This is a genomic window from Skermanella aerolata KACC 11604, from assembly GCF_000936425.1.
Classification (GTDB): Bacteria; Pseudomonadota; Alphaproteobacteria; order Azospirillales; family Azospirillaceae; genus Skermanella; species Skermanella aerolata.
This window is the reverse complement of sequence record NZ_AVFK01000040.1, coordinates 1-57,586: the sequence shown is the minus strand read 5'-3', so window position 1 is coordinate 57,586 and position 57,586 is coordinate 1. Positions and strand designations below refer to the sequence as shown.

Below are 57,586 nucleotides of genomic sequence, written 5' to 3'. Positions count from 1 at the left end.
TGACGGTGGTCACCGGCGTCATCTTCGTCGTCTGCGTCCTGCTGTTCCGCCGAGGCATCGTCGGGGAGATCGGGGCGTTGCTGAAGCGTTGACCGGCAAACCGGGATGGCATGCGACAGTGTGCCATCCCGCCCGGATTATGATGGCGCCGTCCCGGTACATAGCCCATACTTTATTGCGGTATATGGACTGGGCAGATGAACGACCAAGTCGCTGAAATCAAATCTTTGCTGCTGCAACTGATGTCCAAGCTGGACGCGAATTTCGCGGAACTGCGGCAGGACTTTGCTGAGATGAGGCACGACTTCGCCGTGATGAAGCAGGACACTGCTGCGATGAAGCAGAACGTCGTTGAGATGAAATCTGACTGGGCGACTTGAAAATCATCATCCGTGCGGATTGATTGACATCTCCAACCATGTCGGCGAGCAGCGCGGTGTGCTGATGGACCACATCGCCAAACCGCTTGAACACGCCCATCCACGCTGACGCCTATCCGCGCCGAACATCACTGCCCAATCGAATTATTTCTTTACGCCGCCCCGCTCCGAGGTTAGTTGTAGTCCGTTCGGATTACCTATTGGAGCGTGCGTGTCATGACGGTGTTCGGGTCGTTGACCGTAGAGACCTTCCGGAGCGAAGTGGGGAACGTGTTTTGGGCCGATTGTGTCCCGAAACCGGTCAAGCTGAAGCTGATCCGCCTGACCGAAGGCATGCCCACGCTGCGGGAATTCCGCATTCCCTTCACGCTGATCTTCGTCACGCCGAAAGACACGCTGCTGCTGGAAGGCGCTTACGACTTCAAGAGCGAGAGCGGGCGGGAGTTCCGGCAGATCCACATGTCGCCGATCCAGTCGCCCGGTCCGATGCAGGAATATCAGGTCATCCATAATTGATGACCTGACAGGCAGGGCTATCGTCCGGCGGCCAGCCCTTCGCGCCTGATATCCGCACCGCCAAGTAGCCTCCTGTCGCGGACGGCGATGATGCTGAGTCCGCTGGTGAGTTCAGTCGGCGCCACGGCATGGCCGCGCCGTTCAAGCTCCGACGCCAGATCCGTCACGGAAGTACCCGCTTCCAGCAGGGTCGCGGGCGCCTTGCCGTTGTTGTTCTGGGAATGCGGCAGGGCCGCCACCTGTTGCGGGTCCAGGCCCCAGTCGATCAGCGCCACGACACTCTGGGCCACATAGGAAATGATCGCGGAGCCGCCGGGGGAACCGAGGACGTATCTCAGCTTGCCGTCCTGATCGAAAATGACCGTCGGCGCCATCGAACTGCGTGGACGCTTGCCCGGCTCGACCCGGTTTGCCACGGGCTGTTCCGGCGTCCCGGCGGAGAATGAGAAGTCCGTCAGCTCGTTGTTGAGCATGTATCCCCGGACCATCCGGCCCGACCCGAAGGCGCTCTCGATCGTCGTCGTCATCGACACGGCGTTGCCGTCCTTGTCGACGATCGACATGTGGCTGGTCGCAGGAAGGTCGTGGTGGACACCCTCGATGAACATCCCGGTCTTGAAGGGCGGATCGCCGGCCTCGGCCACGCCCATATCCGTGTCGGGATCGATAAGCCGGCTGCGGGCCGCGAGATAGCCGGGGTCGAGCAGGCCCTTGACCGGCACGTCGACGAAATCGGCGTCGGCGACGTAGCGGTTGCGGTCGGCGAAGGCCAGCCGGTTGGCCTGGGTGTAAAGATGTACCGACCGGGCGGTATTCGGGCCGGCGGCCGCCATGTCGAAAGGCTCCAGCATTGCCAGGATCTGGGCGACCGCTATGCCGCCGCTCGACGGCGGACCCATGCCGCAGACCTTGTAGCCGCGATATTTGCCGCAGACCGCCTCCCGTTCCTTGACGCGATAGGCATCGAAATCCACGGCGGCAAGGTCGCCGGGGCGCGGTTCCCGCTTGACCGCCGCTATGATGTCGTCGCGCATCGGGCCGGAGTAGAACGCATCTGCGTTGCCATGGTCCACCAGCGCCATCACCGATTGGGCGTACTCCTCGTTTCGCAAAAGGATCCCGGCACCTTTCGGCGTGCCGTCGCCGTTGAAGAAATAGGACTTGGCCGTCGGGTCGTCGGGGATGCGGTCCGATGCCTTGATGCTGTCGGCAAGGCGCGGCGATATCTCGAAGCCGCCGCGCGCCAGCGCCACCGCGCGGGCGGCAAGGTCGCCCAGCGGCAGAGTGCCGAAACGGCGATGCATCTCTTCGATCAGGCGCGGAGTTCCGGGAACGCCGGTGGACAACCCGCTCTCGACCGCATCCGCGAAGCTCAACCCCTCGAAACGCTTTGGGTCTGCGCTGCCGGGAGCGGCTTCGCGGGCGTCCAGCGTGGTCAGCCGGTCGGTCTTCGCATTGTAATAGACCAGGAAGGCTCCGCCGCCGAGGCCCGAGGACTGCGGTTCGACCAGTCCCAGGACAAGCTGCGCGGCAATGGCGGCGTCGATGGCGTTTCCACCCTGCGCCAGGACGGCCGCACCGGCGCGCGAAGCCTCGGGGTTGGCCGTCACGACCATTTCCCGAAGAGTTTCGACCAGGGGCTTCTGGCGCGTACCGGTGGCGATCTCCGGAGGCAGGCTGTCGCCGGGCTGGAAGGCTTGTGCCGGAGAGACGACGGCGACGGCCGCCGTCATGGCCAACATTGCAACGAGCCTGCGCGCGAAACCCATGGGATACCCCTTCATGAAACTGAGTACCGGAGTATCCTAACGCGACCTGCGGCGACCCGGCTACATCCTTGAGTCGGCACCGCTCTCCCGCGCCAGATCACGTGCTTCCTCCAGCCGCTCCTCGCATTGGGCGGTGTCGCCCTGCCGGCCGGCGTTGCGGGCTCCCAGCAGTAGCGTCTCGATCTGGGCACGTTGGGCGTTGCCGGTTCCGGGAACTGTCCCCTGGGGAGCGCCGTCCTGCTGGGGCATCGCGGGTGCGGTGTTCATGCCGTCCGCGGTGCCGTTGGGCGGCTCCATCACGCGGGCGCTGCCGACGTCGGGCGGCTGGATCACGCCGCCTGACTGGGCGAGGCTTTCGCTGCTGGCGCCGCTCCGGGGGACGGTCGCCTGCGGCGAGGCCTCCCCTTTCATGCCCAGCGAATTGGCGAGCCGGTCCACTTCCGCCAGACAAGTGTTGTCCTGAGCACTGGCGGAAAATGCCGACAGGGAGGTAGCGCCAGCAATGAACAACGACATGAAAGCGATCGTACCGCGCATCTTAAACTCCTTGATTCGGATCGGTTAAGTCTCGATCCGCTGAGAGCAATACTCCGTCATACCTGACAACACGGATCGTCCCCATTCGTCTCTGCAACAAGTAGAGCGACCGCATGTTGAGGACTGGCTCGTTCCCCAAAAACCATCGGTCGTCGCGATCATGTCAGTGACTACGCCTACCCAATCGGTGACTGGTTCATCGTCTTCCAAGTCACCGTCCGCCCATTCCAGAAGGCCTGGGCACCGGCAGGTCACGGTGCCGTCCGCGGCGCCGCCGACCTCCACCGGCACCACGCTGGGGATCATGGTGGTGGTCGTCGCCGCCCTGTATTTCGGCCAGGACATCCTGATGCCGGTGGCGCTGGCTGTTCTGCTGAGCTTCGCGCTCGCCCCGATCGTGATCCGGCTGCGACGCTGGGGGCTGGGCAAGATACCGTCGGTCATCCTGGTCGTGCTGCTGATGTTCATGGTCATGCTGGGGTTCGGCACGCTGGTCGCCAGCCAGCTCGTCGATCTGGCGCAGAACCTGCCCAACTACGAGCAGAACATCCGCGCCAAGATCCAGAGCGTGCGCGGCGCCACCGAGGGTGGCGGCGGGGGAGTGCTGGACCAGGCGACCCAGATGCTGAAGGACCTGAGCAAGGAACTGGATCAGGCGACGGCGCCGGCGGCGCCGGGAGCGGTCCAGAGCGCCGGGGAAGCCGGGCGCGTCGATGTCCTGAGGCCGATCCCGGTGGAAGTCCACGAACCCCGCCCGTCCCCCTGGAACGAGATCCAGACCTATCTGGGTCCGCTGGTCGGCCCAATCGGCACGGCCGGCATGGTTCTGGTCTTCGTGATCTTCATGCTGCTGGAGCGGGAGGGCCTGCGCGACCGGCTGATCCGACTGGTCGGCGCCAACGACCTGCACCGGACGACCGAGGCGATGGACGAAGCAGGCGCCCGCGTCAGCCGCTACCTGCTGATGCAGCTCATCATCAACATCGCGTACGGCATTCCGGTAGCGCTCGGCCTGTGGCTGATCGGCGTGCCCAACCCGATCCTGTGGGGCGTGCTGGCGACCGTCCTTCGGTTCATTCCGTATGTCGGCCCCGTCATATCGTCGCTGTTCCCGATCATCCTGTCGTTCGCCGTATCGCCGGGCTGGACCGATCCGCTGCTCACCATCGGACTGTTCATGGTGCTGGAGCTGTTCAGCAACAATGTCCTGGAGCCTTGGCTGTACGGCAGCAGCACCGGGCTTTCGCCGGTCGCGATCATCGCGGCGGCCGTCTTCTGGATCACGCTGTGGGGACCGATCGGCGTGCTTCTGGCGACGCCGCTGACGGTCTGCATGGTCGTGATCGGACGCCACGTGCCGCAGCTTCAGTTCCTCCACGTAATGTTCGGCAACGATCCCGTCCTGCCGACCGAAACGCGGTTCTACCAGCGCCTGCTCGCCCGCGATCCGGAGGAAGCGGCGGAACTGGCCGAACAGGCATTCCCGGACAAGCCGCTGCCGCATGTCTACGACCATGTGGTGATCCCCGCCCTGCATCTGGCGGAAACGGATCGCCAGCGGGATGCGCTGGATGACGAGGTCCAAGCCTCCATCGCGGAGGGAGTCGACAGCGTCATCGAAGCGATGGACGACTACGAGGACCCGAAACCGGAACCCGAAGAGGACGGCGAAGCGGACCCGGAGGATATCGCCGCAGCGGCCGCCGCGGTACCGGCGGAGGCGGAACCTTCCCGCGGCCGCGTCCTGTCCGTCGCGGGCCGCAACGAGTTGGACCGCGCCTCGGCGGCGCTGCTGGCCCACCTGCTGGAGCGCCAGGGCATCAAGTCGGAAACGCTGCCGTGTCAGGCGATCTCGCTGCGCAACCTTTCGAAACTGGATACCAGCGACGTCCGGCTGGTCTGCGTCTCCTATCTGAACGCCGGTTCGGTCCAGCATGCGCGGCGGACCGTGCGCCGGCTGCGCGGCAAGTTGGACCGCCGCATCCCGATCGTCGTCGGCCTGTGGAGTTCCGAAGACGACGGACCCCTGCCCGACGACGCACCGACGCTGATCGGGGCCGACCGGCTGGAGACGACTGTTTCCGGCGCGGCAGCCTGGATAGGCGGCATGGCCGGGCGCCACGCAAATATTCCGGAGTAACGGGGGCTGATCTGGAATCCTCAGTGTTGAACCACATAGGATCGCGCAAAACTGCATAAGGGGATTGGCGTGACCGGAGTCCGTCTCATCATCGCCGAAGACCAGTTGCTGGTCGCTCTCGACATGGAGACGATCGTTACCAACGCCGGCCATGAAGTCTGCGGCATCGCGGCCAATGCCGACGAAGCACTGACGCTCGTGGCCGAGCATCGCCCGGATCTGGCACTTCTGGACGTGGAACTGGGCGGGACCGATGGGCTGGAAGCGGCCCGTCTGATCATGGATCGCTGGCAGGTGCCGACGCTGCTGGTGACCGGACATGTCACCATGGAGATCGCCCGCGATGTCGGCGTCGTCGGACTGGTGCGCAAGCCGTTCACGGAACGCACCCTGCTGTCCACGATCGATGCCTGTCTGGACTGGCTCAACCATGGGGTGGTCCAGCAACCCGTTCCGCCCGGCTTCATAGGTCCCGACATCGCGGGACCCGAAAACGACACCTATCAGCCGACGCCGTTCCGCCGGACGGAGAGTTGAACCGGCGAAACGGCACTCCTGCTTAGGACGCGGCTTACGGCAAGCCGCCGATACCCCCGAGCGTACCGGCCTTGGTACCGGTGCCGTCCGGGTCCTCGTCATGGCCGTACGGCTTGCCGTCGGCGTCCAGGGTCGGTGAGGCGCCCTTCTCCATCCGCTCTTCCTTGCCTGTCCGGATGGCCTCGTCTGGTTCGGGGCTCAAGCCCTGGACCGATGCCGATTCTCCATGCTGATTGTCGAGGTGGTGCGCGTCGCGCTCCATTATGACATCGGTGCGGCTGCGGATATCCTGCGGCCGCTGGCCGACGGGGTTGTTGCGCTGCTCCTGCGCTTCGCGGTCGCTGTTGCTCATGGCGGTTTTCCTGGCCGTTAGGGACATGACACCTCCAACAGCGCTCGGCTCGGTCCGTTTCGGAAAGTGTGTTCCCCGCCCGTTCAGGAACACGCTATCATGCGCAATGCCAGAATTTATTCAACCATTGCGGCGGATGGGACGAGCATCGATGACGATACGAAAAGACACCGCGTTGAAGCGTCTGGCGCTCGGCTTCACCGGCGCGGCGCTGATGCTCTCCGCCTCCGCATCGATGGCCGCTGAAAAGGCCAACGGCCTGACGCTGGAGCCGCCGGCGGGATGGCGCCGGGTGGAAGAAGGGCCGAACGTCGTCTACCGCGCCGACGAGTGCAGCCTGTCGGTGCTGGCGCCGCGTCCATTGGGAAGCGAACGGCCGGTGCCGTTCTTCCAGCAGACCTGGAATTCGGTCAAGGGCGCGCTCCGCGTCCTGCGCGAACACCCTCCAGCCCAGATGCCCACGCTGGACGGTTCGATCGGGCGGCATGCCTCGGCCGTAGTCGATTCCGGCGCCGATGAGCGCGCGATTGCCGTCTTCATGGCGAGCGACACGCGCAGCGCCCATTTCATGGTCTTCACCGGACCGGTTCCACCTTGCGATGGGTTGCTGGGCGATGTCGAAAAGGTCATGCGTAGCGTGTCGCTCAGCGACCGCGCAGCGGTACCGGAAAGGATGTAAAAGCGGAATAGGAAGGCAGGGATCTAAACTTCCGCATTACCGTCGGACCGGTCCTAGTTTCAATCGCCGGACCGACGGTAACGGAGACGCCGGTGGAAACCGGCATCTGTACGCGTACCCCCCAAGGGAACCTTGTTCTTGTCGCTGCTCTGGTTAACGAGCTTGGCCGGACTGTATATTCAAACAAACGTATGAGTCAATCAGGAAAGAACGTGCCGTTCCAGAGACCGGCGGGACGGCCCCCGCCGGCTCCGAGAAGACCGGCGGAACGGCGCCCGCCGGCTTCCGGACGTCGTTCCTACTGACGGCCGCGGATCGCAGCCAGACGGTCCGACAGGTTGGTCGGCGCCGCTCCCTTGCCCGACGCGAGGCGCAGCGCCTCGGCGATGTTCGGATCGTCCTCTTCCGGCTTGGTCGGCTTCAGAAGGCGGGCCTTGGCCGATGCGGCGTCCGCCGACGCCAGATCGCGGGCCGCCGCATCCTGCATCGACTTGAGGGCGACGCTGAGGCCGCTGGTGGCACTCGCCAGCCCGGCGGATTGACGGGCGGCTTCCGCGCGGCGTTCGGCCGCGTCGCGCTGCTGCTGGGCGCGGCTCATGTCGCGCTGGGCACGCTCCAGGTCGGATCGGGCGCGCTTCAGCTTGGCGCCGGCGTCGGCATAAGTCTGCTCCAGCATCTGGACGAAGTCTTGCGCGTCCTTGGCTTCCGCCTCTTCGCGCTCGATCTCCGGTGCCATCTCTTCCAGCATCGCGACCAGGGTGCCGAGGCTCTTCTCAAGCGCCGCCTTGCGGTTGGGATCGGTTTCGGAGGCGCTCTGGCGCTCGATCTGCTCGGCGGCGGCGAGGCGCTGGCGGGACAGCGCGTTGATCGCTTCCGCTTCCTTCTTCTCGCGCTCGTAGGTGGCGCGGGCCTGGGCGACCTGAAGGCCCAGATCGTCCAGGTGCTGCTCCATGGTGCGGAGTTCCGCCTCGGTCGCGGCCTGTGGGTCCCAGCGCACCAGGGCTTCGACACTGGCCTGAACGGCGCGGTCGGTCTTGACGCCGACGAGGTTGCGAATGAACGAGATCATCTCAGGCTCCTTGCCCAGAACAGTGATGTGGAAAGGGTCGATGCGGACATGGGGATCATCCGGCCATTGCGCCAGCGTTCAGCAGGCCGATCGCGATCTGAATTCCGGAGAGGGTCAGGGCCGCCGCGACGTTGCCGCCTTCGATCATCGGCCGGATGTCGCGGAACATCAGCGTCGCGATGCCGAAGGCCGCCAATTGGAGGACCAGGGCGATGATTCCCCAGATCACGATGTCCAGCACGAAGATGCTGGTCGCCAGCGTTGCGCCGAGCGGAATGGCGAGGGCGACGATGGTGCCGCTCAGCACGATGCCGGCCGCGATATTGCCGCCCCGCACCAGTTGCTCCTCGTGGAACGGCGTGATCCGCGTGTAGCAGAAGACACCCAGGGCCAGCAGCAGCAGGGTCACCACGAAATGCAGCAGCAGGACGGGGAGCCCCTGACCGAGACCGCTGAGAACGAGGCCGAAGTTACTTTCCATGGTAGGTCCTGGCTTCTTGTTGGTTGCTTGCCGGCTGGAGCGCGGCCGGTCGGATCGATTTCTGTCGGGTCAGGCGAGGGCCGGGTCAGGCGAGGGCCGGGTCAGGCGAGGGCCGGGTCAGGCAAGGGAGAGTGCGGCCGGATTGACGTCGATGCCGGCACGGACTTCCACCCACGCCTGCCCTCCCTGCTCGATGGCCGACACCATCACGTATTCCGTGGCCGGCGCCGGGTCGGCGGCTCCGGTCGGTGCGGCGTAGAGCATGGTGCTGAGCGTGCGGACCGTCATGCCCTTGACGTCGGTGCCGTTCTCATAGAGCGTGCGCGGCGGGACCCGCGACGCCCCCGGCGTCCACAGGCGCGGATAGACCTTGCCGTCCTTGGTCTGGAACTCGGGCCAGCCGATCATGCCCTCGGCGGGGTCGAGCCAGAAGGCCCATTCGTCCTCGCTGCCGGGATGAACCTCGTCCACCAGCGAGAAGAAGCGGCATTCGTCCGGCTGCCCCGCCGTGTTCAGGTGGATCTGGAAGAAGCCTTTCTCTTCCGGCAGGTAGAGCCGGTGGAGCGTCGCGGCGCCGTCGCTCACGGTCGAGACCATGGCGACGCTGACCAGCATGCCGCCGGCCGAAACGTCGGTCGGCTCCTGGACCTTGGTGCTGCCCGCCGCCAGGATGAACGGCGTCGGGTCCAGCGTCAGCGTCATGCCGACGCGGAACAGGGAGGGTGTATAGGTCTCGCCTGAAAGCTTCTGGCGGAGGATGTTGCCTGCTGTCTTCAGAGAACTCATGGAACCGTTACCTTCTCCGGAACGGGCGGGCCGTGCGCCCCGTTGCTTGTTCCACAGCCAGATCAGGAAGATGACGCCGCCGCCGACCAGGATGACGGCGACGATGCCGAACTCGCCGAACCCACTACCGGCGTCCGCGTCGGCCTCCGTCCCGTCGGCAACAGCGACTTCGCGCGGGGTGTCGGGCGGCAGGTATTCGGGATCGCGCGGCTGGTCCTTCTCCTCGGCCAGCTTGCCGTCGAGCGCCGCGAGTTTCTGGCGCAGGTCGGCGTTGTCGGCGGCCAAGCGGTCCGCCTCGGTCCGCCACTGCTGATAGCCGGGATCGTTCTGATGGTGATGGAAGAAGTCGCCGTAGCCGGGCCGGGTCAGGTTGTCCAGCAGGAACCACAGGAACAGCCCGTCCCAGATCCCGAATCGCGGCGCGGAACGGTAGGCGTAGGACGGCACGCTCCAGCCCCGGCTGCCGCTCCAGCCGCTGAAGCCCCGGTCGGCATAGCCGCGATTACCATAGGTCGAGCCGCTGCCGGAGCCCCAGCCCCAACCGCCGCTCCGCCGCGATCCGCCATAGTCGTAGCCCGGTGAATAGCCCGGCGAAGTAGGCGCCGGTGCCGCCACGGGCGGCTGGCGCTGCTGCTCCTGCTGGGCGCGGTAGCGGCCGAGCGCGTCTCCACCGGACTGGCGCGACAGGGACCTGTCGCCAGAAGACTGGGAGCCGTAATTGAAGGAACTGCCGCCCGGCGAGGACGGCCGCGCATAGCCTCCGCTGGTCGACGGCGTCCTGCTGCGGGACGTGCTGCCGGAACCGAACGACGGTGTGCGCGACACGCCGCCGCTCGGGCGCGAATAGCCGCCGGACGACCGTGAGCGCGCCTCCGCCTCCTGGACGTCCATCGTAATTTCAAGGTGGCCGGCGCCGAAGCGGCCGGTGTCGAGATGCATCCGCTCCAGCGTCGGAGCACCAGTCAGCACCAGCGCGGCGCCCAGTGTCGCCACCTTGAGCCATCGCCATATCATCTGCAGAAGCCGATCCTCCCGAACGGGTCGAGCCGCATGGATGCGGTCCGCTACCGTCAACCATCCAGACCGGGTTTTACTCCCACTCGGCACAAGACTGAAAGTCTGTTTATCGGCAAAGGGGTAGCGCCCCGGTCAGGCGGCAGGCTCCAGTTCGAACCGGGGGCGGGTTCCAGTAGCTTTGGCCACTCTCAAGAGGGTGCTCATGGATGGCTTGGCGCGACCGCTTTCCAGGCGGGCAATTACAGGCTGCGTTGTACCCATACGTTGCGCCAGTTGTTCCTGGGTTAGGCCCGCAGCGATCCGCGCCTTGATAACAGCCCGCGCAATCTCGTATTCGGGCGCCAATTCGTCGTAAATGGCGCGAACATCAGGATCAGCCAGCAAGACCGCTTTGAAATCGCTGAGCTTAGTTGTCAATTTTCCATTCCCTCATCCGAGTATGCGCCAAATCGATTTCCCGCCGAGGCGTCCGCTGAGATTTTTTCACGAACATCCGGACTACTATCAACCTTCTATTTCTAATCGAAAAATAGATTGCTCGAGTTATGCCGTCGCGACCCGAAAGGCGCATTTCCCAAAGATCGCCCTCAAGATGCCTAACATGCGGCATGCCGACATTCTGGGGACCGAGTTCCTCCAACATCCGTCCGACATGAAGGAATTTCGCCTTCATGTCAGCAGGCAAGGCAGCGATCTCGACCAGTGCCGCATCGGTGAGTTCAACAGACCATTTCATTGTCGAATATACTTTTTTTGGTATAAATTTCAATGGGCGTTTTCGCTGCCGATCTTGATGCCACTACACGGACGCAACATCGGTCTCAAGCCTCTTACCACCCCCGCATTGATTCAAGCAAACGTATGAATTAAACTTGACCATACGTTTGGATCGGAACGAACCCATGCGCCGGCCGGACACCAAGGAAATCATCCTCGATACTGCGGAGCGCCTTTTCGCAAAGCGGAGCTTTTCCAGCGTCTCGCTGCGCGAGATCACGGCGGAAGCGGGCGTCAACCTGGCGGCGGTCAACTATCATTTCGGCTCCAAGGACGCGTTGCTCCTGGCCGTGTTCAGGCGTCGGGCCGTCGATCTCAACCGCGAGCGGCTGAACCTCCTGCGCGAGGCGGAGGCGCGGGCCGGCGATGAACCGGCGCCTCTCTGCGAGATCATCCACGCACTGGTCTGTCCGCCGATCCGCTGGACGCAGCAGCCGGGCAGCGGACAATCGGTCTTCATTCAGTTCATGGGGCGGGTCCGCACCGACGGCACGCCCGAAATGCGGAACCTGATGGACAGGGAGGTGGGCCACCTCCATCCCTTCGCCGACTCGCTCGCCCGGACCCAGTCCGGCCTTCCCCGGCCGGAAATCTTCTGGCGGCTGCATTTTACGCTAGCGCTGATGCACTACACCATCACCGACCTGCGGCGGCTCGACGCCATTTCGGGCGGCATTTGCGACCTTACCGATACCGAGGCGCTGATCGCCCGGATAGTCGGGTTCGCGGTCGCCGGGTTCGAGGCGCCTGTTACCGTTTCCTGACCGGGCGGTCCCAAGGGCGACGCCAACAAAAATGGGCGGCCGAAGCCGCCCATTTTCCAAATTCGGAGCGTCCGAAAGATCAGACCTCCCGGAGGCTCTCCGCAGAGCTTTTGCCGCGGCGCGGATCGCGCACTACCTCGAAGGAAACCTTCTGGCCTTCCTGGAGGCTGCCGAGGCCCGCGCGTTCGACCGCCGAGATATGAACGAAGACGTCCTGCGTCCCGTCATCCGGCTGGATGAAGCCAAAGCCCTTGGTGCTGTTGAACCATTTGACTGTGCCAGTGGACATGTTGATCTCTAGAGCTGGCGTTGCCCCGCAACAACATCGTAACGGAGCATCGAGTTGACTGAGGGTAGACCAGCACCGGCACGAGGTCGGCAGACGTGGAAGCCCACAACAGTATCGACACCCATAGAGTGGTAGCGGTTTTCGGCGTAAACAAGCGTATCGCCGGTCAGAATCCCATAGATTTTTACACCATCCGATAAGGTTCCAGCACAAAATGGTCCTATGCTATTATGTTGCGGCGCACCATCTGGATAGTATTTATGACTTTCTGTCACAAATAAGCGCTTCGGATTAACCCATAACGTTAGTACTCCATAATAGGCGGCGCAAAGGCCTATATTTTCCCCTGCATTCTGGCGGTTTGGGGTAAGTTAAGATGGTTTTTGTTTATACCTCTGAGGAAACCAATGCCTCCAGTGCAGGTTCTTTTAATTGACCACAACAAACTGTTCCGCGAAGGCTTGAAGCTTCTCCTCAGTGGGGAGAAGTTCGAGATCTCGGGAGAGGCCCAGACCGTCGCCGAAGGCGTAACCCTGGTCCAGGGGGGCCTTGCTCCCCAGCTCGTGCTTCTCGACATGACCTGGAACAGCGACACCGAAACCGAAACCCTGCGCACGCTGCGCGACCTGCTCCCCGACGGGCGCGTCGTGCTGCTGGCGGCCGACATGGACCCGCAGCGGCTCATCGCGGCACTGGCCGCCGGCGCCGACGGTTGCCTGATGAAGGACCTGTCGGCCGACGCGCTGATCCAGTCGCTCCATCTCGTGATGATGGGCGAGAAGGTTTTCCCGACGCATCTCGCCGCCCTGCTGATCAGCGGCCGGATCAACACCAGCGCCTTCGACATGCCGAGCGCGCGCAAGGGTCTGTCCCAGCGTGAAGTGCAGATCGTCCGCTGCCTGCTGAACGGCGACAGCAACAAGGTGGTCGCCAACCACCTGAACATCACCGAAGCGACGGTCAAGGTTCACCTGAAGAGCCTGCTGCGCAAGATCAACGCGACCAACCGCACCCAGGCTGCCATCTGGGCGCTCAACAACGGCTTCGCCAACGAACCGGCGCAGCAGCAGCCCACCAAGCAGGCGGGCTGAGCGGCACCCTATCGGTTTCCCACGGGAAAACCGTTCATTCCTGTCCGGTCCGGACCAGTTGCTTGCCGCGATTGGCTCCGGACAGCATGCCGATGAAGGCACGGGGCGCCGCCTCGATGCCTTCAGCGACATCTTCCCTGAACACGATGCGGCCTTCCCGCAGCCATGCCGCCATGGTCTGCCGGAACTCTTCGGTCCGATGGGCGTGGTCGAACACCAGAAAGCCCTCCATCCGGGCGCGCTTCACCAGAAGCTGACGCATCCACCGGCGTCCGATATCCTGCTTTTCCAGTTCGTTGTAGACCGAGATCGTGCCGCAGACGATGATACGGCCGAACTGGGCGATATTGGCCAGCGCCGCGTCGTGGACCAGACCTCCGACATTGTCGAAGTAGATGTTGATCCCGTCGGGGCACAGCGCCGCGATCTCCTGGGACAGCGCTTCGAAATCCTTCGGCGAACCGTCCGGCTTCTTGTAGTTGAGGGCGGCGTCGAAGCCCAGTTCGTCGCGCACATAGGCGACCTTCTCGTCCGAACCGGCGACCCCGACCACGCGGCAGCCGCGGATCTTCGCGATCTGGCCGACCACCTGCCCGACCGCTCCGGATGCGGCCGAGACCAGTACCGTCTGTCCCGGCTGCGGTTCGCCCAGATAAAGCAGCGCACAGTATGCGGTCATGCCCGGCATGCCGAGGACGCCGAGATAGTGCGACGGCTGAGCCAGGTCGGGGTCGACCTTGGTCACCCGCTCGCCGGGGACGGCCGCATATTCCTGCCAGCCGGTATGGGCCAGCACGAGATCGCCCGGCTGGCAGCCGGGATGCCGCGAGGACACGACGCGCCCGACCGCCTCGCCAGCCATGACCCCGCCGATGGCCACCGGCTCCGCGTAGGATTTGGCGGCACTCATCCGGCCGCGCATATAGGGGTCGAGCGACAGGAAGAGGTTGCGGATCAGAACCTCACCCTCACCCGGTTCGGGCATGGCGCCGCGTTCGACCCGGAAATCGCTCTCGACCGGAGCCCGGTTGACTGGGCGTTCCGCAAGCAGTACGCGGGTATTCTGTCTCTCGGACATGATGGATTTCGCCTCCCTCGGCAGATTGTTCGATGGCGTTTAAACGAACGCTTGAGCGATAAGTAGCGCCCGCTCCGTCCCCCTACAAGGGATGGAGCCGCTGTCGAGCCGTCGTGCAAGCCGGAGGCGAAAAGAAAAAGCCGCTCAGACGAGCGGCCTTGAGTCTAGGGAGGAAACGCCCGACAAGGGCGTCGCAACATCTCTGTTGCACCGCAAACTTGTGCTCTACCGGGGTCGATTTCAATACGAAAAGCGCTCCTGCGTATCTGATATACATAATACGCAGATCGGCCCGTTGGGACGACCCCTCTTGGAACGGCACTGCACCGCTCGAGCGGCCGCTCAGAACTCTCTGACCGTTCTGCGATCCTCCAGAAGTTGCGCCAGTCGCTGGGTCAGCACCTTCGGGCTCACGGGCTTGGGCAGGAGGACGGTCTTTTCGGTCGCGATCTCGAACTCCCCCGGGTAACCAGACACTACGAGGGCAGGAAGGTCGGGCCGGCGCTGGCGCAGCCGCTCGAGCAATTCGCGTCCGCCCATGCGCGGCATCGCGAGATCGGTCACCAGAACTTCGGCCGGGTCCTGCTCGTCCACCTCCAACGCCTCGATACCGTCATGCGCGACACTGACACGGTGTCCTTCGACTTCAAGAGCATCCTGGAACATCAGCGCGATCAGAACTTCATCCTCAGCCAACAAGATATGCGCCACGCTGCCTCTATCCTTCATGCCTGAAATGCGCCGCGTCGTTCAGTTTCCGGTCGTTCGATCTTGCAAGTGCGGCGCTGACGCGTTCGGCCAGTTCGATGCGGCGGTACGGTTTGCTCATGATGTCCATGGATTGGATATTGTTGGCGTTCTGAAAGACGAGATCGTCGGTGTAGCCGGTCGCCAGCAGGACCGGCAGCCCGGGAATACGCTCCCGCATCCGCTCCGCCAGCACCAGCCCGTTCATTCCGCCCGGCATCACCAGATCGGTGAACAGAAGGTCGACTGCGGCATCCTCGCCCTCCAGCAGTTCAAGCGCCTCCTCGCCGCTGTCGGCGGTCAGGACACGGTAGCCCAGGCTGCGCAGATAGTTTTCCGCGAGATGGCTGACATCGTCGTTGTCCTCGACCAGCAGGATGGTCCGAATCGCTTCCGCCGGCTGGCGTCCCGCCTCCACCGCGGCGTCGACCGGGATATCTTCGGGATCGGTACGCCGAGCCGTTCCCATCCGCTGGTCCGCGTCGATCGGGAAGATCATGCGGACGGTCGTTCCTTCGCCCGGCTTGCTGTCGATCTCCATCTTGCCGTGCGATTGCTGGACGAAGCCGTGGACCATCGCAAGGCCGAGGCCGGTTCCGGGGGTCTTGGTGGTGAAAAAGGGCTCGGTCGCGCGCTGGAGGACTTCCGGCGGCATGCCCTGCCCCTCGTCATGGACGCAGAGCACCGCATAGGTCCCCGGCGGCAGGTTGTGCGTTCCGCCATGGTCGTTGAGGTTCAGGACGGCGGTCGCTACCGTCGCCCTGCCGCCCTTCGGCATGGCGTCCCGCGCGTTTATCAGGACGTTCAGCAAGGCCATTTCCAGATGCACGATATCCAGCGTGCAGGACGGCAGGCCGGGCTTGAGATCCAGCCGCAGATCGACCTTGCTGCCCAGCGTGCGGACCAGCATCTCGCTGAAATCGACCACCAGCGAATTCAGGTTGACGCGGCGCGGGTCAAGCCTCTGCTTCCGCGCGAAGGTGAGAAGTTGCTGGGTCAGCTTGGCACCCTGCTCGGCCGCGCGTTCGGCATGCTCGATGCTCCGGCGGAGCAGCGCATCGCCGGCGACCCGTCCCGCCGCGATCTCCAGGTTGCCGGAGATGACCTGAAGCAGGTTGTTGAAGTCATGCGCCAGCCCCGCCGTCAACTGGCCGATCGCTTCCATCTTCTGGGCCTGCCGGAAAGCCTGTTCCGACGTCCGCCGCCGCGTCACGTCCATCTGGGATGCGAAGAAATAAAGCAGCTTGCCGGAATGATCGAAGATCGGCCCGACGAACAGAGCGTTCCAGAAAGGCGAACCGTCCCGCTTGTAATTCAGCAGATCGACCGCGATGGCCCGCTGGTCGCGGACGGCCGAGCGGATCTCGTCCACAGTGTCGCGGTCGGTCTGCGGCCCCTGGAGGAACCGGCAGTTCCGGCCGATGACCTCGTCCTCGGGATATTGCGTCAGGTCCAGGAAAGCGAGATTGGCGAAGACTATGGGGTTGTCCGGCTGGTTTGGATCCGTCACCAGCATCGGCATCCGGGTCATCTCGACGGCGGTGAAGAAGACGCTGCTGCGGTCGTCCAGTCCGGGACCGGGAATATAGCCTTCTTTCCAGTGGCGGACGCCGGGACCGCCCATCGGCGAATAGCTCTGACGCGGGTCCAGTTCTCCCCTGGCGGGCACACCGGTCGCGGTGGCCTCGCTGCCCGTGTCGTCGTTCCGCTTGGTATCGGGTGTCGGTCCGCTGTCCTTGCCGGGATCCCTGGTCTCGTCCGTCATGCCAAACTGCTGCTCATCCGTTAATAATCAGTCGTTAAATCGATCGACATTCCACCAGAGGTCAGCAGCTAGCACTCCATCCCATCTCCAGCCAAGCGATCCGAAGGGGAGAAACACAGGTCTGGAGGTGTTGTTCCACTAAGCTCCAGCGGATCGGTCTCGGATCAAGTCTTTCCCTTTCCATATAGCTTCTCACGGCGTGCATGGCTGTAATGTCGTCTGTTTTGGAACAGAACAAGACCTATCCAGACATATCTTCTTGTTAACCTCACAATAAGGCGTACATAGGTCATCACACATCCATACAATTGACCGAAGACGATGGTGGATCATGATGACTGACCAGGACTTCCTTCCGCTTGGCAAGACCTCCCTCGAGCTCGGCGCCCGGGGCCTGTGCCCGCGGTGCGGCAAGGGGCATATCTTCAACGGCTTCCTCACCCTGGCGAGTCGGTGCGAGGTTTGCGACCTGGATTTTTCCTTTGCCGATCCTGCGGATGGTCCTGCGTTCTTTGCCATGTCGATCGTCAGTTTCCCGATCGTCGGCTTCGCCGCATGGCTGGAACTGGCCTTCGAAGCACCGGTCTGGGTTCATCTTCTGACCACGCTGCCGCTTCTGGTGCTCTCTTGCTTAGCGCTGCTGCGCCCCCTCAAGGGCTGGCTGGTCTGCTCCCAGTACATCAACAAGGCGAAGGAGGGCAGTCTCTCGCCGCGCGACCAGCCGTAACCTCGGCGTTGACAGTGCCATACAATCCATACATGATCGGCTCCCAAAGGTTTGGTATGGGCCGGCCGGATCAGAGAGGGAGACTATCGGGTTGAAGAGTTCGGCGGCGCCGTCCTGGCTCCCGGACCTGGAGCGATCCGGCGGTCCGATCTACCTGTCTCTCGCCGATGCCTTGGGCGCGGCCGTGACTTCCGGTGCCCTCAAGCCCGGTGAACGCCTGCCGACGCACCGGGCGCTGGCCTCCGCGCTCGACCTCGACCTGACCACCGTCACGCGCGCCTATGGCGAAGCGAGACGCCGGGGACTGATCGATGCCGCAGCCGGCCGGGGCACCTTCGTACGGCCGCCTCCGAAGGGACAGGACGATCGTCGGCCCGCCGTCGAGGTCGATCTTTCCATGAACCTGCCGCCGCATCCTCCGGCGGCGGAGATTTCGGCCCGGCTATCGCAGACGATGGCCGCCATCCTGCGGCGGCCCGATCTTCCTCAGCTTCTCAGCTACCATCCCAGCGCCGGCAGCGCCGACGATAGGTCGGCCGGCGCCGAATGGCTCTCGCCGCTGCTTCCCGGCCTGACCGCCGCCCGCGTGCTGGTCGCGGGAGGCGGTCAGGCAGCCCTGATGTCCCTTCTGACGACGCTGGTCCCCGGCGGCGGGACGATCCTGACGGAGGCAATGACCTATCCCGGCCTCCGGGCGGCGGCGTCCCAGGCCGGCATCGTGCCGCTGGGACTGGACATGGATGCGGAAGGTTTGCTGCCAGATGCGCTGGATGAAGCCTGCGCCCGGCTGAAACCGGCGGCGCTCTACACCATCCCGACCATCCAGAACCCGACCACGGCGACCATGTCGCCAGCAAGGCGGGCCGCCGTCGCCGAAGTGATACGCCGTCACCGGCTGCCGGTGATCGAGGACGATGCCTACGGCTTGCTGCCGGATCAGCCTCCGGCGCCGCTGGCGACACTGGTGCCGGAGCATGTCTGGTACGTCGCGACACTGTCCAAGTGCCTGTTTCCGGCGCTCCGCGTCGCCTATGTGGTGGCGCCGGACCAGCGCCGCGCTACCCGTGCTCAGGCAGCCTTGCGGGCTACGGTCCAGATGCCCCCGCCGCTGTCGGCCGCCGTCGCGACCCGCTGGATCGGCGACGGCACCGCCCATGAGATCGTCACCGCGATTCGCCGGGAAGCGCGGGCAAGGCAGGATCTGGCGCGCAGGCTGCTTCCCCCCGACGTCCTGGACGCCCATCCCGAGGGTCATCACGTCTGGCTGCGCCTATCCCCGACATGCGATGCCGCCACCTTCGCGGACCGCATCCGGCGTTCCGGTCTGGCCGTGGTTCCGGGCGGCGCCTTCGCGGTCGCGCCGGCCGCCGCCTCGGCCACCCACGACCGGCGCGCCGACAACGCATTGCGCATATCCCTGGGTGCGGCACGGAACCTCGACACTCTCGACGGCGCGCTGACGAGGATCGCCGCCGCCATGGACGAGGATCAGGAGACCACGCCCGAGATCGTCTGAAGTCGCCATCGCTCCCTAGGTTGCCGCTTCCTGGACACACCCGGAAATGACGGGGAGCGCGCCGTCGCAAGGAATATGGGCAACGGCAGCCGTTCCCTTTCCCGGGGCGCTTTCCAGCGAAAGGGAGCCGCCATGCGCCTCCATGAACTTGAGGGCGAGCGGCAGGCCCAGTCCCGTTCCCGAATAGCGCCGGCTCAGCACGCTGTCCACCTGGGCGAACGGCTGCATGGCCTTTTCCAGTTCGTCCGGAGTCATGCCGATACCCGTATCGACTACCGAAAGCTCGACGCCCCCGTCCAGGCGCCGGCGTGCCGAAACGACAACCGAACCACCTGGGGGAGTGAACTTGATGGCGTTCGACAGCAGGTTCAGCAGCACCTGACGAAGGCGCAAAGGATCGGCGGTGCAGATCAGAGGCTCCTGAACGAGGTTCTCGACATTGATGTCGTCGGCTTCGGCGCCATTCCGGATGATCTTGACGCAACTGCCGGTGATCTCCATCAGATCGACCTGCTCCCGATGAAGCGTGATCTGCCTTGCTTCCGCCTTGGCCATATCGAGGATGTCGTTGATGATCGTCAGCAGGTGCCGGCCGCTGAGCAAGATGTCCAGGGCATACTCCCGGTAACGATCCGAAACCGGCCCGATCACGCTTCCATGTATTATCTCCGAGAAACCGATCACCGCATTGAGCGGTGTCCGGAGTTCATGGCTCATGTTGGCCAGGAACTCCGACTTGGCTTTATTGGCCCGCTCCGCCGCGTCGCGTGCTTCCTGAGCGTTGACGAGCAAATCGTCCAGCCGGATCAGCAACCCACTGAACGCATGGGCAAGAGATCCGATTTCGTCCCGGCGCGCCAGGAGGCCCGGCACGTCCAGCTTTCGGGGCGAGTCGATCGCCTTGACGGCCGCCGTCAGCCGCCTGATCGGCCGCAAGACCAGAGACTGCATGAAGAATGCTATGACGACGATGGCGACGAGCCATGTCGTCACCAGAGCGGCTATCGTAAGGTTGGTCGTCCGCAGTCCCAGATCGGCGATCTCGCTGCCCATGAAGATGTGGAAGCGGAGAACCGGATGCCCATGCAGATCCGCGACGATCCTGGTCGCGACGATCTCGTTCCCGGTTCTCGTGAAGCTCTCGCCGGCTGCCGGGCCATCTTCCAGAACAGGGCTGACGTCGAGAGGCAACTGAAGCTGTTCGCGGACGGCATCCTCCGACTGTCCATCGAAGTTGCGGCCCCATATCAGGGCACCGCGCGCAGGCCCCTCCCTGTCCGTGGTCTGGATGATGCGCGACGCCACCATGATCGGTCCCCTGTCGCTGCGGATGAAGCCCTGGAAATCGGACGGTGTGGCTTCACCAGGGAAATCCGACAGGTATTGCGGTGCGATCGGCGATTGCAGCTCTTTTTCCTCCACCATCGTCTCATAGACGCGGCTTCCGTGGGCGTCGAGGACGATCAGGAAGTCCACGTTCAAGTCCGTCAGGACTTCGGCCGTAACGTTGATGGATGGAAAGCCGGGATTGGCGCCGTCGGCAAAGGCGGCCATGTCATCCCATTTGGCCCAGTCGTTGACGGCACGGCCAAGATCCACTGCCTCCAACTGGAGCATACGATCCAGCCTTTGCGTATTGCGTGATGCCTCCCTTGTTTCCAGCGCGTCGAAACTTGGCAGTATCGTCGAATTCAGGACCAAGATGCTTGCCAGGGCCATTACTAGGGCCGCGACAAGCATGATCAGCGACATTCTGGTTTTTAATGTCATTTACGCCGGCGCTAGCTTTCTCAGACGATTCACATACTCCAATACTGCTTAATTTAAGAGCAACGGATTAAGGACTCCTGAACCGGCCAAGCGGTGCTTGCCGAGGCCAAGAAAGCTCAGGAATCCAGCGCGTCCCGCAGGCGCTTCACCTGCGTGTCCAGTTCGGCCGGATCGTAGGGCTCTCCGATACCGCTCCCCCAGACGGGGTTCGGCCAGGCCGGGTCGTCTCGGCGGCGGGCGACAATATGGACGTGCAGTTGCGGCACCACGTTGCCGATGGCCGCGACGTTCAACTTGTCCGGACGGAACAGCGCCTCGACGGCGGACGAAACCTGCGCGACCTCCTCCATCAGCAAGGCCCGGTCGGATGCCGGAAGATGATGGATCTCGGTCACGTCAGGCCGCGCCGGGACCAGGATCAGCCAGGGCCATATCCGGTTGTTCATGCACAGCACCTGACACAGGGTCAGCGGACGCACCAGCACCGTGTCCGCCGCGAGCCTTTCGTTTAATTTAAACATAACCCAATATTCCTCCTCCACTCCTTCGTTGCATGGAATTAACCACACATACGCGGTGTTTAACGCGTGGTTTCTCCGGAATGAACAGGGATCCGGCCATCCGCCCACAAGGCGGACATTTTAGATAAAATGCCGCATCGTCCTTCTCCGGGGCGCTGTGGAATCAATAAAGGCCACGATCCTGGAGCTTGACCGCCGCAAGGGGGTGAAGGTTCCTGCGGTCGGAACCGATAGGTCAATGACACTGTCCAAAGGCGGCGCCGCGTCCCGTGTCGGCGATTGCGAATAAAAAAGGAAGTCGTCAAGACATGCGCAAATCAGCCGTTGCCGTCCTTTTTCTCGTCATGCTCAGCAATCTCGGCGCCTGGGCCTTCGCCAACCGTCCCGCCAGCGAGCGTCCTTGGGCGGGCCAGATCAACGGCGTCGCCTTGAGCCCCTATCAGGCGGACCAGAACCCGATCGAGGGCAGGCATCCCGGTCCCGACGACATCGAACGCGACATGACGACGCTGGAAGGCCATGTCAAGGGCGTCCGCAGCTACAGCTCCCTCAACGGCGCCGACCTGATTCCCCAGGCCGCCCGCCGTCACGGCCTCAGCGTCACGCAGGGCGCCTGGATCCAGGGCATCCCGCAGGACGAGGCGGAGATCGCAAGCTTGGTCCGCCTGACCCGGCAGAACCCGAACATCCGGCGCGTGCTGGTCGGCAACGAAGCGATCCTCCGCACCGACGTCACCGTGGCGGAGCAGATCGCCAACATCCAGCGGGTCAAGCGGCAGGTCAACGTGCCCGTCTCGACCGCCGAACCGTGGCACGTCTGGCTCGACCATCCGGAACTGGCGGCGGCGGTCGATTACATCACCGTCCACATCCTGCCCTACTGGGAAGGCGTCCCGGCCGAGGGCGCGGTCGACTACGCGATGTTCCGCTACAACGAGCTTCGCCAGAAATACCCCGGCAAGCACATCCTGATCGGCGAAATTGGCTGGCCCAGCGACGGCCCCTGGCGGCGCGGCGCCGAAGCCTCGCAGGTCAATCAAGCCAAGTTCCTCCGGACGTTCTTCAACGTCGCCGCGCGCGAACGGCTCGACTACTACATCATGGAAGCCTTCGACCAGCCGTGGAAGCGGACGCTTGAAGGCACGGCGGGCGCCGCCTGGGGCATGTGGGACGCCATGCGCCAGCCGAAGTTCCCGCTGTCCGGCAGCATCCTTGAAGTACCTGACTGGCCGGCGCTGTGCGCCACCGCCATCGCCTTCGCCTTCCTGCCGACGGTGTGGTTCGTCTTCCGCCGCAACGACCTGAAGCCGAGCGGCCAGTTCTTCTACGCGGGCCTGATCCAGGCCTCGGCCTCCGTCCTGGTCTGGACCGGCGCTTCGGCAATGACGCTGGGCATGGCGTTGACGACCGAGATCGCCTGGGCCGTGCTGCTGGCCTGTCAGGTCGTGCTGCTCGCGGTCATGCTGTTCGACGGGCTTGAACTGACGGAAGTGGTCTGGACCGACCGCTGGCTGCGCCGGTTCACGCCGTCCAGGTCGGCTCCGGGAGCGGACGCTCCCAAGGTCTCCATCCATGTGCCGTGCTACAACGAGCCGCCGCACATGGTCATGCAGACCCTCGATGCGCTGGCCAAGCTCGACTATCCGAACTTCGAAGTCCTCATCATCGACAACAACACGCGGGACGAGGCGGTCTGGCGGCCGGTCGAAGCCTTCTGCCGTCAGCTGGGCGAGCGCTTCCGCTTCTTCCATCTTGCCGACTGGCCGGGATACAAGGCCGGCGCCCTGAACTTCGGCCTGGACAACACCGCCGCCGATGCCCGGATCGTCGCGGTGATCGACAGCGACTACCAGGTGACGCCGGACTGGCTGTCGTCGACCGTGCCGTATTTCGAGCGGGCGGAGGTCGGTTTCGTCCAGTCGCCGCAGGACTACCGCGACTGGAGCGGCGACACCTTCCAGGCCATGTGCAACTGGGAATACCAGGGCTTCTTCAAGATCGGCATGATCCAGCGGAACGAGCGCAACGCGATCATCCAGCACGGCACCATGACGCTGATCCGCAAGTCCGCGCTGATCGACGTCGGCCGCTGGGGCGAGTGGTGCATCACCGAGGACGCCGAACTGGGTCTTCGCCTGTTCGAAGCCGGCTACGAGGCGGTCTACATGCCGGACAGCTTCGGCCAGGGCCTCGTTCCCGACAGCTTCGCCGCCTACAAGACCCAGCGGTTCCGCTGGGCCTACGGCGCCGTGCAGATCCTCAAGCGCCACTGGCGGCAGATGCTGCCCGGCAGCACGACGCTGACATCGGCGCAGCGCTACCATTTCCTGACGGGCTGGCTTCCCTGGTTCGCCGACGCGGCGAACCTGATCTTCGCGGCGGCCGCCATCTTCTGGTCGCTGGGCCTGCTGGCCTTCCCGAAGTATTTCGAGTTCCCGCCGACCGTCTTCATGATCCCGACCCTGTCGGTCTTCGGCTTCAAGATCGTGTGCAGTCTCTGGCTCTACGAAGAGCGGGTGCGCTGCACCTGGGTCCAGAAGATCGGCGCCGCCGTCGCCGGCATGGCGCTGACCCACACGGTCGGCCGCGCCATCTGGCAGGGCATGTTCACGTCGGGCCGGCCCTTCGTCCGCACTCCCAAATGCGAGGATCAACCCGCCATCGTCCAGGGCCTTCTCCACGCGCGGGAAGAGATCGGCCTGATGCTCGGGCTATGGGGGACGGCCATCGCGATCGTCGTAGTCTTCGGCCATGAGAACCGCGACGCCTTCCTGTGGGCCGGACTGCTGGCCGTGCAGTCCCTCCCCTATCTGGCGGCGCTGGCGACATCGATGATCAACGTGATGCCGGCCCTGCGCCTCGGCCGCCGTGTCGCCAAGGTGGCGGCTCCGGTCGGCACGCAGGTCGCGGAGGTCGAAGCGGGCGACTGACGGTTCTAGGCCGCCTCCTCCACCTTCGCGGCCAGCGACGCTTCGGCGCAAAGCTTGTCGACGCAGTCCTTCAGGCTGGTCCGCCATGGGGGCGCCGTGATGCCGTAGACATCGGCGAGCCGCTGGCAGTTCAGCACGGAATTGACGGGGCGGACCGCCGGTGTCGGGTAATCGAGCGTCGAGATCGGCCGAAGCCCCGGCATTCCCCCGCCATGCGCGCTGGCGAGCGAGAAGACTTCATAGGCCAGACCGTACCAGGTCGTCCAGCCCGTCCCGCAGAAGTGGAAGGTGCCGAACAGCGAACTGTCGCCTGAGGCCGGCGCAACCAGGATCCGTTTCGCCATGGCGATCAAGGCGACGGCGATGTCGGCGGCCGCGGTCGGCGAGCCGTACTGATCGTCCACGATGCCCAGTTCCGGCCGCGCCTGCCCCAGCCGCAGCATCGTGCGGACGAAGTTCTGGCCGTGCGGACCGTAGATCCAGGAAGTCCGGACGATGGCGTGGCGCGGCGCCGCCGCGCGCACCGCGTTCTCGCCAGCGGCCTTGCTGACACCATAGGCGCTCAGCGGGTTGATCGGATCGCCCTCGCGATAGGCATGGCCGGACGCCTTGCCGTCGAAGACGTAGTCGGTCGAAATGTGGATCAGCGGGACCCCGGCGGCGGCACAGGACCGCGCGACATGCGCCGCTCCGTCGCGGTTGACCGCGAAGGCAAGTTCGGGTTCGCCTTCCGCCCGGTCCACGGCGGTATAGGCGGCCGCGTTGATGACCAGATCGGCGCCGCTCGATGCGACGATCTTCTCCACGGCCGCGGCGTCCACGATATCGGTCTCGGCGCGGCCGACCGTCCTGACGGACCATCCGGCGGGAAGTCCGGTTTCGCGGAGCGCCGTCGCGACCTGCCCGCTATGGCCGAAAACCAGGATCAGCCGGCGGTTGGCCAGGGAGTTTTCGGCAGGATATGCTTCGTTGATCTTCATTATGATGCCACGACCTCCAGTCGGCGGGCGAAATCGGCGGCGCCGAGACCAAGGCGCTGACCCCCGTAGATCGAGGAGCGCAGCGGCTGCCACCATGTCTGGTGCGTCAGGTACCATTCGATGGTCCGGCGCAGGCCGGCCTCGAACGTGACCGAGGGCTCCCAGCCCAGTTCGTTCTTTATCTTCGTAGCGTCGATCGCGTAGCGCTGGTCGTGGCCGGGACGGTCGGCGACATGGGCGATCAGGTCGCGGCGAGGGCGCTTGACCGGCAGCATGGCATCCAGCGTGTCGCAGATCGTATGGACGACCTCGATGTTGCTGTGCTCCGCGTTGCCGCCGACATTGTATTTCTCGCCGATCCTTCCCGCGGTCAGGATACGGACCAGGGCCGCGGCATGGTCCTCGACGAACAGCCAGTCGCGGACATTGGCGCCGGCGCCGTAGACCGGCAGCGGCTTGCCTTCCAGCGCGTTGATGATCATCAGCGGGATCAGCTTCTCTGGAAACTGATAGGGACCGTAGTTGTTGGAGCAGTTGCTGACGACCACCGGCAGGCCATGGGTATGGTGCCATGCCTGGACGAGGTGGTCCGCCGAAGCCTTGCTTGCGGAATAGGGAGAGCTTGGCGCGTAGGGAGTCGTCTCGGTGAACTTTCCGGTTTCCCCAAGCGAGCCGTAGACCTCGTCGGTCGAAATGTGGTGGAAACGAAAGCCGTTCCGCCGCTCTTCGGCCAGTCCCGACCAGTAGTGGCGCGCCGCCTCCAGCATCACATAGGTGCCGACCACGTTCGTCTCGATGAAGACGCCCGGGATCTCGATCGACCGGTCCACGTGGCTTTCGGCAGCCAGGTGCATGACTGCGTCCGGCTTGTGTTCGCGGAAGACGCGCTCCACCTCCGCGCGGTTGCAGATATCGACCTTTTCAAAAACGACGCGATGTCCATCGACGATATGCGTGAGCGTATCTGGGTGTGCCGCATAGGTCATCTTGTCCAGGCAAACGATCGATGCATTGGTTTCGCGCAGAAGATGGCGGCACACTGCCGAACCTATGAAACCGGCAGCCCCAGTGATGATGATCTTCATTGCTCAGTTCCCACTTCTTGCTGTTGCACGGTTTTCACGATCAAAGACTGTTTAAGAAATGACCGTCATCCATGAAGAACCAGCCCCTCAAGAGGACAGAAATTCACGAATAAGAGCACCGGCTTCCGGCCTATTCAGGCCGGCCTGACCCTTCGCTCGATTGGGAAACGCGCGCTTATACACAGTATGAACTTCACCGCAGAGGACCATGTCCATGCGATGTCATCCTTGACCGAAATATATACAAGTATCTAACACGAAAGTGTGAACTGATCGTTAACTACGATCCGCTACCAGAACGATCAATGAATGATGGTCTCGGCCCTTTAAGGTATTCTCCGGCGTATAGTACTCCGATGAGTTTTCATGGAAGTGAGTATGTCCGTAATCAGATTACTTCCCCAGAGAAGTTCGAACTTTGACGTTGCCCGGCTCGCCTTTTCTCTTATAAGATGAATATTACTTTCGGAAGTTCCCGTAGTCGCGCAAGCAGCGCAAACGAGGGATCCCTGTCGTGTCGGTCGTGGCCCCCGTCAGCGTCATCATCGTGAACTTCAATGGCGGCTCGTTGCTGCGCCGCTGTCTGGAGACGCTTGGCGACCAAACGGTGTCCCCGCAGGAAATCCTCATCGTCGACAATGGCTCGACGGATGGCTCCCTGACCGGCATTGAAGATCTGCCTGTCGTCGCGTTCGGGCGGGTACGCATCGTGGTCCCGGGATCCAACCTGGGCTTCGCCGCCGCCAACAATCTGGCCGCGCGCGAGGTCGCGACACACTGGATCGCGACCCTGAACCCCGATGCCTTTCCAGAGCCGGAATGGCTTGCGGAACTGATGGGCGCCACGCGCCGCCACCCCGGTACCGCCATGTTCGGATCGACGCAGCTCGACGCCGCCGATGCCCAGCGACTCGACGGCGCCGGCGACGTCTACCATGCCAGCGGGCTGGTCTGGCGCGGACATCATGGCGCTCCGGTGGACAGCCTTCCGCCGGAGGGGGAGGTATTCGCCCCCTGCGCCGCGGCAGCGCTCTATCGCCGCGATGCGTTTCTGGATGCGGGCGGGTTCGACGAAAGCTTCTTCTGCTACTGCGAAGATGTCGACCTCGGCTTCAGGCTGCGCCTTCTTGGGCACAACTGCATCCAAGTGGCGGGCGCCCGCGTCCACCATGTCGGCTCCGCGATCACAGGGCGGCGTAGCGCCTTCGCCACGTATCACAGCACACGTAACCGGATCTGGATGTTCGTCAAGAACATGCCGGCCGCGCTGCTGGTGCCGCTTCTGCCGGTCCATGCGGTGCTCAACGCATTGCTGCTGCTGCGTGCGCTCCTCCTGGGGGAAGCGGACGCCATGCTGCGCGGGCTGCGTGACGCACTTGGCGGCATGGGCGACGTCCTCGCCAGCCGCCGGATCGTCCAGGCGCGGCGCGTCGTCTCGGTGACTGGTCTGGCGAGCCGGATGGACTGGTCGATCGGCGGCCTGCTCGGCAGGCGGTCCAGAACACGGCTGCCCGCATCAACAGCCGTTCCGTCGGCCGACCTCCAACCCGCACATCCTTCCCCGACACGCTGAGGAGGAAAAACGACCCGGTCCGGATAGCACCCTCTTTCCAAGTCTTTTAAGTAAATTTAACAATTTTCCAATTGGGCCATTTCAATGAACAAGGTTGTTTATCTCGATACGAGGCGGCGCCGTACGCCTTTACCATCCGCTGCTTCCACAGGGTCGGAAGCCGCCCCGGCAGCGCAGGCCGTCCAGATCAGCATCGTCATGGTCAGTTTCCATACCGGACCGGAGCTGGACGAAGCGATCGATGCGGTACTGGCGCAAAACATCGATCTCGAGATGATCCTGGTCGATAACGGAAATCCTGAAGAGGTGACCGAAGCGCTGAAAGTCCGCGCCCTCACCGATCCACGGCTGAGCTTGCTTACAGGTCACGGCAATATCGGCTACGCCGCCGCCTGCAACCTGGGCGCGCGGAATGCCTGCGGAGAATATCTGCTTCTTCTCAACCCGGACTGCGTTCTCCAGCGCGACGCACTGCGCGACCTGATCCAGGCGACCGAAGGGGCCGTCCGCCCGTGGGTTGCCGGTTGCCGTATCGTCAATCCGGACGGCACCGACCAGCGCGGTTCCCGCCGCGAGTTGCCGACGCCGTGGCTGACGCTGGTCGAAGCGTTGCGGCTGGACCGGCTGGCTCCGAACCACCCCTATTTCCGCCGGCTGAACCAGCACGACCAGCCGCTGCCGGAGCAGACCTGCGTGGTGCCGGCGGTGAGCGGCGCCTGCATGCTGATGCCGCTCGACGACTACCGGCTGATCGGTGGAATGGACGAGCGCTACTATCTCCACGTGGAAGACCTGGATCTGTGCTTCTCAATCGCCAAGGCGGGTGGCGGCGTCCTGTTCGTACCCCAGGTAAGCATCGTCCACTACAAGAGTACGAGCGATGCGTCGGCCGTGCGGATCGAATGGTACAAGGCACGCGGTTTTACTCAGTATTTTCGCAAGAACTTCACGGGCCTGTATCCCGATCTCTTCCTGACGGCCGTCAACGTGCTGGTATGGTGCTACTTCGTGATTCGGCTCGCCAGTCTGATAAAAACGTCGACGGTCGGCACGATGGCGGCCCTGTTCCGGCGGACCGGCGCGTTTCAATCCATTGGCACCGATCGAAGCGGCGGGAAAGACGGACGGAAGGGCCGCGCCGCATAGCCCAGGCACCGGACGGCTTCGCTGTCGTCGAACGACAGGTCCTGGTTCATCCGCGCGAACAGAGCGGGGCTATACTCGACCCCGGTCACTCTCCGGACCAGCCCGATCCCCGCCGCAAGCAGGGAAACAGGAAGGGGCACGATCCGTACGGGACGGTCGAGGGCGACGAAGACGCGCCGGACCATCTCCCTGTATGTAAGCGTTTCGCTACCCGGAAGATTGATCGATTTTCCGCTTGCCCGATCGTTGTCGAGTGCGGCCAGCATGGCGGCCGCAACGTCGTCGGCATGGATCGGCTGACGCAGACCCGAAGCCGGAGCCCCCACGGGGAAGAAACCGAAGCGCCTGATGACCCTTGCGATGGCCGTCACATTGGCGTCGCGGCGGCCATCATGGATCAGCGTCGGTCTCAGGATCGTCCAGCGCAGGCCGGCCGAGCCACAGAAGGTCACGATCTCCGACTCGGCCTCACCCAGCCGGCGCGCCAGATCCCGTTCCGCCGGATCGGCGCTGTCCGATTTCGCGAGCACGCTGGTCGATCCCAATGCGACGATCTGTCCGGCGCATGACAGGCGTGGCAGCAGCGCCGGCAGAAGCCAGAGCGGCAGGAGCGACAGCACCGCCGTCCCCGGTTCAACCGCCCAGTCGGCAGGGTCCGTGACGTCGAGGCGACGCCACGTGAACGCGGGAGGCAACCGGATTTCGCCGGAGTCGGAGCGGCGGCCGGTACATATGCCGGTCCGGCCGGCATCCGTCAGCCGCTCGACCAGGAAAGGACCGACCAGGCTGCTTGCTCCCAGCACCAGCACGGGCGCGGGGTCGAGGGGCGGGCTGTCCGGTGGCATCGGACCATTCATGGTTCGGCATTCATGATTTGACGTCCTGGCTCAACCGGCAAAGAAACGCCGTTTCGTTGTTGACCACGGCAGGCAGCCTGCTGAACGGCACGCCGACGGTCCGCTCGATCCGGAACCGGCCGGCCAGCCGAGTCGCCAGACGGCGCTGGTCGAACCCTATATGGGAATAGATATAGGGTCCTTCGGGCGTATCGCTGACCAGCCTGCCGGGTGGATGACCCAGCAGGACGGACCGGATGGTCTGCCAACCGACATCCTCGGTTCCGCGCGCCTTGCGGAACAGGCATTTCAATGCCCCCGCCAGCCCTAGTTCGCAGGGAACAGTCATGACGATCCTTGTCTCGGGAGACGCCAGGGCGGCGATCCTGTCAAGGGCGACCTCGATCGTGGCATCGTCCAGGTGCTCCAGCACTTCCATGCAGAAGATATGGGAAAAACGCCTTCCCGCCAATCTCTCCAGGCCGGCCGGGTCGCCGATCAGGTCCGGACAGCCGGGACCGGTAGGGAACTGTGCGGCCATGGAACCGAAAGGCTCGAACCCGACCAGCCGGTCGGGCGATACGCCCCTGGCACGCAGGAGGCGCAGGAAGAAACCGTCGCCACAGCCATAGTCGAGCACCGAAACCGGCGCTTTCGGATCGATCAGCCGGAGCATGGCTCGATAGCGATTGGCCTGAACCAAACGTTTCAAGGGGTTGTGCGATCTGTATGTAAGTTCCGCATACGACATGAAGGCGGCGTCCGGTCCTTTGCGGGCACGATGATTCCATGCCTAAGTATTCAGATATGCAGAGAAATTCAGCTCATATCTTTTTTATGACCGCTTGCCCAAATACCGTCACCAACATTTTTGTTGAGTTGACGCATTCTTGACTTTAATCATTATCGTGTTCTTTGGTTGAGAAGGCTTTTATGTTTATGAATAAACCGTTAAATTCTTGTGATTCCCTGAGATGACCGGCAGGGATCCAGCCCCGGAGCCAAGGTCCCGCTCGGGAAGACTGCTCTATCCGCTGGCGGCGCTGCTGGTGGTAGCGTACGTCAATACCTTCGAACTCTGGGCTGTTCTGGTCGAGTCGATCGGTGCCGGACGGGCGGCACTGATCCCCTTCGCGGCACTCGCATCGGCGCTGGTCCTGGCGGGCGGATGGATTGTCGTCGGACGGCGTGATATCCGGATAAATCCCGTTCTTCTGATCGCGGGACTTGCGCTCGCCTTGCTGGGACTGGCCCTCACGGATCCTGAATATCCCGCGAAGCGCATCCACGTCCCGCAATATTTCCTGCTGGCTCTGGTGCTGCGCCGGGCGCTTTCCGACCACTTGGGAGGCGCGGCTTTGACGGCGGCAACCGTCGTGATCACCCTGATCTTCGGGATTCACGACGAGATGCTCCAAGGTCTCCACCCCAGTCGCACCTACGGCTTGCGCGATATGGCCGTCAACGGCACCGCCGGAGCCGCCGGTGCGCTGATGGCCGCAGGATCGGGTCTGTGGCGCGGGGCTCCAGGTCCCTTCCACCTCCCCCCGGTCATCGGTGCCGCGCTGGCATTTCAACTTGGGGCGCTGGCCTATCTGGTCCTGGGCTTGGCGGTATACGACTGGGGCGGACTTCTGAACGTGCCGCCCCCGGTCTGGACCGGAGCACCGATACTGCCCGGCGGCGTCGCCCTGATGGTTCTGGTTCGGGCCGGCAGATCCTGCTCCGGCATCCGTCACCTTTGCAGGGTGATCGTATGGATCACCCTTCCCTTCATCCTTTACCCGGTGATCCCCCATGTCACGCCGCTGGTTTTTCGCTAGCATCGCCGCCGCCCTGCTCCTGCTTGGCGGAGCGGGATACGTCACCTGGACGCGGTACGGAAAGCCGGAGCGGCTCAACCTGATCGTCCTTACGGTGGAAAGCTTTCGCGCCGATTTCATCAGGCCCGATGTGACGCCCAACCTGCTGGCGGCGGCGCGTTCGGGGCTGCGGTTCTCCAGCCACCGGACCATCTCGGCCTGGACGGCGCCCAACGTCATCTCGGTGCTGACGGGTACCGGTTCCTTCGCACAGGGGGTCCATGCGCAGCGCCAATCGGTCCCATCCGACTGGAAGACGCCCCTCGAAACTTTGTCCGATGCCGGCTGGCGGGTGAGAGGGCTTCAGAGTTTCATGCAGATCGATACCTTCCGGGGGCTGGGACTGGCGATCGAACCGGGCGAAGAACCGGTTCCCTGGCTCCGGCTGCAAGGGGACGCGCGCTCACCCTTCGCGCTCTGGTATCACTATCTCGCCACCCATCTGCCGTACAAGCCGCCGCCGGGATCCATGCCCGACCTGGAATCGCTGCTGCCGGCGGGAGACAAGGCCGCACTGGCGCGGATGGAGGCGGTCATGAACCAGCCGACCATCCGGAGTGGAACGGTCGCCTTCGAACCGACCGACGCCGCCGCCGTGGCGGCGCTCCATACGGCGACCTACCGGGAATTCGACTCGTGGTTCGGAGAGTTCTGGAGCTTCTTCCAATCGAGCGGACTGTCGGAGAACACCATCCTCGTGGTGACCGCCGACCATGGGGACGAGCACCTGGAGCGTGGCCATGTCGGTCACGCCTCGACCACCCATGACGGTCACCTGTATGAAGAACTGGTCCATATTCCGCTCTTCGTCTGGGTTCCGGAAGGCGCTTCCGCAACGAAGGGCGGCCAGGTCATCGACGCGCCGACCGACCACCGGGACATCATGCCGACGGTGATGAGCCGGCTGGGCATGAAACCCGGGATGCCGCTGGAAGGGCGCGACCTGCTGAGCCCGGGCACGGCCGCCGCATATTCATGGATGGGGTTGACCAGCAAGGCCGGCTTCCAGGAACCCGACCCGGACGCCATCCGGGAGTTCCGGACCGCCATCGTCGACGGCCGGTGGAAACTCCACCTCTTCCACCTCGACGGTGCCGTGTCCGACCGGAGGCTCTATGACCTCCAGGCCGATCCGGGAGAGATGAACGACCTTGCCGGCCAGCATCCGGATATCGTCGCGCGGCTTTCCCAGCCGCTGGAAACCGCGTTCGCGTCCCGCAGGATCGTGCTTCCTGAAGCGGCCGCCCATGACGGCGACGTGGAAGTCCCGGTCTGGCGCGTTCCCGCCACGAGCGGTCCGGTGACGCTGGACGCGGTCGCCCACGGCTTCCGAATGGCGTGGGACGGCAAGCCCGAAGCCGCCTATGTCATCCAGTATCAGGCCGGAGACGGGATGTTGAGCCTGAAGGGAGAGCTGGAGGCCACCGGTACGTCGAGGGAGCTGGGGCCGGTGGACCCGGCCTATTGGAAGAACTACATCCTGCCCTATGGACAGGTCCGGATCCGCGTCGGCCCGGCTGGCCGCGACGACCGCTGGAGCGACTGGCTGGTCATGACACCGGTCCCCTGATTGCCGCGCCGGTCCTCATCCCGGCGGTGGCTGGATGCCGGCCCGGATTGCGGGATCGGAGAGAAACTTGGGCAACTGCCCGATCAGGTCCGAGAATCGCGCGGTTGAAGCCGGATCGCCGATCCGGTCGAGCAGCCGCAGCGCCTCGGCCGGCAGGCGCAGGCATGGGTCGGCGAGAGCGTCGCGGACTGGCCCTTCCAGCCACTCGGACAGCGGAATGCCCGGTTCGACCGCGCCGCGGGCGAGTTCCAAGGCCGCCGACCGGGCGGCGCAGGAGGGATGCGACGTCAGTCGCCCGATACCGTCGCGGAGCCTGCCATCCTGCATCGAAGACCCGGATGGACGCGAAAGCGCCATCAGACGGGCGTGCAGCCAGGGCTGGCTGGCGGGATGGCGTGCAGCCATGTCCATCAGCACGCCATCCCAGGCGGCGGACCGGTATTCGGCAGAAGCGGCAAGCAGATGGCAGCGGATCGCCTGAAGCAGCGAGAAGGCCGTCGCGAAGTCACGGTCCGGTACCGCCCGAAGCAATTCCGGGACATGGCCGGGCAGCAGGCGCCCGATGGACTCCAGGGCGATCATGGCCTCGACGCCCTGTCCGTGCATCGGTGCGCTTCGCCGGATCAGTCCGGTAAGGTCGTCCGGCACGTCGCCCGGATCGACCGAAGGAACCGGCGCCGATGCAAAAGCCGGACAGGCATAGTCGCCGGGCGGATCGCGCCGGTAGGGCACGCCACCCGCCGGCCCGTCGATCCGGTCCGGATCTACGGCAACGGCCTCGCCTCCTCGTGTGAACCTGTCGGAGTCGTCCGCGCCGATCAGGAAGGACGGTCCGGGCAGGCCACGCGCGGCATGGTCCTGCCCCCAGCCGTTCGACCCGAGCGAGAAGCGGTCGGAGCCGCCGCCGTCCAGCAGGAACCCCATGCCGTTGGCGGTGCCCGCCCCCTGCGCCAGACTTCCAGCCTCGTAGGCGTCGTCGCCGCCATCGTCTTCCAGGGCACCCAGACCCATGTCGAGCCCCATGCCCTGGCCGACACCCTGCACGGCCAGATATGAGTCGGTGCCGCCGCCATCCGCCAAAAGCCCGATGGCGCCATGCACGCCGGCGCCCTGGACATAACGGACGCCGTCATAGCGGTCGTCACCCGCCGCATCGGACAGCACGCCGATTCCCTGGAAATAGCCGGCCCCCTGGCCGAACATCTCGACCGCGTAAGAGTCGTTCCCGGAGTCGTCGCGCAGGACGCCGATCCCTCCGCCGTGGCTGGCCCGCAAACCGGTGCCCATACCCTGCGCCTGACTGAGACGCGCATCGCGTCCAAGGGTGTCATCCGGCCCGCCGGCACGATACCGGTCGTTGCCGCCAAGCTCCCACAACAGCGCCGTTCCGCCGACCTGGCCGAACGCTTGGCCGCGCTCGTCTATCTCGAAGCTGTCGTCTCCCGCTCCATCGATCAGAACGGCAACTCCCTCCGCCGCTGCCGCCTGGGAGAACGTTCGTGCGGCATACCGGTCATTGCCCGACCAGTCGAGCAACAGCGCCACGCCGCCGAGCGCCGCTCCCTGCGCTCCGATGGTTCCGTCGTGCATATCATCGCCGTCGAGATCGATCAGGGCGACCAGCGCCCGAACCGCAAGCGAAGCGCCGAGGTAACGGTCGTTCCCCTTCAGGTCCAGGATCGTCAACTGGCTGTTCACGACAGGGCCGGAAAAGGCATAGGTGTCGTTGCCGGCAGGATCGAGGATCAGGATGATATCCTTGTCGATCGGATGATGATCGTCACCGGCCGATCCGATCAGGATCCTTCCCCAGAGCGTGGTCAAAGACCTTCTTTCCCCAGCGTTCCCGGCTTGGATTGCCGACAGGTCACCGGCCAGGGCGAGCGCATTGGAAATGAAGGAGGGGGCAAGAAGCCGGGCGGCAGCGCCGGTCTCCGCTCCCCCTGCTGCCCCCAGTATCGCTTCGGTCGGCCCTCCCGTCCGGATATCGTCAAGGATGGCGTCGGGATCGCAGCATGATGGCGCCTCCGGAAACTTCGCGAGAAGGTCGGCGGTTCGCCCCGCGTAACCAGCCAGCACCTTTTCCAGTCCGGAGGGAGCCAGCACCGGACCGGAAGGCGGTTTCCCTGTCCGCAAACTTTCCGGCAGGCCGGCCAGCTCCAGTTTTCCGACGACCTCATCGGCTAGTGCAGCGGCGCCGGTGGCTGTCTCGACCGGATGCATCATCCGCTCAAACAGATCCGGCATGACATCGGCGGGAGCGTCGAATGCTTCGGTCGTGAGCAGATTAGCCGCCACATGCAGCGACTCGGCACCGAACGTCTTCGACTCAGCCGCCCGTTCCAGGCGGAGGCGCAAGGCTGAACGCTCTGCCGGCTCGCCAGCCTGGGCTACGGCGGAGAACAGCAGAACGCCACAGAGTGCCGGAATGACCGGATGATGGAGGAGGCTGCGTAATCCCAAGCTTTCGGCCTTTCTGCGGTTTATCCCCTCCGTACCGGCAGCATGCGCCGGTTGCCCCGCATCGGTTCATCCAAAAAGAAACGAGGGCTCCATCCCGCAAGATGGAACCCCCGCTTCTTCAGCCCTGACGATTGGAGATCAGGAAATCGGCCGAGGCCGGACCCGATCTGGATCAGAACTTGTACTTGACGCGCAGGTAGCCGACATGACCGTCGCTGGAGTCGGTGCCCTGGTAATCGTAGTTGCCCGAGATCGACAGCTTGTCGTTCGACAGGAAGGTCAGGCCGAGACCGACATTGTAGATGTTCTGGCTCGGCTTGGCGCCACGGATCGTCGAAGACAGTTCCGGAAGGTTGACCATGCTGAACGGCGTGGTCGGAGCGTCGTCGTTGAACTCACGCGTGTAGCCGACGCGCAGTTCCGGGATCAGGCGACCACCCTCGACCGCGACCGGGTAGGCGATCTTCAACCCGATACCACCCAGGACCGAGGTCGTGTCCGAGGCAGACATGTTGACACCGTTCGAGCCGCTTTCCTTGTAGGAGTCCGTCTCTGAGTAGGTGTACTGCATGAACAGGTTCGGGGTCAGATCGACGCCGTTGAAGGTCTTGGTCAACCCGCCGCTGATACGAGCGCGATACGACGACGAGTCGTAGTCGGCCGTCAGATTCTCGATCGAGCTGAAGCCGCTCGAAGCCTGGACAACGCTGAACTTCCGGGTCTGGTCGTTCTGGTTGAAGCCGTAGCCCAGCTGGACATCGACGAACCAGGGAGCCGGGTTATAGCTGGCGTACAGAGTGACCTGATAGCTGTCGATTTCCGAGGTATCGCCGAGGGAAGCGTTCTTCCCGTCGAGATCGGTGTTGGCGTAACCGACGGCCAGACCGACACGAAGGTTGTCGGCAACCACCGTATCCGCACCGATCGTGATGCCACGGCTGTCGGCCTTATAGCCCGAAACGCCGTCCTTCAGGTCCTGCGTGAAGGTGGACAGGTAGGGCAGCGCCCACAGCTCGATGCCACGGCCGACCATGTCACCGGCGGCCATACCAGTCTGGCTGTCCGCGCCGCGCAGCGAAGCGACACGGTTGCTGATGGTGGAGGACGAGGAGGCGCCGATGGAGTTCGTCACCCCGGCGCTGGTCGCCGAGATGCTGAAGGACGGGGTCAGTTCCTGAACGAACTGGCTGACGATGTCGTTGACCTGAGCCTGCGTCAGCGTAACCGTCGTGCCGTTGATCGTCGTGGTCGAACCCTGGAGGATCGACAGGATGCTGCCGAGAGACGACGTCGCGCCGACCGTGTTGATACGACCCTGAATGCCGCCCGCACTGTCGACCAGGGTGCCGAGCGCCCTTTCCAAGGCGACGACGGACTGGCCGACGGACGGATCGCCGCCGGTAGAGATCGCGCCGGACTTGAGGCCGTTGATGGCCTGCTGGGCCGGAGCGTCGGCAGCAAGACCGAATTCACGGGTAAGGTTCAGCAAGTTGCCCGACTTGGATACGACGAACTTCTCAAGCGTGTTCGTGTTGTCCAGCTTGACGTCGGTGGCGGTAAGCGTGCCGGCCGACTCCAGCACCGTGAAGGATGTGCCCGGTGCGACGGGGAGCGTCCGCGAGGTCTTGGTATCGGGAGCGATCTGGCCCTTGACGTCGGCAGTCCCGGAAACCGACAGCGAGCCGTTGGCTGCATCGGTGATCGTCAGCGCGAGGGTGCCGGTCTGGACGTAGTTGCCGGTGATCGTCTGCTTGGACGAACCGACGTTCAGCGTGCCCGCGTTCGTCACCGTCGTCGCGGCGATCGAAGCGGACTGCTTGACCGTGGCGCCGGACTTGATGTTGAAGGCGGAGGCCCCCGTCACGGCCTGGGCCAGCGTCGTCGTGCCGCTGTTGGCGTTGATCGTGCCGATGCCGACGAACTGGCCGGCTGTCGTGAACGAACCCGAGCCGAGGTTGAAGTTGACGATATCCTTCGAGTCGCCGGTGACGTTGCCGGTGATCTTGCCGCCGGTGACGTTCAGCGTGTCGGTGCCCGTGCCGAACAGGATCTGGCCGACGATGGTGCCGGCGTTGTTGATCGTCAGGTTGGCCGAGCTGAGCGACGCGTCGATCGCCTTGCCCGATCCATCGGCGGGACCGCCCTGGATCAAGCCGGTCGACGTGTTGGTGATGCCGTCGGTGATCTCGCCCTTGGCGCCGAGATAGATCGCCGTGCCGGTCTCGGAGATGATCTTGCCGCTGTTGGTGATGCTGCGCATCGATCCGTAGACCGAGATCGCATTACCGCTGTCGGAGGAGATCACGCCGCCATTTTCGTTGGTGATCGTCGAGCCGCCTGCATCGCCATTGGCTACGTCGGTCGCCACGATGATGCCGTCGGCGCCGCCGGTGCCCTTGATGGCGCCGGTGGAGCGATTGATGATGTCGGCGCGGCTGTTCAGGTAGATCGCAGCGACGTCACGGGCAGTGTTGCCCGCCGTCTTGCTGGCTTCGATCGTACCGTAGTTGTCGATCTTCGTCGCGGCGGAGGCAACGCCGGTGACGACGATTGCGGAAGCATTGGCCAGACCGCGGATCGTTCCCCTGTTCTCGACCGTGCCGCCGCCGATCAGCTCGATCGCCACGGGAGCGCTTGGGGTGCCGACGATGGTGTCCGACGCGGCGATGTTCGACGTCGTCCGGACCGTGGCCACCGCCGTAACCGATCTGACTTCCGCGAAAGCGCTGCCGACACCCGAGAATACCGCGGTAAACGCGAATACCGACGTAGTTGCAAGCAGTACCGCCTGCTTCCTTTGGCGTTTGTTAATCAACATAAATTAGCCCCCTGCGGCGAATGCGGCAAAGCTCTGAAAATTTCGAACTGCGTATCGAAAGGAGTAAACATTCAAAAGAGAGCTTGCAAGGGTTTATATGTCCCATGGCGTGCGACATCGCACAACCGGGCAAATTTGTGACTTTCACGTCACTCGATATGGTAGAGTCCAGTAATAGAAACTCTCTTTTAACCTAGGAGCGTCACCGCCTCGGCCGCCCCGGACGGCAGCCTGCATCAGCGTTAAGGTAAAGTTTATTTCTCGCGCTGATAGTACCGCGCTGTCTGTGGTGTTAACCGGCGTGCAGCCGGTCCATCACCCATCTCGGGTTCAGGAAGTTATCGGAAGCTCCGGAAGACACAGGCTTTCCGGACTGCCGACGGTACTTCCGCATCAAGAGGGTTGCCGGTTGTCCAGTAAGCTGCAAGCCATCGATACACCAGCGGCCGAACCGGCGGAGGATGACGAGGCGCTACGTGGGAGACTTGTGGCGACACGTTCCGGCGACAGGACCGAAGGCATCCTGGCCGCGTTCGGCGGCACGATCATCTGCCTGTCCTTCTTCATATTCGTTCCGGCGCTGCAACCCTTGGCATTCGGCATCTGGTACCAGTCGGAACCGGTGATCGCCGCCCTGTTCGCCTGCGGCGGAGCCGCGACCATATGTCTCGCCGCCATGACGATGCTCGGCTATCCCGTGTCAGGTGCCCTGACGCACCCGCTGACGCTGGTTACCGGCGCTCTCGCACTCTGGTCCGCCATCGCCTCGCTGGCGGTGCCGCTTCCGGCGCGCTCGCTGATCGGTCCGCCCCAAACGGGGGAAGGAGTGCTGTGGCAGGTGGCGCTTACCGCCTTGACGGCATTGACGCTGGCGGTCTGGCAGAAGCGCCTAGTCCGCCGGGCGATCGTCGTGTCGGCCGCGGTTTCCGGCGCGATCCTCATGGGACTGAACATCAGCGAGCCGATCGGCTCTCCCTGGCGTCCGGTGTACTGGCCCGAATTCGCGGCGATCCTCGGCCTGTTCCTGATCGCCATCGTGACAAGCGACACCTCGCTTCGCTGGCCGCCGGCGGTCGCTCGGCTGCTCGCCCCCCTGCCGCCGGCCCGGCGCCTGTGCGCAAGCCCCGAGGGATTGCGGGTTGCGGCGGCACTGCTGCTGGGCGGCGCCATCGTCGTGACGTCCTCCAACAAGACGGCGATCGGCATCTTCGCGCTGGTCATTCCCGGCTTGACCGCGCTTTCCTGGCTGACCGGAACAGGGAAGATCTGGCGAGCGGCGACGGTAGCCGCGGCATCCGCCATCATCTTCGCCGTCCCTGCCGGGATGTACTGGCTCGGTAAATCGTACAGCCTCGAATCGCCCCTTTCGCGGTGGGAAATGATTCGCGTGGCGCTGGAGGCGCTGCGCGCCGACCCATGGCTGCTGCTGCACGGATCGGGATGGGGCTCGTACAACGATATCCTCTACCGGTTCCTCGAACATGTCCGCGACATCCGCGTGGACAGCGAGACATGGCAACCCAGCCTGGACATCATGGGCGGCGGGGCCTTCCACACCCATAACTCGTACCTGGAAGCGACGATCTCGACCGGCTTGCCGGGCGGCCTGCTGCTGCTGGCGCTTCCGGTCACCGCTATCCTGTGCGCCCGCCGCCGGTCCCACGTGGTCCTGTGCGCCGTCTGGGTCGTCGTGGCGGGCCTGCTCGCGGCCTGGTTCACCCTGCCGGAAGCGGTTCCCTTCCAGGCGGCGGCACTGGCGGCGACCGCCGGCGGCCTGCCCCGCACATCCCGGAGCCGCGACGGGCACTCGCCCGCGAACCACTACAAGCGCTTCCTCCATGCGGGAGTGGCGGCGCTTGCCGGGCTGGTGCTGGTGACCGCATCCGTGATGACCGTGCGGCTGGCCCTCGATGCCCAGCGCGTCCTCGCGAACATGCGGACCGGCGGTGCCGTCGACCGGTCGCTGCCGCCCTGGCTGCTGTCCGACCATGGGCAGGGCGGCATGCATCTCTGGTGGCTGACGCTGGACCTGACCAACCGTCTGGCGGCCAAGGGCAGGACCGGCGCCGCGTTCACCGCGAGCGAAGTCTACTGGTTCGAAGCCCTGATGCGGGCCGTCGACCGGCATGTCGCGGAGCTTCCCTCCAGTATCCGGCTGAAGTCGCTGACGGTGATCATGCGCGACGAGCTGGCGACGGAAATGGGCGACCCTCAGTTCGACCGGCTGCGCGAGTGGGAGATCCCCACCTGGAGCCAGAAGGTCATGATGCTGCGGCAGGAGATGCCGGAGCGGACCGACCTCGCGGCTCCCTTCCTCGGCACGCTCGTTCAGTCGCAGAACACCGCCGTCGCGATCAATTTCGGCAACGAACTGCTGCTCCGCAACCCCAACGACCCGGTAGCGCTGTGGTTCACCGGCATCGCGATGGCGCCCACGGCCGAATGGGGCAACCTGGGTCAGGCCCGCATGTTGCGGGCGGTGGACGCCGGCATCGAGCGGCTGATTCCCCTGGCCCCCGATGTCCGGAAGATGCTCCATGACCTTCGTCGCGATTGATCCACCCCGGCGGATCGATCCGCCTGGACGGACCGGTCCCATGGTGCGCGTCCTTGCCGCCGCCATGCTCGGCATGCTGGTCCTGCTCCATCTTGCGGGATGCACCGCGACTCCGGCGGAGCGCAGTTCCTCGGCGGGAGAGATCGCAAGCCGGGGCGGATTGTCCAGGGGCACCCTGCGCAGCCGGGGATTCGCCCTGACGACATGGTCGCGCTTCGCTCCGCCGGGGGAGGCTTCGAGCGCCTACGATGTGGACGTCTATATAGAAGGTGACGGCTACGCGTGGGAAACCACCACCGATCCTTCCAGCGACCCGACGCCGCTGAACCCGGTCGCCCTGCGTCTGGCGGCAGCGGACAGGGCCCCTAGCGTCCTGTATCTGGCGCGTCCCTGCCAGTTCCGCCCGACCGGTACCCGCGACTCGTGCGGCGTTCCGTTCTGGACCTCCCAGCGGTTCGCCGAATCGGTGGTCGCCTCGCTGGACGAAGCGATCGACCGCACTCTTCCCCCCTCTACCCGGCGGCGGCTCACGCTGATCGGCTACTCCGGCGGCGGCGGTCTCGCCGTTCTGCTGGCCGCGCGCCGTTCCGACGTCGCGGCGGTCGTCACGGTCGCCGGCAACGTCGCGCATGGCGTCTGGACATCACATCACCGGGTCTCTCCGCTCCTGGGATCTCTCGACCCGATCGATTCGGCTGCACGTCTGGCTGCCGTTCCCCAGCTTCATCTCGTCGGGGCGAACGACAGGATCGTGCCGCGGCTGATCGCCGATTCCTTCGCCAGGCGGTCTCCGCCCGGCGGCTGCATCCGCATCGTCACGATCGCCGGCGCTTCCCACGACTCGGGGTGGCTCGAAAACTGGCCGGCCCTGCTGGATCGGATCCCGGCATGCCCAGGCGCGGACGGCCCTGCGGCAGCACCCGTCCCTGCGCGTTGATCCCTCCAAACCGATGGCACCTTAGAAAGCAATGTTATGAAGCACTGGATGATTTGGACAGCCGGCCTGAGCGTTGCGTTCGGCATCGCCGCCGCGCCGGTGGCCGCCGCCGATAAGGTGGCGTCCAGACCAGCGGTATCGAAGCCGGCCAATCCGACCGAGGACTGGTCGATCACGGCGGTTAATAAGGATAGCGGCGGTTTCGACTACTGCGCCGCCGGAACGCGGTTCGACAATGGACATGCCCTGCTGATCGCCCGGAACAAGGCCGGTGAAGTCATCGTCCTCGTCGGACTCGCATCCGACAAGCTCAAGACGAAATCGGTCCTGCCGACCAGATTGACGATCGACGGCAAGGAGACGCGGCAGAGCTCGGGCTTGGTCACCCGCCCGTCGGCCATGGCGATCACGATGGGCAAGGACCAGGGCTTCTTCGAGTCGCTGCGGCGGGGCAGCACGCTCGCGGTCGACAATCCGGAACTGAAGATAACGGTCAATCTGCGCGGAAGCGGCAGGGCGCTGGCCGACCTCACTACCTGCGTCGACAGCGACGGCGGCTCGGTAGCTAAGGTCCAGCCAGCCGCCGCACCGCCGATCCTGCCTCTCGCGACGCCTGCCCCAGCTTCTGCTCCAACGCCTGCCCAAACGCCTGCCCCGACTCCGGCGCCGATGATGTCGGCGACTCCGGAACCGGCAGCCGACCCGGTTCCGCCGGCGGCGGAGATCGAAATCCTGCCAGATCCCTCGCTGGCCCCGATGCAGCTCGCGGCGCTGCCGCGCACGGCCGCCCCGCTACCCGCCGAATCGGCCGCGACACCCGCGCCGGTGCCGGCACCGTCAGCCGCACCGGCTGTCAATCCCATCATCGGGCCGGCACTGCCGGACGCGCTCGTCAGCCTGCTGTCGGCGGCCGGCATGGCCGGCATCGTGCCGGTGTCGATGGAGCGGGTCGCCCCGGATCAGCGCCCGGCGACATTCGCCTGGAAATACGGGCCGGTGTTCGGCGGCATCCGGGAGATCAGCATCATCGACAACCGCAGCCTCGTGGAACTGACTGATTCCTATGTGGATGTGCTGAGAAACAGCTGCTCCGGCAAGTTCAGCTCGTCCCTGGGGCCGGTCGAAAACCTGCGCGAGATCACTCTGCGGACCGGTGAAGCCGCCTGCGCGACGCCGGATCGCACGACCGAGTTCCGGCACCTCTACTACATCAACAAGGCGCGCATCTTCACGACGTTCATCCATGAAAGCGACAGCACCGGAAAGGCGATGGCGGTCACCGCACGCGACCAGCTGGCCGCCGTGATCCGGCAGCTCGCGACCGCCGGTACCGTCACCCGCTGATATCATGGACTCGCAGGTGCGCGACCGCTTCCAGGCGGTCACGCACCTTCAGGCGACGACGCGGGTGCGCCAGTAGTCGAGAACGGAGCGGAGAGTATCTTCGATATCCCGCCGCGGCTGCCAGCCGAGCAAGGCATGCGCCCGGCTGCTGTCACCGACCACCAGGGGAGTATCGCTGGGCCGGAAGCGCGCCGGGTCCGGCGTCACCTCGATCCGCGTATCCGACATCGCCAGCAGGCTGTCGAGCATGTCGCCGATCCGGCGGGGTTGGCCCGACGCCAGGTTCATCACGCATCCCACGGGCAGGTCGTCGGCCCGCAGCACCGCGGCGACATAGGCATCGACGACGTCGTGGACATCCAGGAAATCGCGCATGGCGTCCAGCGACCCTACCCGAATCGCCGGCTCGCTCAGCCCCCGCTCGATCCGGGCGATCTGCGCCGCGAAGGACGGTATCGCGAAGTCCTCGCTCTGTCCCGGACCCGTGTGGTTGAACGGCCGCAGCCTTATGGCCTTCAGTCCTTGCCGGGCCATCTGCCCCAGCATCAGGTCGGCCGCGGCCTTGCTGCTGGCATAGGGGTTGACCGGCTGGAGTTCCGACGACTCGTCGAGCGGCAGGCCGGCCTTGAAGCTGGCGCCGTAGATCTCGGAACTGCCGCTGAAGACGATCCGGCATTCCGGACACTCCGCCCGCACCGAGAGGGCGATGTTGAGAGTGCCGTTCAGGTTGACGTTCCAGGTCATGCGCGGATCGCGGGTCGCCGCCGTAACGGCGGCGATCGCGGCAAGATGCACGACATGAGTCGGCCGCTCGGCCCTGAGGACGCCGCTCACCTGGACATCGTCGGTCACGTCCAGCCCGACGGCGCGGACGCCGATGCGGGTAGCGACGCCTTCGCCTTGCACCGGGGCGCTTGCCGTCGCCTTGGAATAGCCGGCGACGATCTCGCTTCCCGGAGCCAGTACCTTGTCCAAGGCGGCGATCAGGTGATGGCCGACGAAGCCGCCGGCCCCCGTCACCAGCACTTTCAGGGGCATGTCCTTCAGGGCCACGACCATTCCTACTGCATGTTTCGGCGGACACGCTGAAGATCGACGTCGACCATTTCCTGGATCATGGATTCCAGGCTGATCTCCGCCACCCAGCCGAACTTTTCCTTCGCCTTGGTGGCATCCCCCAGGAGGACGTCGACTTCGGCCGGGCGGAACAGGTCCGGGCAGATCACGATATGGTCGTCCGGGTTCAGGCCGACATACTCGAAGGCGATCCGGCACATGTCGCGCACGGTCGTCGTGCGGCCCGTCGCGATGACGTAGTCGTCCGGCACTTCCTGCTGAAGCATCAGCCACATCGCGCGGACGTAGTCCTTGGAATGGCCCCAGTCGCGCTTGGCGTCGATGTTGCCGAGACGCAGTTCCTTCTCAAGCCCCAGCTTGATACGGGCGACGCCGTCGGTCACCTTGCGGGTGACGAACTCGATGCCCCGCAGCGGCGATTCATGGTTGAACAGGATGCCGCTGCTGGCATGAAGACCGAAGCTCTCGCGGTAGTTGACCGTCATCCAGTGAGCGTAGAGCTTGGCAGCGGCATAGGGCGAGCGCGGGTAGAACGGCGTCTTCTCGCTCTGCACCGGCTCCTGGATCAAGCCGTACATCTCGGACGAGGATGCCTGGTAGAAACGGGCGGTCGGGCATTCCAGCCGGACGGCCTCCAGGATGTTGGCGGCGCCGAGTCCGGTCACCGTTCCGGTCAGGAGCGGCTGCTGCCAGGACGACTTGACGAAGGACTGCGCGGCAAGGTTGTATACCTCGTCCGGCTTTACTTCCTTCAGTGTCCTGATGAGACCGGAAAGGTCGGTCAGGTTACCGTCGACGAACTTGATCTGTTTCTCGATCCCAAGCCACCGCAGGCGCGCATCGACCACATCGGCCGAACTGCTCCGCCGCAGCATGCCGTACACTTCATACCCTTGCTTGAGCAGAAGTTCAGAAAGATAGGCTCCGTCCTGTCCGGTCACACCAGTAACCAAAGCGCGCTTCATTACTCTTCCCCTTGCTCACAAAGGCACTGTCCATGGGAGGCGTTTAAACAATCCATATCGCCGAGAATCAGCAAGATCATTTTCCAGCGCCGCGTATCGTATTCCTGTTCATGGGTCAATGTCATACCGTCCGAACAATATCAAGGCACCGGGATCAGGCAGGCCGGCCAAAAAGAACCCGGCCGAAACCGCATCGGGTGCGGCGACCAGCCGTGTTCATTGGCTGCGAAGCCGACGGACACTATCGGTTTGCGACTTGCCGACGATAGCCGATTTCGGATGCTCGAAAAAGGCGAGTGCGACAATAAAAATATCGCTTCGGCCACCGGACGCATCATACGTCCGGCTGTGCGAGAAAGTACCATCAGGCCTGCCTCGACAATCGCGGCGGCTCAAGCGTCTCCTCCGGATCCGAAGCCTCGACGTCGGCGGTGAAGGCGCCGGCGATTCCGGCCTCGGCGATTTTCCCGTCGCCGGCCTGTTCCTCCGCCATCTCGGTCTCGGCGCGCTCCTCCTCGGCCTGCCCCGGAACCCAGGTGGCATCCCAGCTTCCATGCAGCACGACGTCGACCAGCCGCTCGGCGGAACCGGCCCAGGTAAGCCACGGCATGGCGCCCGAATCCGCGACCTCGCCCCGCTCGTGACGGTCGATCCAGGCCGACAGCGCCGAAGCGAAGTCGCTTCCGCCCGAGCCTGAGAAATAGGCCGCGTGCTCCCCGGCGATCTCGCGGAACACGAGGATGTCGCGCGCCAGGATCGGCAGCCCATGCTTGGCGGCTTCGATCAGCGGCAGCCCGAAGCCTTCGTCCTGCGACATGGCGAGCAACGCCGTGCAGTTCTCGTAGAGGGCGTTGAGATCGGCGTCCGATGCCTTGCCGAGCCAGTGGAGCCGCTTGCCCGCCTCCGCGTGGTTGCGCATCCGCTCGGCCAGCTCGTCGACCATCCAGCCCTGCTTGCCGACCAGGACGAGGTCGATGTCCTTGCCGGCGGCCCAAAGCTCCTCGAAGGCGGCAAGGCACTGGGCATGGCCCTTGCGGGGCTCGACCGTGCCGACAACCAGGAACTTGCGGGTAGGCCGCTTCAGCAGGGCCTTCACCTCGTCCGACGCCTCGCCGGCCCCGGTATCGATGTCGCCGCCGAGATGGAAGTGCCCGACGCGCAGCGGCGTGAACCGGCTGACTTCCAGTTGCCGTACATAGGACAGGAACTGCTGCGCCACCGAGCGCGATATGCAGATAAGACCGTCGGCCTCTGACGCGATCGCCTGAAGCCAGGTGCGGAACAGCGGGAACGGCGGGAACCACTCCGGCCGCAGGACCGGAAGCAGGTCGTAGACGACGTAGAAGACGCGCACGCCCCGGTTCCGCAGCCGGCGATTGACCTCGCGCCGCCCCTCGATCTGGTGCGCCACCAGGTCCAGGCCCAGCAGCACGTCGCCCGGCCGCGTGTCGATCAGGTCGTCCTGGAAAGCCGGCCCGGAATACCCGATCAGCTTCGCCGTCAGGGCACGGGCATACCGGAAGACGCCTGTGCCGTCGTCGTACACCGGCTCGACCCGGAACCCGGCCGGCGGTTTCTCCAGCAGCTTGATCGCGATGTTCTTGGTCACCCGCTGGATGCCGGTCCCGGCATCGCGCTGCACGAGTTCCGACACGTCGATCAGGAACTGGCGGGTTTCGGTCGCCGCAGGCAGGTTTTCGGCCGCGCAGGCCAGCACCTGTTCCCAATCCGCCGGTGCGGGCCGATCCGTCGTCGCGACCGCCAGGATATCGTCGGTCAGCCGGTCCAGCCGCGCTAGACGGGAGTTCGCGGCATGATCTTCCAGGGCGTCGCGGTACAGCTCGGCGATGCGGGACGGGGCCTGATCCTCGCGCCCATAAAGAGGAATGACGCCGGTGGCGAATTCCGCGATCGAACCGTCGCACGGATACTTCGACACGATCTCGCCGGAGTCCTTCGCGCGCAGCCGTTCCACCACGGCGGTCCAGCCGTGGGACCGGTACAACTCCGCAGTCCAGGGCTCCGGCCGGTCGTCCGTTGCCGGCAGGCGCGAGAGTGCGGCGCCGAGGCGACTGTCGTGCAGGGCGACCGTGCCGGGCCAGCGCCGCAGCAGGTCGGGCACCCAGGAGAACAGGTCGGCGTCGTCTCCCAGCTGATAGACCACGCGGTCGTAATGCGCGCCGTTGTCCGCGAACCACTCCGCCGGCCGGATCGGCAGGTTGGACCGGGCGAACCCGTCCTCCACGGTGTCCTGCCGCACGATGCATTCGATGTCGTAGTACCGGGCCAGTTCCGGCAGAACGGCGGACGCGTGGTCGGAGAAGCGGCCGACAGCCGGCTTCAGCGGTCCCACGAAGGCCAGCCGGGGACGCCTCTGCCATGAGACCGGCACGCTCCGGCTTCCTTCGGCCAGCCGCCGGTCGTGCAGCTCCTCGAAGGCGTCCAGCGTCTTGCGGGCGGTGTTCTCCCAGCTGAACAGCTTGGCGCGGGCAAGCCCGTGCCTGCCGAGGTCGTCCCGCAACCCCTCGTCCCCGAGTACCCGCGCCATGGCGCGGGATATCGCGTCCGGCGACCCTGGATCGAACAGCGCGTCGTCGCGGCCGATCACTTCCGGCAGGCTGGTGGAATTGGACGCGATCACCGGGGCGCCGCAGGCCATCGCCTCCAGCGCCGGCAGTCCGAACCCTTCATGCAGCGACGGAAAGACGAAGAGCCGGCAGATCGCGTAGAGTTCCAGCAGGTCTTCGTCCGGGACGTAGCCGGTGATCACGTAGTCGTCGGCGCGAAGACCGGCGCGTCCGGCCGCCGCCCGGAGGCGCGCCAGGTTGTGATCGTCGATCCGGCAGACGATGGCGAGCTTATGGCCGCGGCGCAGATCCGCCGGAAGCTTGGCGAAGGCGGCGAACAGCCCGTCGACGTTCTTATGGGGCTCGATCGTCGCGGTATACAGGATGAACGGCTTGTCCAGGCCGTAGCGCCGCCGCAGCGCCGCCTCGTCCACCGGCTTGACTGGGCGGAACATCGGATCGACCGCCGAGGAGATCGACCGCACCCGGTCCTCCGGCAGTCCCAGCAGTTCGATCCCCTCCCGCCTCGTGTGGTCGGAGATCGCCAGCCACAGGTCGGCTCGCCGCAGCGATGCCAGCTTGCGCTCGTACCAGTCGGCGACGGCGGGGTTGGCGAGATAGACGTCCCGCCGGACCATCGGGATCAGGTCGTACAGCGTGACCGCCGTCGCGATGTCGGTGGAAACCTCGCCGATGGACGTGCTGATATCGTCGCCCAGCCCCTCGAACAGGCTGGTCACATGCACGATGTCGGGCCGCAGCGACTCCAGGAACCGCTCGCGCAGGCGCTCGGCGGCACGGGCGCGCCAGCGGCTGTCGCCGGTGACGAAACCGACATTGCCCGGCTGCGACCACGTGACGATCCGCTCGGCAGGCACCAGCCCGTCGAAATCGGCGCGGACGGAATCGACCGTTTCGGCAAGCGACCCGTTGACGGCGACGATGACTTCGTGACCGGTCGCAAGCTTCGCCAAGTTGCGGGCAAGGGCCAGGGAATAGCGCCCGATGCCGCGAACGCGGCTCGGCGACTGGCGGGACTGCATGTCCAGGACGATACGCATGAAGGGTCTCCCGGTCAGCGCGCGCGCGCCAGGGCGCGCTGAAATGCGGTTTCGACGATGGCTTCGGCCGGCGTCGGGTTCCGCGACGTGATTGCGGGGCCGGTGTTCTCGATCTGCCGGGGCTGCGGAATATGGGCGACCGCCGTCGGCGGGACGCCCGGAGGCGGCGCCACGATGGCGCGCACCCTGCGTTCCAGCGCCGGGCTCCTGACCAGGACGGCGACAGCGGCGCGCTTCAGCATGGGTTGCCTTGCCGACCAGTGGGCGGCGCGGCGGATCAGAGACTCCTCGGGCTGCTTGGCCACTCCCCCGGGGCCGCTACCTCCAAGACCGCTACCCCCAATGCCGCCACCCAGGACCCGGGCGCTCGACTTGACGGCCGTCTTGACCGCCCGGACCGGCGCCGTGAGACGCCAGGACGTGCTGGCGAACATGGAGTCCAGGTTGAGCTTCGCCACCGAGGCCGCATATTCCAGCTCCCCGATCCGGTGGCGCAGCGCCGTTGCTTCGCCGACGGCCGCAGCGACCTGTGCCCCCAGTTGCGCTTCGCGCTCGGCGAACCACGCCTCCCGCTCGGCCGACTTCTCCTTGAATCCCGCCCATGCGCGGAACTCGTCGCGCAGGACGGATATCGCCGTCCGCAGGTCGGCGGCCTCCTCCATCACCCTCATCAGCTCGGTCGTCTGCCCTTCGAAGCCGGCCAGCTGGACCTTCAGTTCGGACAGCCGCGCCTGCAGGTCCTCTTGACGGCGGCGCTGCTCCTCCTCGCTGATTTCCAGGGCGTGCGCCTTAGCCTTCCAGGCCTCGACTTCCGCCCTGACGGCGTCAAGCTCGGCCTTGCGGGCCTCCAGATCGACCCTGTGGGCCTCCTGCTCCTCCGCCAGCTTGGCGGTGAGGATGTTCGCCCGGTCATGCGCCTGCCGGTCGCCGACCCGCATCCAGTCGTCGAACACGTTGGGAGCGCTGCGGAAGGAGGGCATCAGCTCCGGATGCTCCTTCGCGACGTAGAAGCGGTTGAGCCCGTCGAAATAGACGAAGGAATAGTCGCGGTCCGTCAGCAGGTGGTCCCATGTCTCGTGGGTCTGAACCTCGCTCAGGACGGCAGTCGCCTCCACCACGACGATCCAGGGCCGGACATCCGTCAGCGAGACTCCGCGCAGGACGGCGTCTTCCAGGCCCTCGACGTCGATCTTCAGGAAATGGACGTCGCCGGTGACATATTTCCTGAACACCTCGTCCAGCGTCTCGACGGCGACCCGGCGCTTGACGACCTCGTAGCCCGAGGCGCGGTGGTTCTCGGCGATCTTGGGGCTGATCGTGGAAAGCCCCGTCCCCTTGACGTCGTGAAAATCGATGAAGCCCGTCTTGTCCGAAATCGCGACCGGCAGGTTGATATCGTTCGGCCGGGCCGCCAGCAGTTGCTGGTGGAACTCCATGACCGGCTCGATATTGATGCCGCGCCACCCCCGCTCGTAGAAAGCCTTCGTAACCGAATGCTCGTCCGGGCTATTGGCCCCGACATCGACGTAGAAGCCCTCTTCGACATCGCGCAGCGCGCGGTACAGCATGATGTCTTCGTAGTTCTGGGCGTAGGATATGAAGGTCATCGCGACTCGGTGCCTGGGTGACTCGGTGCTAGATGGCTCGGCATCTGGAGGACTCGGTATCTGGATGGACCGGGGCGGCGCCCGATACGAGGGCGCTTCAGGCGTCGCTCGAAATCGTCATCCCGGCGCGCTCCTGTTCCGGGTCCTGGACGGTCCCCGGTCCGAGGCCATATGAAAGACGCGCCGGCAGCGGCGTCAGGCCCGCGAAGTCGGGCACGCCGTCGGGCATCACCTGGAACACGACCGCCTGATCGATCCAGTCCAGGTGGCTGCTGTGCAGGGCGTCGTCCACGACGGCGACCGAGACGTTGTAGGACCCGCCACCCAGCCGGAGTTCCACGTCGAAATCGACGTGGAACTGGGCGCCTTTCTCGAAGCGGTCGTTTATCGCCACCTTCTTCAGATGGGTATTGGTCCCGTAGATGTGGTTGCCCAGCCGGTCGCGGATCATGATGCCGACATTGGGCCGGACATCGGGGTCGTTGCAGGTGATGGTCTGCCGGATGCGCGCCATTTCGCCCGTCTTGAAGACGCGGCCCGGCCTGCCGTCCATATCGAGCACCTGGATGGCGGAGATTTCCATCCGGGCATCGCCGCTCCGGGTGGTGACGACGCCGTCGCCCTTGAACTGGCGGATTTCCTCGTCCTTCTTCCGGCGGTTGACCATCGCCTGATAGTAGTCCAGCACCTCGTCGGGCCGGCCGTCGCGGATCATCACCCCATCCTCAAGGATAATGGCGCGGTCGCACAGGTTCTTGATCGCGGTCGGATCGTGGGAAACCAGGAACAGGGTCGTCCCGGCTTCCCGGAAGCGGCGGATGCGGGCCATCGACTTGTGCTGGAAATAGGCGTCGCCGACCGCCAGCGCCTCGTCCACCACCAGGATCTCGGGCCGGACGACGGTGGACGAACTGAAGGCGAGGCGCATCGCCATGCCGGTCGAATACGTCCGCATCGGCTCGTCGAAATACTCGCCCAGCTCGGAGAACTCCTTGATCTCCTCGACCAGCGGCGGGATTTCCTCCGGCGCCAGCCCCAGGAGCTGGCAGCTGATCACCGCGTTCTCGCGCCCGGTGAACTCCGGATGGAATCCCACGCCCAGTTCCAGCAATCCCGCGACCCGGCCGTTGATCGAGACGGTGCCGGTATCCGGGGTCGAGACGCCCAGCACGATCTTCAGCAGCGTGCTCTTGCCGGCGCCGTTGTAGCCGATGATGCCGATCGACTCGCCCGGTTCGGCATCCAGCGAGATCCCCTTCAGGATCCAGTGCTCGTGCCGGCGCCTGATCCTGCCGTTGGTGATCGCCTCCAGGAAGCGATGCCAGTCGCTGTCGAAGGTATGGTATTTCTTGGTGATGTTCCGGATGCTGATCAGGGGCATCAAAGATAGTCCTGAACCGCGCTGTACAGGCGCTTGAAGCAGAAATAGGCAAGCCCGCTCAGCACGGCGGCCAGCACGATATGTCCGATGAAATCGGTCATGTCGGGCATGGTGTTGTTGAGCGTGATGTCGTGGTATCCGACGATGATCCGGGTAAGCGGGTTCCAGGTCGTCACGAAGGACGCGACGGCGGGCGACAGGATCGACATCGGATAGACGATCGGGGTCAGCCAGAACCAGAAGGTCAGGATGATGCCGACCGCTTGGCCGACGTCCCGGAAGAAGACGTTGAGCGTGCCGAGCAGGATGCCGAGCGAGATCGCGATGGTCTGCTGGATGATCAGCAGCGGGATCATGCCGAGCAGCGCCCAGCCCGGAATGCGGCCCGTCACGATCAGCAGCGCCGCGAAGACGGCCATCATGATGACGAACTGGACGCCCTGCGAGATTACGACCACGACCGGCAGCGTGATCTTGGGGAACCCCGCCTTCTTCAGCAGCATCGCGTTCTCGCCGAAGATGTTCAGCGACCGCAGGATCGTGCTGGAGAAGTAGGTCCAGTTGATGATGCCGATGCACAAGTAGATCGCGTACGACATGCTGTCGTCGGAACCCGGCAGCCTGCTCTTCAGGACTTCCACGAACAGCGTCATGTAGAGCAGGATCAGAGCGACGGCGTTCAGCACAGGCCAGAGCCAGCCGAGAACCGAGTTCATCGACTGAAGGCGCATCTCCCGCGTCGCGGCGCTCCAGATGAAGGCGCGATATTGCCACAAAGGAGCCGCAAATGGAACTTTCGCAAACACGGCGCTCATGATAGATGCTGCATTGTAGTCATTTCCTTGACGCGAAGAGACAGCCGCATCCCGACTCCCGTTCCAGCCGACAAACACACCGGCAATTCAACCGCCAATCCACCGTCTTCCTGAAAAACACGGGCGATTAACAACTTTTTATCCAATATTTACTATATAAAGGCGGCGCGAATAGGAGCGGAACAGCATCTCATTGTCAAGGGCGCTCAGGTGCGGCGCACCAGATGCGGCGCCTCCGCATCCATCAGGCGCTTATCCGGTCACGCCGTCTTGCCGTCTCTCGACCCCGCGGTCAGCACAGGGCGGCGTCGGCCATCAGCAAAGCCCCCGAGCGCTCGGCGAAGGCCTTGGGCGAGCAGCGCTCCCGTATCGTCAGGCTCGCGGCACGGCCCAGTTCGGCCGCATGGTCCGGGTCGTCGCGCAGCCGCCGCAGATGCACGGCGGCGTTTTCCGCCGACGGTTCGGCCCAAAGCTGGTCGGCATGGTCATAGCTGCCCTGCGGATCGCGCGCGGGCACCAGGCAGTATGAAACCGGGCACGAGTTGTCGAAATTCATGAAATCGGTGTTGCCCGACCAGTTGGTCGCGACCACCGGCACCCCCCGGCCCATCGCTTCGGCCAGCGGCAGCCCGAACCCTTCCGACCGGTGCAGCAGCATCACCGCATCGCTGGAGGATACCAGCCGGTCCAGTTCGGTTCGGTCCATCGTCCGGTCGAGCACGCTGATGCGCGGGTCGCCGTCGATCAGGGCGGCCAGCTCGGCGTATCCGGCGGAATAGGCTGAAACATGGTGCGTCTTCAGGATGAGCCGCGCGTCGTCCCCGCCCTCGCCGAACGCCAGCTTGAACGCACGCACCGCCGCCAGCGGGTTCTTCCGCGTGAAGCCGGATGCCATGTTGAACGGCGTCAGCACGGTGAAGGGCCGGTCCGCCCGGCGCGGCGCCCGCTCGACCGCCTGCCCGCCGCTTACCGGAACCGGATGGGCAACCACATGGACGGGCCGGTCGGTGTGGCGGCGGAAGGCTTCGGCGGTGAAGCGGCTGGGCACCCAGATCTCGTGGACGTGGTCCAGCGCCGCGATCCAGTCGTCCGGCAGGTCCGGCAATTCCCACGCGAAATAGCCGATGATCCGCTTTCCCTTCAGCGCCGCCCGGCCGAGCATCAGCAGGGCCAGCGGAGCCAGCGGCGCGTTGACGTGCAGGATCACCGTTCCCGGACCGGCCTGCACCGGAAGCCCCTTGTCGACCGGCTCCGCTGGGTCGCCCCCGAGCATGACCTGGCTGACGTCGAAGCCGCGAACATCGAGACCCTGGCTCCGCAACGCCCGGATCGCCAGCCGGGCACCCTCGCCCAGGCCCGTGGCGCTGGAAACCGGCCCGACGATGACGATCGGCTCCGCCGGCGCCGGACCCGGCATGCGGGCGGCGGGTGCCGCCATCCGGGTCGTTCCGAACAGCAGGGAGCGGCGCAGCCCCGTCGGAATGCGGCGCCAGACGGCCCGGGCCGTGTCCCTTGCGGTGTCCTTGGGCGAAAGCGGCATGTGTCTGTCCGCTAGCGGGCGGTGCGCCGCTGCGGCAGGCGGGCCCGCGCCTCACCAGCGGCCTGCGGCACTGCCGCATAGCTCGGCGCCGAGGGGGCCGAGGTGCCAGCGTCCAGCAGCAGCCTGGATATCCGGTCGCCGGCCTCGGACCAGCGGTCCTCGGCATGCTTGGAGATGCCCAGGACGCAGCGGTGATAAAGTCCGGGATCGTCGAGGAACCTGCCGATGGCGTAGGCCAGCGCCTTGTCGTCCACGGAATCGGCTATGAGCCCGTTGATACCCGGAACGATCTGCTCGACCAGCGCGCCGGTCGGCGTCCCGACGACGGGCACGCCCGCCGCCTCGGCCAGCAGCATCACGCCGGACTGGCTCGCCTCGCGGTAGGGCAACACGATCAGGTCGCTCCGCTCCAGGATGCCGGGAAGTTCGTCCTCCGGGATATAGCGGTTTTCCACCGTGACGTCGGCCAGCGCGTCGATCGCGGCGCGATACGGCGTCAGGTCGCCGTCGCCATAGATGGCAAGACTCAGATCCGGATGCGTCCGCTTGAGCTGCCCATAGGCGTTCAGCAGCAGGTCCAGCCCCTTGTACGCGACGATCCGGCCGAAGAACAGCAGACGGCGGGGTAATGGGCGATCGGCCGTTCCGATGCAGCCGCGCCTGGTCGTCGTATCGGTGAACTGGCTGAACGGGCCGCAGGGAGCCACCGTTATGCGGTCCATCGACGCCTGATGGCGTGCTCGCAGGACCCGGCCGACGTGATCGCTCAGCACGACGTATCCGCTTGCCTGCTGAATTTCCCAGTCCAGCCACCACTGGTAAGGCAGGAACCGCTCGCCCGGATGCAGCGTGGCGTCATGTATCGTGACGACATAGCGCGCGCCCGCCCGGCGGATCGCCGGCAGCATGAACGGGTTCCACAAGTGCTGCATTGTGCAGAGCACAAGGTCGATGTCGTGCTCTTCCAGATAGGCTTCGAAGGCGCGGCGGACTTGGCGGAGCCTGGACAACGCCATGACGGCGGAGCCGACGTCGCAATAGGTGTCGATATCCAGACCGGGAAGGTTCAGGGCCTTGAGTTCGGCATACAGATCGCAGTTGCGCGAAATCGACAAGTGGACGTTGAACTCTTCGCGTCTGGAGAGTTCCCGTGCGACTTCCAAGCAGTAATGGGCTCCTCCGCCCCGCCTTCCCCAATACCAGATCAGCAGGTTCTGCTTCCGGCCCTCGGGTGTCTTTCGCTTGTCAGTGCCGACCACTCAATAAGGCCCTCTCTGTCGTCGATTTCAGGGCTGGCCACGGACGGGGGACCTGATGGATACCACCGCGTTCGTGTCAGACTTACCGCATGAACGAATCAGCCGAACAGGAGGCATCACTCTCATAGCTAATGACCTCCCCTGATCTCGTCAATTATCAAAGGGGCTTAGACTCCAGAAACACCCTGCACCATCAGGCTAAGAGCAAAGGCAATATACCTTTTGTATTAACCCGGCGGAGCCTTGCATGCGATCGGCCTCTTCTCATCGCGCCGATCGTCTCCTTACCTCCATCGAGGTCTATCCTCGTCTCGAAGGTACGGAACAGAAGCCCTGTTTTTGCACTCCTGAAGCTTTCGGCGTAGTGAGCGTTCCTTTATGCTCGATACGCGTGAAACCGGAATGTCCGCCGAAAGGCGTGCCGGCGACAGCGTCCCTTTCAGGAACAGCACCGCACCCCGACATATTCCAAAACGCCGTCGGGGCGTTGCGGGTTCCGAAGCTGAAGGCAGGTTCATCGGTGCGGACAACGAAAATTGCGGTGATCGGCTTAGGCTATGTCGGCCTGCCCCTGGCGGTCGAACTCGCCCGCCACTTCCCCACGACCGGCTTCGACATCGACGCCCGCCGGATCGCCGAACTGCGGGACGGCCATGACCGCACGCGGGAAGTCGGACCGGAAGACCTGCGCGGCGGTCCGCTGGCCCTGACCTCCGACCCGGCCCTGCTGCCGGGGCGCCAGTTCTACATCGTTACAGTCCCGACGCCCGTGGACGCCCGGAACCAGCCCGACCTGGGTGCGGTGCTGGCGGCGTGCCGCACCGTCGGCGCCGCGCTGCGCGACAGCGGCAAGTCCGAAGCGGACCCGAAGCCGGTCGTCGTGTTCGAGAGCACGGTCTATCCCGGCGTCACCGACGACATCTGCGGCCCGGCGCTGGAAGAAGCCTCCGGGCTGGTCTGCGGCCGCGACTTCTTCCTGGGATACTCGCCGGAACGCATCAACCCCGGCGACCGCGAGCATACCATCTCGCGGATCGTGAAAGTGGTCGCCGGCCAGACGGCGGAGGTTACGGACAGGCTGGCGGAGATCTACGGCGCGGTCACCAGCGCCGGCGTCTACCGCGCCGCCGGCATCAAGGTGGCCGAGGCCGCCAAGGTGATCGAGAACGCCCAGCGCGACATCAACATCGCCTTCATCAACGAAGTCTCGATGATCTTCGGCCGCCTCGGCATCTCGATCCACGATGTCCTGGAAGCGTCGTCGACCAAGTGGAACTTCCTGAACTTCCGTCCGGGCATGGTCGGCGGCCACTGCATCGGGGTCGATCCGTTCTATCTGGCGCATCTGGCGACCAGCATCGGCCACCGCCCGGAAGTCATTCTGGCCGGCCGGCGGATCAATGAGACGATGCCCGGATACATTGCCGACCAGATCGCCGAGCGCATCGCCGCGGCCGAAGCGCCGGCGGTATCCAGCCGCATCCTGGTCCTGGGCCTGACCTTCAAGGAGAACGTGCCCGACCTGCGGAACTCCAAGGTCGCGTCGCTGGTCAACCGCCTGCGCGACCACGGCTACCGCGTCGACGTACACGACCCACTGGCCGATCCGGCCGAGGCCGCCGAACTCTACGGCCTCACCCTGCGGCCAGGGCTGGAGAATGCCGATCCCTACGACTGCATCGTCGGCGCGGTGCCCCACGACGCCTACCGGACCCTGTCCGCCCCGGCCCTGACCCGCCTGATCCGGCCCGGAGGGCTGGTGGCCGACATCAAGGGCATGTGGCGCGGCCTGACGCTGCCGGAAGGCTACCCGCGCTGGGTCCTGTAGGCACGGCGTGCAGTGTCGGGCAGAAGACATTGGGTTCTTCGTTCTTTTGTGTGCACAGCTTCTGAGGGAAGTTCAGG

46 protein-coding genes are annotated in these 57,586 nt (G+C 64.7%); 18 read left to right on the top strand and 28 right to left on the bottom strand.

Translation table 11 applies throughout. The features are described from left to right. The first annotated feature begins 197 nt into the window (after window positions 1-197). On the top strand, window positions 198-380 hold the full coding sequence (locus N826_RS31135) for a hypothetical protein (RefSeq protein ID WP_044435429.1): 183 nt from the start codon (window positions 198-200) through the stop codon (window positions 378-380). A gap of 216 nt (window positions 381-596) precedes the next feature. Beyond that, a complete protein-coding gene (locus tag N826_RS31130) occupies window positions 597-896 on the top strand; it encodes a DUF6916 family protein (RefSeq protein WP_044435427.1) in 300 nt (99 codons plus the stop codon). 17 nt (window positions 897-913) lie between these two features. Here N826_RS31130 and ggt read toward each other — a convergent pair whose 3' ends face one another. Continuing rightward, complete coding sequence (gene ggt / locus N826_RS31125; protein ID WP_244619720.1) at window positions 914-2,629, bottom strand: gamma-glutamyltransferase; 1,716 nt, start codon at window positions 2,627-2,629, stop codon at window positions 914-916. 96 nt (window positions 2,630-2,725) lie between these two features. After that, window positions 2,726-3,202 carry a hypothetical protein gene (locus N826_RS40715; protein ID WP_052832356.1) on the bottom strand — a complete coding sequence of 159 codons (477 nt, stop codon included), beginning with the start codon at window positions 3,200-3,202 and terminating at the stop codon, window positions 2,726-2,728. 256 nt (window positions 3,203-3,458) lie between these two features. On the opposite strand from N826_RS40715, the gene N826_RS31115 reads away from it, so the two are divergent. Both N826_RS31115 and N826_RS40710 read left to right on the top strand, forming a co-directional pair. Next, window positions 3,459-5,342, top strand: a complete 1,884-nt coding sequence (locus tag N826_RS31115; protein ID WP_044435422.1) for an AI-2E family transporter — start codon at window positions 3,459-3,461, stop codon at window positions 5,340-5,342. A 69-nt stretch (window positions 5,343-5,411) separates the two neighbouring features. Then, window positions 5,412-5,879, top strand: coding sequence for a response regulator (locus tag N826_RS40710; protein ID WP_052832354.1), 468 nt, complete (start codon window positions 5,412-5,414; stop codon window positions 5,877-5,879). A 34-nt stretch (window positions 5,880-5,913) separates the two neighbouring features. Here N826_RS40710 and N826_RS31105 read toward each other — a convergent pair whose 3' ends face one another. After that, window positions 5,914-6,231 carry a hypothetical protein gene (locus N826_RS31105; RefSeq protein ID WP_044435420.1) on the bottom strand — a complete coding sequence of 106 codons (318 nt, stop codon included), beginning with the start codon at window positions 6,229-6,231 and terminating at the stop codon, window positions 5,914-5,916. Window positions 6,232-6,382: 151 nt separating this feature from the next. On the opposite strand from N826_RS31105, the gene N826_RS31100 reads away from it, so the two are divergent. Continuing rightward, complete coding sequence (locus N826_RS31100; protein ID WP_147041109.1) at window positions 6,383-6,910, top strand: hypothetical protein; 528 nt, start codon at window positions 6,383-6,385, stop codon at window positions 6,908-6,910. Between the two features lie 298 nt (window positions 6,911-7,208). Here the strand turns inward: N826_RS31100 and N826_RS31095 are convergent, their stop codons facing one another. The 5 genes from N826_RS31095 to N826_RS31075 all read right to left on the bottom strand — a co-directional run bounded on the left by N826_RS31095 (window position 7,209) and on the right by N826_RS31075 (window position 10,906). Next, window positions 7,209-7,979 (bottom strand): hypothetical protein, encoded by a 771-nt coding sequence (locus N826_RS31095; protein WP_044435418.1) that lies wholly within the window; start codon window positions 7,977-7,979, stop codon window positions 7,209-7,211. A gap of 55 nt (window positions 7,980-8,034) precedes the next feature. Beyond that, window positions 8,035-8,460, bottom strand: a complete 426-nt coding sequence (locus tag N826_RS31090) for a DUF350 domain-containing protein (protein ID WP_044435417.1) — start codon at window positions 8,458-8,460, stop codon at window positions 8,035-8,037. A 117-nt stretch (window positions 8,461-8,577) separates the two neighbouring features. Continuing rightward, window positions 8,578-10,260: a DUF2491 family protein gene (locus tag N826_RS31085; protein ID WP_052832352.1), complete on the bottom strand. Its 1,683-nt coding sequence runs from the start codon at window positions 10,258-10,260 to the stop codon at window positions 8,578-8,580. 135 nt (window positions 10,261-10,395) lie between these two features. After that, window positions 10,396-10,680, bottom strand: coding sequence for a helix-turn-helix domain-containing protein (locus tag N826_RS31080; protein ID WP_044435416.1), 285 nt, complete (start codon window positions 10,678-10,680; stop codon window positions 10,396-10,398). Continuing rightward, complete coding sequence (locus N826_RS31075; RefSeq protein ID WP_244619724.1) at window positions 10,670-10,906, bottom strand: type II toxin-antitoxin system RelE/ParE family toxin; 237 nt, start codon at window positions 10,904-10,906, stop codon at window positions 10,670-10,672. Before N826_RS31075 ends, N826_RS31080 begins: the two co-directional genes overlap by 11 nt. A gap of 259 nt (window positions 10,907-11,165) precedes the next feature. Between N826_RS31075 and N826_RS31070 the strand changes: the two genes are divergently transcribed. Next, entirely contained in the window at window positions 11,166-11,804 is a 639-nt protein-coding gene (locus N826_RS31070) for a TetR/AcrR family transcriptional regulator (RefSeq protein ID WP_044435414.1), read from the top strand. A 79-nt stretch (window positions 11,805-11,883) separates the two neighbouring features. Here the strand turns inward: N826_RS31070 and N826_RS31065 are convergent, their stop codons facing one another. Then, a complete protein-coding gene (locus N826_RS31065) occupies window positions 11,884-12,093 on the bottom strand; it encodes a cold-shock protein (protein WP_044435413.1) in 210 nt (69 codons plus the stop codon). 407 nt (window positions 12,094-12,500) lie between these two features. Here N826_RS31065 and N826_RS31060 point away from each other — a divergent pair, with 407 nt between their 5' ends. Then, complete coding sequence (locus N826_RS31060) at window positions 12,501-13,184, top strand: LuxR C-terminal-related transcriptional regulator (RefSeq protein ID WP_044435412.1); 684 nt, start codon at window positions 12,501-12,503, stop codon at window positions 13,182-13,184. 34 nt (window positions 13,185-13,218) lie between these two features. On the opposite strand, the gene N826_RS31055 is transcribed toward N826_RS31060, so the two are convergent. The 3 genes from N826_RS31055 to N826_RS31045 all read right to left on the bottom strand — a co-directional run bounded on the left by N826_RS31055 (window position 13,219) and on the right by N826_RS31045 (window position 16,774). Next, window positions 13,219-14,262: an NADP-dependent oxidoreductase gene (locus N826_RS31055; protein WP_044435411.1), complete on the bottom strand. Its 1,044-nt coding sequence runs from the start codon at window positions 14,260-14,262 to the stop codon at window positions 13,219-13,221. Window positions 14,263-14,604: 342 nt separating this feature from the next. Further along, entirely contained in the window at window positions 14,605-14,973 is a 369-nt protein-coding gene (locus tag N826_RS40705; protein ID WP_244619721.1) for a response regulator, read from the bottom strand. Between the two features lie 7 nt (window positions 14,974-14,980). After that, window positions 14,981-16,774 (bottom strand): histidine kinase famiy protein, encoded by a 1,794-nt coding sequence (locus N826_RS31045; RefSeq protein ID WP_052832347.1) that lies wholly within the window; start codon window positions 16,772-16,774, stop codon window positions 14,981-14,983. Between the two features lie 331 nt (window positions 16,775-17,105). Here N826_RS31045 and N826_RS31040 point away from each other — a divergent pair, with 331 nt between their 5' ends. Both N826_RS31040 and N826_RS31035 read left to right on the top strand, forming a co-directional pair. Next, entirely contained in the window at window positions 17,106-17,501 is a 396-nt protein-coding gene (locus N826_RS31040) for a DUF983 domain-containing protein (RefSeq protein WP_211099432.1), read from the top strand. A gap of 91 nt (window positions 17,502-17,592) precedes the next feature. Beyond that, window positions 17,593-19,017, top strand: coding sequence for an aminotransferase-like domain-containing protein (locus N826_RS31035; RefSeq protein ID WP_044435410.1), 1,425 nt, complete (start codon window positions 17,593-17,595; stop codon window positions 19,015-19,017). Window positions 19,018-19,032: 15 nt separating this feature from the next. Here N826_RS31035 and N826_RS40700 read toward each other — a convergent pair whose 3' ends face one another. Together N826_RS40700 and N826_RS31025 are read right to left on the bottom strand one after the other, a co-directional pair. Next, window positions 19,033-20,634: a sensor histidine kinase gene (locus N826_RS40700; protein ID WP_169789441.1), complete on the bottom strand. Its 1,602-nt coding sequence runs from the start codon at window positions 20,632-20,634 to the stop codon at window positions 19,033-19,035. A gap of 269 nt (window positions 20,635-20,903) precedes the next feature. Next, window positions 20,904-21,308 (bottom strand): HIT family protein, encoded by a 405-nt coding sequence (locus tag N826_RS31025; RefSeq protein ID WP_044435409.1) that lies wholly within the window; start codon window positions 21,306-21,308, stop codon window positions 20,904-20,906. 308 nt (window positions 21,309-21,616) lie between these two features. Here N826_RS31025 and N826_RS31020 point away from each other — a divergent pair, with 308 nt between their 5' ends. Next, entirely contained in the window at window positions 21,617-24,238 is a 2,622-nt protein-coding gene (locus tag N826_RS31020) for a glycosyltransferase (protein ID WP_044435407.1), read from the top strand. A gap of 5 nt (window positions 24,239-24,243) precedes the next feature. Here the strand turns inward: N826_RS31020 and rfbD are convergent, their stop codons facing one another. Then, a complete protein-coding gene (rfbD, locus tag N826_RS31015; protein WP_044435406.1) occupies window positions 24,244-25,218 on the bottom strand; it encodes a dTDP-4-dehydrorhamnose reductase in 975 nt (324 codons plus the stop codon). Next, window positions 25,218-26,303: a dTDP-glucose 4,6-dehydratase gene (gene rfbB / locus N826_RS31010; protein WP_044435404.1), complete on the bottom strand. Its 1,086-nt coding sequence runs from the start codon at window positions 26,301-26,303 to the stop codon at window positions 25,218-25,220. Before rfbB ends, rfbD begins: the two co-directional genes overlap by 1 nt. Window positions 26,304-26,817: 514 nt before the next feature. On the opposite strand from rfbB, the gene N826_RS31005 reads away from it, so the two are divergent. After that, complete coding sequence (locus N826_RS31005; RefSeq protein WP_063772343.1) at window positions 26,818-27,876, top strand: glycosyltransferase family 2 protein; 1,059 nt, start codon at window positions 26,818-26,820, stop codon at window positions 27,874-27,876. Window positions 27,877-27,960: 84 nt separating this feature from the next. Then, window positions 27,961-29,022, top strand: a complete 1,062-nt coding sequence (locus tag N826_RS31000) for a glycosyltransferase family 2 protein (RefSeq protein WP_084721318.1) — start codon at window positions 27,961-27,963, stop codon at window positions 29,020-29,022. Here the strand turns inward: N826_RS31000 and N826_RS30995 are convergent. Continuing rightward, window positions 28,962-29,867, bottom strand: coding sequence for an NAD-dependent epimerase/dehydratase family protein (locus tag N826_RS30995; protein WP_044435443.1), 906 nt, complete (start codon window positions 29,865-29,867; stop codon window positions 28,962-28,964). The two genes, N826_RS31000 and N826_RS30995, sit on opposite strands and share 61 nt — an antisense overlap. A 22-nt stretch (window positions 29,868-29,889) precedes the next feature. Then, window positions 29,890-30,570, bottom strand: coding sequence for a class I SAM-dependent methyltransferase (locus N826_RS30990; RefSeq protein ID WP_169789440.1), 681 nt, complete (start codon window positions 30,568-30,570; stop codon window positions 29,890-29,892). A gap of 262 nt (window positions 30,571-30,832) precedes the next feature. Here N826_RS30990 and N826_RS30985 point away from each other — a divergent pair, with 262 nt between their 5' ends. Next, on the top strand, window positions 30,833-31,681 hold the full coding sequence (locus N826_RS30985; RefSeq protein ID WP_044435400.1) for a VanZ family protein: 849 nt from the start codon (window positions 30,833-30,835) through the stop codon (window positions 31,679-31,681). Further along, the gene (locus N826_RS30980) at window positions 31,656-33,290 is read left to right on the top strand and encodes a sulfatase-like hydrolase/transferase (RefSeq protein ID WP_044435398.1); all 1,635 of its coding nucleotides are present in this window, start codon (window positions 31,656-31,658) and stop codon (window positions 33,288-33,290) included. The genes N826_RS30985 and N826_RS30980 overlap by 26 nt, the downstream gene beginning before the upstream one ends. A gap of 15 nt (window positions 33,291-33,305) precedes the next feature. Here N826_RS30980 and N826_RS30975 read toward each other — a convergent pair whose 3' ends face one another. Next, window positions 33,306-35,753, bottom strand: a complete 2,448-nt coding sequence (locus N826_RS30975; protein ID WP_147041110.1) for a hypothetical protein — start codon at window positions 35,751-35,753, stop codon at window positions 33,306-33,308. A gap of 172 nt (window positions 35,754-35,925) precedes the next feature. Continuing rightward, window positions 35,926-38,571: an autotransporter family protein gene (locus tag N826_RS30970; RefSeq protein ID WP_084721316.1), complete on the bottom strand. Its 2,646-nt coding sequence runs from the start codon at window positions 38,569-38,571 to the stop codon at window positions 35,926-35,928. A gap of 409 nt (window positions 38,572-38,980) precedes the next feature. Between N826_RS30970 and N826_RS30965 the strand changes: the two genes are divergently transcribed. The 3 genes from N826_RS30965 to N826_RS30955 are packed head-to-tail and all read left to right on the top strand — an operon-like array spanning window position 38,981 to window position 43,409. Next, entirely contained in the window at window positions 38,981-41,128 is a 2,148-nt protein-coding gene (locus tag N826_RS30965; protein WP_147041111.1) for a hypothetical protein, read from the top strand. After that, window positions 41,109-42,065 (top strand): alpha/beta fold hydrolase, encoded by a 957-nt coding sequence (locus tag N826_RS30960; RefSeq protein WP_052832340.1) that lies wholly within the window; start codon window positions 41,109-41,111, stop codon window positions 42,063-42,065. Before N826_RS30965 ends, N826_RS30960 begins: the two co-directional genes overlap by 20 nt. A 48-nt stretch (window positions 42,066-42,113) precedes the next feature. After that, window positions 42,114-43,409, top strand: a complete 1,296-nt coding sequence (locus N826_RS30955; protein ID WP_044435390.1) for a hypothetical protein — start codon at window positions 42,114-42,116, stop codon at window positions 43,407-43,409. A gap of 48 nt (window positions 43,410-43,457) precedes the next feature. Here N826_RS30955 and N826_RS30950 read toward each other — a convergent pair whose 3' ends face one another. The 8 genes from N826_RS30950 to N826_RS30915 form a co-directional block, all read right to left on the bottom strand. After that, on the bottom strand, window positions 43,458-44,462 hold the full coding sequence (locus N826_RS30950; RefSeq protein WP_244619722.1) for a GDP-mannose 4,6-dehydratase: 1,005 nt from the start codon (window positions 44,460-44,462) through the stop codon (window positions 43,458-43,460). A gap of 8 nt (window positions 44,463-44,470) precedes the next feature. Continuing rightward, the gene (gmd, locus tag N826_RS30945; protein WP_044435388.1) at window positions 44,471-45,451 is read right to left on the bottom strand and encodes a GDP-mannose 4,6-dehydratase; all 981 of its coding nucleotides are present in this window, start codon (window positions 45,449-45,451) and stop codon (window positions 44,471-44,473) included. Between the two features lie 364 nt (window positions 45,452-45,815). Then, the gene (locus N826_RS40695) at window positions 45,816-49,079 is read right to left on the bottom strand and encodes a glycosyltransferase family 4 protein (RefSeq protein ID WP_052832338.1); all 3,264 of its coding nucleotides are present in this window, start codon (window positions 49,077-49,079) and stop codon (window positions 45,816-45,818) included. Between the two features lie 14 nt (window positions 49,080-49,093). Continuing rightward, the gene (locus tag N826_RS40690; RefSeq protein ID WP_052832336.1) at window positions 49,094-50,686 is read right to left on the bottom strand and encodes an FkbM family methyltransferase; all 1,593 of its coding nucleotides are present in this window, start codon (window positions 50,684-50,686) and stop codon (window positions 49,094-49,096) included. Window positions 50,687-50,783: 97 nt separating this feature from the next. Further along, window positions 50,784-52,067 carry an ABC transporter ATP-binding protein gene (locus N826_RS30930; RefSeq protein WP_052832334.1) on the bottom strand — a complete coding sequence of 428 codons (1,284 nt, stop codon included), beginning with the start codon at window positions 52,065-52,067 and terminating at the stop codon, window positions 50,784-50,786. Then, window positions 52,067-52,882, bottom strand: coding sequence for an ABC transporter permease (locus tag N826_RS30925; RefSeq protein ID WP_044435387.1), 816 nt, complete (start codon window positions 52,880-52,882; stop codon window positions 52,067-52,069). The genes N826_RS30930 and N826_RS30925 overlap by 1 nt, the downstream gene beginning before the upstream one ends. 292 nt (window positions 52,883-53,174) lie before the next feature. Next, the gene (locus N826_RS30920) at window positions 53,175-54,422 is read right to left on the bottom strand and encodes a glycosyltransferase (RefSeq protein WP_052832332.1); all 1,248 of its coding nucleotides are present in this window, start codon (window positions 54,420-54,422) and stop codon (window positions 53,175-53,177) included. An 11-nt stretch (window positions 54,423-54,433) separates the two neighbouring features. After that, window positions 54,434-55,681 carry a glycosyltransferase family 4 protein gene (locus N826_RS30915; protein WP_044435385.1) on the bottom strand — a complete coding sequence of 416 codons (1,248 nt, stop codon included), beginning with the start codon at window positions 55,679-55,681 and terminating at the stop codon, window positions 54,434-54,436. Between the two features lie 520 nt (window positions 55,682-56,201). On the opposite strand from N826_RS30915, the gene N826_RS30910 reads away from it, so the two are divergent. Continuing rightward, window positions 56,202-57,509, top strand: a complete 1,308-nt coding sequence (locus tag N826_RS30910; protein WP_244619723.1) for a nucleotide sugar dehydrogenase — start codon at window positions 56,202-56,204, stop codon at window positions 57,507-57,509. Window positions 57,510-57,586 lie beyond the last annotated feature (77 nt).

What these genes read in the sequence shown, in the direction of transcription:
- N826_RS31060 (WP_044435412.1), top strand. Translation starts at nt 12,501, where the DNA reads ATGCCTCCAGTGCAGGTTCTTTTAATTGACCACAACAAACTGTTCCGC.
- N826_RS31040 (WP_211099432.1), top strand. Translation starts at nt 17,106, where the DNA reads ATGATGACTGACCAGGACTTCCTTCCGCTTGGCAAGACCTCCCTCGAG.
- N826_RS31020 (WP_044435407.1), top strand. Translation starts at nt 21,617, where the DNA reads ATGCGCAAATCAGCCGTTGCCGTCCTTTTTCTCGTCATGCTCAGCAAT.
- N826_RS31135 (WP_044435429.1), top strand. Translation starts at nt 198, where the DNA reads ATGAACGACCAAGTCGCTGAAATCAAATCTTTGCTGCTGCAACTGATG.
- N826_RS30995 (WP_044435443.1), bottom strand. Translation starts at nt 29,867, where the DNA reads ATGCCACCGGACAGCCCGCCCCTCGACCCCGCGCCCGTGCTGGTGCTG.
- N826_RS31085 (WP_052832352.1), bottom strand. Translation starts at nt 10,260, where the DNA reads ATGATATGGCGATGGCTCAAGGTGGCGACACTGGGCGCCGCGCTGGTG.
- N826_RS31025 (WP_044435409.1), bottom strand. Translation starts at nt 21,308, where the DNA reads ATGTTTAAATTAAACGAAAGGCTCGCGGCGGACACGGTGCTGGTGCGT.
- N826_RS31090 (WP_044435417.1), bottom strand. Translation starts at nt 8,460, where the DNA reads ATGGAAAGTAACTTCGGCCTCGTTCTCAGCGGTCTCGGTCAGGGGCTC.
- N826_RS30955 (WP_044435390.1), top strand. Translation starts at nt 42,114, where the DNA reads ATGATTTGGACAGCCGGCCTGAGCGTTGCGTTCGGCATCGCCGCCGCG.
- N826_RS31100 (WP_147041109.1), top strand. Translation starts at nt 6,383, where the DNA reads ATGACGATACGAAAAGACACCGCGTTGAAGCGTCTGGCGCTCGGCTTC.
- N826_RS30960 (WP_052832340.1), top strand. Translation starts at nt 41,109, where the DNA reads ATGACCTTCGTCGCGATTGATCCACCCCGGCGGATCGATCCGCCTGGA.
- N826_RS30930 (WP_052832334.1), bottom strand. Translation starts at nt 52,067, where the DNA reads ATGCCCCTGATCAGCATCCGGAACATCACCAAGAAATACCATACCTTC.
- N826_RS31045 (WP_052832347.1), bottom strand. Translation starts at nt 16,774, where the DNA reads ATGACGGACGAGACCAGGGATCCCGGCAAGGACAGCGGACCGACACCC.
- N826_RS31130 (WP_044435427.1), top strand. Translation starts at nt 597, where the DNA reads ATGACGGTGTTCGGGTCGTTGACCGTAGAGACCTTCCGGAGCGAAGTG.
- N826_RS30985 (WP_044435400.1), top strand. Translation starts at nt 30,833, where the DNA reads ATGACCGGCAGGGATCCAGCCCCGGAGCCAAGGTCCCGCTCGGGAAGA.
- N826_RS31000 (WP_084721318.1), top strand. Translation starts at nt 27,961, where the DNA reads ATGAACAAGGTTGTTTATCTCGATACGAGGCGGCGCCGTACGCCTTTA.
- N826_RS31075 (WP_244619724.1), bottom strand. Translation starts at nt 10,906, where the DNA reads ATGTTGGAGGAACTCGGTCCCCAGAATGTCGGCATGCCGCATGTTAGG.
- N826_RS31070 (WP_044435414.1), top strand. Translation starts at nt 11,166, where the DNA reads ATGCGCCGGCCGGACACCAAGGAAATCATCCTCGATACTGCGGAGCGC.
- gmd (WP_044435388.1), bottom strand. Translation starts at nt 45,451, where the DNA reads ATGAAGCGCGCTTTGGTTACTGGTGTGACCGGACAGGACGGAGCCTAT.
- N826_RS30925 (WP_044435387.1), bottom strand. Translation starts at nt 52,882, where the DNA reads ATGAGCGCCGTGTTTGCGAAAGTTCCATTTGCGGCTCCTTTGTGGCAA.
- N826_RS40700 (WP_169789441.1), bottom strand. Translation starts at nt 20,634, where the DNA reads ATGCTCCAGTTGGAGGCAGTGGATCTTGGCCGTGCCGTCAACGACTGG.
- N826_RS31065 (WP_044435413.1), bottom strand. Translation starts at nt 12,093, where the DNA reads ATGTCCACTGGCACAGTCAAATGGTTCAACAGCACCAAGGGCTTTGGC.
- ggt (WP_244619720.1), bottom strand. Translation starts at nt 2,629, where the DNA reads ATGACGGCGGCCGTCGCCGTCGTCTCTCCGGCACAAGCCTTCCAGCCC.
- N826_RS30970 (WP_084721316.1), bottom strand. Translation starts at nt 38,571, where the DNA reads ATGTTGATTAACAAACGCCAAAGGAAGCAGGCGGTACTGCTTGCAACT.
- N826_RS30980 (WP_044435398.1), top strand. Translation starts at nt 31,656, where the DNA reads ATGTCACGCCGCTGGTTTTTCGCTAGCATCGCCGCCGCCCTGCTCCTG.
- N826_RS40695 (WP_052832338.1), bottom strand. Translation starts at nt 49,079, where the DNA reads ATGCGTATCGTCCTGGACATGCAGTCCCGCCAGTCGCCGAGCCGCGTT.
- N826_RS31095 (WP_044435418.1), bottom strand. Translation starts at nt 7,979, where the DNA reads ATGATCTCGTTCATTCGCAACCTCGTCGGCGTCAAGACCGACCGCGCC.
- N826_RS30920 (WP_052832332.1), bottom strand. Translation starts at nt 54,422, where the DNA reads ATGCCGCTTTCGCCCAAGGACACCGCAAGGGACACGGCCCGGGCCGTC.
- rfbD (WP_044435406.1), bottom strand. Translation starts at nt 25,218, where the DNA reads ATGAAGATCAACGAAGCATATCCTGCCGAAAACTCCCTGGCCAACCGC.
- N826_RS31055 (WP_044435411.1), bottom strand. Translation starts at nt 14,262, where the DNA reads ATGTCCGAGAGACAGAATACCCGCGTACTGCTTGCGGAACGCCCAGTC.
- N826_RS40690 (WP_052832336.1), bottom strand. Translation starts at nt 50,686, where the DNA reads ATGACCTTCATATCCTACGCCCAGAACTACGAAGACATCATGCTGTAC.
- N826_RS31105 (WP_044435420.1), bottom strand. Translation starts at nt 6,231, where the DNA reads ATGAGCAACAGCGACCGCGAAGCGCAGGAGCAGCGCAACAACCCCGTC.
- rfbB (WP_044435404.1), bottom strand. Translation starts at nt 26,303, where the DNA reads ATGAAGATCATCATCACTGGGGCTGCCGGTTTCATAGGTTCGGCAGTG.
- N826_RS40715 (WP_052832356.1), bottom strand. Translation starts at nt 3,202, where the DNA reads ATGCGCGGTACGATCGCTTTCATGTCGTTGTTCATTGCTGGCGCTACC.